Origin of the sequence: Pseudomonas sp. Root562, assembly GCF_001427125.1 — a bacterium.
Classification (GTDB): Bacteria; Pseudomonadota; Gammaproteobacteria; order Pseudomonadales; family Pseudomonadaceae; genus Aquipseudomonas.
This window is the reverse complement of sequence record NZ_LMGK01000001.1, coordinates 535,647-593,317: the sequence shown is the minus strand read 5'-3', so window position 1 is coordinate 593,317 and position 57,671 is coordinate 535,647. Positions and strand designations below refer to the sequence as shown.

At 60.3% G+C, this 57,671-nt stretch carries 51 protein-coding genes (2 of these 51 cut by a window edge); 28 read left to right on the top strand and 23 right to left on the bottom strand.

Translation table 11 applies throughout. The annotated features are described in order from the left end of the window. Nucleotides 1-1,595: the 3' portion of a ShlB/FhaC/HecB family hemolysin secretion/activation protein gene (locus tag ASD60_RS02660; RefSeq protein WP_056852498.1), read on the top strand. It extends 76 nt beyond the left edge of the window; the window shows 1,595 of its 1,671 coding nt (coding positions 77-1,671); its start codon lies beyond the left edge, outside the window; its stop codon occupies nt 1,593-1,595. A 1,486-nt stretch (nt 1,596-3,081) separates the two neighbouring features. Here the strand turns inward: ASD60_RS02660 and ASD60_RS02650 are convergent. Further along, complete coding sequence (locus tag ASD60_RS02650) at nt 3,082-3,495, bottom strand: response regulator (RefSeq protein WP_056852496.1); 414 nt, start codon at nt 3,493-3,495, stop codon at nt 3,082-3,084. A 66-nt stretch (nt 3,496-3,561) separates the two neighbouring features. After that, entirely contained in the window at nt 3,562-3,759 is a 198-nt protein-coding gene (locus tag ASD60_RS02645) for a Flp family type IVb pilin (protein ID WP_056852495.1), read from the bottom strand. A gap of 321 nt (nt 3,760-4,080) precedes the next feature. Between ASD60_RS02645 and cpaB the strand changes: the two genes are divergently transcribed. Genes cpaB through ASD60_RS02605 form a run of 8 tightly spaced genes read left to right on the top strand, consistent with a single transcriptional unit; the run spans nt 4,081 to nt 11,570 of the window. Continuing rightward, the gene (gene cpaB / locus ASD60_RS02640; protein ID WP_056852494.1) at nt 4,081-5,031 is read left to right on the top strand and encodes a Flp pilus assembly protein CpaB; all 951 of its coding nucleotides are present in this window, start codon (nt 4,081-4,083) and stop codon (nt 5,029-5,031) included. Nucleotides 5,032-5,052: 21 nt separating this feature from the next. Then, nucleotides 5,053-6,315: a type II and III secretion system protein family protein gene (locus ASD60_RS02635; protein WP_056852493.1), complete on the top strand. Its 1,263-nt coding sequence runs from the start codon at nt 5,053-5,055 to the stop codon at nt 6,313-6,315. Further along, a complete protein-coding gene (locus tag ASD60_RS02630) occupies nt 6,312-7,499 on the top strand; it encodes an AAA family ATPase (RefSeq protein ID WP_056852492.1) in 1,188 nt (395 codons plus the stop codon). Before ASD60_RS02635 ends, ASD60_RS02630 begins: the two co-directional genes overlap by 4 nt. Then, the gene (locus tag ASD60_RS02625) at nt 7,496-8,776 is read left to right on the top strand and encodes a CpaF family protein (RefSeq protein ID WP_056852491.1); all 1,281 of its coding nucleotides are present in this window, start codon (nt 7,496-7,498) and stop codon (nt 8,774-8,776) included. Before ASD60_RS02630 ends, ASD60_RS02625 begins: the two co-directional genes overlap by 4 nt. Before the next feature lie 10 nt (nt 8,777-8,786). Then, nucleotides 8,787-9,671 (top strand): type II secretion system F family protein, encoded by an 885-nt coding sequence (locus ASD60_RS02620; protein ID WP_056852490.1) that lies wholly within the window; start codon nt 8,787-8,789, stop codon nt 9,669-9,671. Continuing rightward, nucleotides 9,668-10,558: a type II secretion system F family protein gene (locus ASD60_RS02615; protein WP_056852489.1), complete on the top strand. Its 891-nt coding sequence runs from the start codon at nt 9,668-9,670 to the stop codon at nt 10,556-10,558. The genes ASD60_RS02620 and ASD60_RS02615 overlap by 4 nt, the downstream gene beginning before the upstream one ends. A 10-nt stretch (nt 10,559-10,568) precedes the next feature. After that, on the top strand, nt 10,569-11,282 hold the full coding sequence (locus tag ASD60_RS02610) for a tetratricopeptide repeat protein (RefSeq protein ID WP_056852488.1): 714 nt from the start codon (nt 10,569-10,571) through the stop codon (nt 11,280-11,282). Between the two features lie 12 nt (nt 11,283-11,294). Then, entirely contained in the window at nt 11,295-11,570 is a 276-nt protein-coding gene (locus ASD60_RS02605; protein WP_056852487.1) for a DUF3613 domain-containing protein, read from the top strand. 95 nt (nt 11,571-11,665) lie between these two features. Here the strand turns inward: ASD60_RS02605 and ASD60_RS02600 are convergent, their stop codons facing one another. The 4 genes from ASD60_RS02600 to ASD60_RS02585 all read right to left on the bottom strand — a co-directional run bounded on the left by ASD60_RS02600 (nt 11,666) and on the right by ASD60_RS02585 (nt 15,110). Further along, the gene (locus ASD60_RS02600) at nt 11,666-12,022 is read right to left on the bottom strand and encodes a DUF6124 family protein (RefSeq protein ID WP_056852486.1); all 357 of its coding nucleotides are present in this window, start codon (nt 12,020-12,022) and stop codon (nt 11,666-11,668) included. Between the two features lie 505 nt (nt 12,023-12,527). After that, nucleotides 12,528-12,884 carry a DUF6124 family protein gene (locus ASD60_RS02595; RefSeq protein ID WP_056852485.1) on the bottom strand — a complete coding sequence of 119 codons (357 nt, stop codon included), beginning with the start codon at nt 12,882-12,884 and terminating at the stop codon, nt 12,528-12,530. 846 nt (nt 12,885-13,730) lie between these two features. Beyond that, nucleotides 13,731-14,522 carry a response regulator transcription factor gene (locus ASD60_RS02590; RefSeq protein ID WP_056852484.1) on the bottom strand — a complete coding sequence of 264 codons (792 nt, stop codon included), beginning with the start codon at nt 14,520-14,522 and terminating at the stop codon, nt 13,731-13,733. A gap of 117 nt (nt 14,523-14,639) precedes the next feature. Next, nucleotides 14,640-15,110, bottom strand: a complete 471-nt coding sequence (locus ASD60_RS02585; protein ID WP_056852483.1) for a prepilin peptidase — start codon at nt 15,108-15,110, stop codon at nt 14,640-14,642. 75 nt (nt 15,111-15,185) lie between these two features. Between ASD60_RS02585 and ASD60_RS02580 the strand changes: the two genes are divergently transcribed. Both ASD60_RS02580 and ASD60_RS02575 read left to right on the top strand, forming a co-directional pair. Continuing rightward, nucleotides 15,186-15,626, top strand: a complete 441-nt coding sequence (locus ASD60_RS02580; RefSeq protein WP_056852482.1) for a TadE/TadG family type IV pilus assembly protein — start codon at nt 15,186-15,188, stop codon at nt 15,624-15,626. Continuing rightward, the gene (locus tag ASD60_RS02575) at nt 15,623-18,364 is read left to right on the top strand and encodes a PAS domain-containing sensor histidine kinase (protein WP_056852481.1); all 2,742 of its coding nucleotides are present in this window, start codon (nt 15,623-15,625) and stop codon (nt 18,362-18,364) included. Before ASD60_RS02580 ends, ASD60_RS02575 begins: the two co-directional genes overlap by 4 nt. Nucleotides 18,365-18,398: 34 nt before the next feature. Here ASD60_RS02575 and ASD60_RS02570 read toward each other — a convergent pair whose 3' ends face one another. The 5 genes from ASD60_RS02570 to ASD60_RS02550 form a co-directional block, all read right to left on the bottom strand. Then, nucleotides 18,399-20,321 carry a pilus assembly protein TadG-related protein gene (locus ASD60_RS02570; protein ID WP_056852480.1) on the bottom strand — a complete coding sequence of 641 codons (1,923 nt, stop codon included), beginning with the start codon at nt 20,319-20,321 and terminating at the stop codon, nt 18,399-18,401. Nucleotides 20,322-20,538: 217 nt separating this feature from the next. Continuing rightward, complete coding sequence (locus ASD60_RS02565) at nt 20,539-21,096, bottom strand: DUF4136 domain-containing protein (protein WP_056852479.1); 558 nt, start codon at nt 21,094-21,096, stop codon at nt 20,539-20,541. Between the two features lie 45 nt (nt 21,097-21,141). Continuing rightward, complete coding sequence (locus tag ASD60_RS02560; protein WP_056852478.1) at nt 21,142-21,762, bottom strand: DUF4136 domain-containing protein; 621 nt, start codon at nt 21,760-21,762, stop codon at nt 21,142-21,144. A gap of 12 nt (nt 21,763-21,774) precedes the next feature. Continuing rightward, entirely contained in the window at nt 21,775-22,524 is a 750-nt protein-coding gene (locus ASD60_RS02555; protein ID WP_056852477.1) for a methyltransferase domain-containing protein, read from the bottom strand. After that, nucleotides 22,524-22,826, bottom strand: a complete 303-nt coding sequence (locus ASD60_RS02550; RefSeq protein WP_056852476.1) for a MazG-like family protein — start codon at nt 22,824-22,826, stop codon at nt 22,524-22,526. The genes ASD60_RS02555 and ASD60_RS02550 overlap by 1 nt, the downstream gene beginning before the upstream one ends. Before the next feature lie 169 nt (nt 22,827-22,995). Here ASD60_RS02550 and ASD60_RS02545 point away from each other — a divergent pair, with 169 nt between their 5' ends. After that, nucleotides 22,996-23,289 carry a hypothetical protein gene (locus ASD60_RS02545; protein WP_056852475.1) on the top strand — a complete coding sequence of 98 codons (294 nt, stop codon included), beginning with the start codon at nt 22,996-22,998 and terminating at the stop codon, nt 23,287-23,289. A gap of 70 nt (nt 23,290-23,359) precedes the next feature. After that, on the top strand, nt 23,360-24,706 hold the full coding sequence (locus ASD60_RS02540; protein WP_056852474.1) for an MATE family efflux transporter: 1,347 nt from the start codon (nt 23,360-23,362) through the stop codon (nt 24,704-24,706). 43 nt (nt 24,707-24,749) lie between these two features. Here the strand turns inward: ASD60_RS02540 and ASD60_RS02535 are convergent, their stop codons facing one another. From ASD60_RS02535 to ASD60_RS02510, 6 genes are all read right to left on the bottom strand, one after another. Next, complete coding sequence (locus tag ASD60_RS02535; protein ID WP_056852473.1) at nt 24,750-25,553, bottom strand: DUF4123 domain-containing protein; 804 nt, start codon at nt 25,551-25,553, stop codon at nt 24,750-24,752. Beyond that, nucleotides 25,550-26,872: a contractile injection system protein, VgrG/Pvc8 family gene (locus ASD60_RS02530; protein WP_056852472.1), complete on the bottom strand. Its 1,323-nt coding sequence runs from the start codon at nt 26,870-26,872 to the stop codon at nt 25,550-25,552. Before ASD60_RS02530 ends, ASD60_RS02535 begins: the two co-directional genes overlap by 4 nt. Nucleotides 26,873-27,104: 232 nt before the next feature. Further along, nucleotides 27,105-29,018, bottom strand: coding sequence for an arginine decarboxylase (gene speA, locus ASD60_RS02525; protein ID WP_056852471.1), 1,914 nt, complete (start codon nt 29,016-29,018; stop codon nt 27,105-27,107). A 219-nt stretch (nt 29,019-29,237) separates the two neighbouring features. Then, nucleotides 29,238-29,609, bottom strand: a complete 372-nt coding sequence (locus ASD60_RS02520) for a translation initiation factor Sui1 (protein ID WP_003221288.1) — start codon at nt 29,607-29,609, stop codon at nt 29,238-29,240. 232 nt (nt 29,610-29,841) lie between these two features. Beyond that, nucleotides 29,842-30,411 (bottom strand): NUDIX hydrolase, encoded by a 570-nt coding sequence (locus ASD60_RS02515; RefSeq protein WP_056852470.1) that lies wholly within the window; start codon nt 30,409-30,411, stop codon nt 29,842-29,844. Between the two features lie 3 nt (nt 30,412-30,414). After that, nucleotides 30,415-31,482, bottom strand: a complete 1,068-nt coding sequence (locus ASD60_RS02510; protein WP_056852469.1) for a DUF2333 family protein — start codon at nt 31,480-31,482, stop codon at nt 30,415-30,417. A 461-nt stretch (nt 31,483-31,943) separates the two neighbouring features. On the opposite strand from ASD60_RS02510, the gene gcbA reads away from it, so the two are divergent. The 14 genes from gcbA to ASD60_RS02440 all read left to right on the top strand — a co-directional run bounded on the left by gcbA (nt 31,944) and on the right by ASD60_RS02440 (nt 50,762). Further along, nucleotides 31,944-33,614, top strand: a complete 1,671-nt coding sequence (gene gcbA, locus ASD60_RS02505; RefSeq protein WP_056852468.1) for a diguanylate cyclase GcbA — start codon at nt 31,944-31,946, stop codon at nt 33,612-33,614. A 52-nt stretch (nt 33,615-33,666) separates the two neighbouring features. Next, complete coding sequence (locus tag ASD60_RS02500; protein ID WP_056852467.1) at nt 33,667-35,613, top strand: methyl-accepting chemotaxis protein; 1,947 nt, start codon at nt 33,667-33,669, stop codon at nt 35,611-35,613. 259 nt (nt 35,614-35,872) lie between these two features. Beyond that, on the top strand, nt 35,873-37,618 hold the full coding sequence (locus tag ASD60_RS02495) for a protein-disulfide reductase DsbD (protein WP_056852466.1): 1,746 nt from the start codon (nt 35,873-35,875) through the stop codon (nt 37,616-37,618). 132 nt (nt 37,619-37,750) lie between these two features. Continuing rightward, complete coding sequence (aroQ, locus tag ASD60_RS02490; protein ID WP_056852465.1) at nt 37,751-38,206, top strand: type II 3-dehydroquinate dehydratase; 456 nt, start codon at nt 37,751-37,753, stop codon at nt 38,204-38,206. Between the two features lie 24 nt (nt 38,207-38,230). Further along, on the top strand, nt 38,231-38,698 hold the full coding sequence (gene accB / locus ASD60_RS02485; RefSeq protein ID WP_056852464.1) for an acetyl-CoA carboxylase biotin carboxyl carrier protein: 468 nt from the start codon (nt 38,231-38,233) through the stop codon (nt 38,696-38,698). A gap of 17 nt (nt 38,699-38,715) precedes the next feature. Next, on the top strand, nt 38,716-40,074 hold the full coding sequence (gene accC, locus ASD60_RS02480; RefSeq protein ID WP_056852463.1) for an acetyl-CoA carboxylase biotin carboxylase subunit: 1,359 nt from the start codon (nt 38,716-38,718) through the stop codon (nt 40,072-40,074). Nucleotides 40,075-40,397: 323 nt separating this feature from the next. Further along, complete coding sequence (prmA, locus tag ASD60_RS02475; RefSeq protein ID WP_056852462.1) at nt 40,398-41,276, top strand: 50S ribosomal protein L11 methyltransferase; 879 nt, start codon at nt 40,398-40,400, stop codon at nt 41,274-41,276. A 30-nt stretch (nt 41,277-41,306) separates the two neighbouring features. Beyond that, a complete protein-coding gene (locus ASD60_RS02470) occupies nt 41,307-42,575 on the top strand; it encodes a DUF3426 domain-containing protein (RefSeq protein WP_056852461.1) in 1,269 nt (422 codons plus the stop codon). Nucleotides 42,576-42,760: 185 nt separating this feature from the next. After that, on the top strand, nt 42,761-43,771 hold the full coding sequence (gene dusB / locus ASD60_RS02465) for a tRNA dihydrouridine synthase DusB (protein ID WP_056852460.1): 1,011 nt from the start codon (nt 42,761-42,763) through the stop codon (nt 43,769-43,771). Next, entirely contained in the window at nt 43,768-44,088 is a 321-nt protein-coding gene (gene fis / locus ASD60_RS02460) for a DNA-binding transcriptional regulator Fis (RefSeq protein WP_015093301.1), read from the top strand. The genes dusB and fis overlap by 4 nt, the downstream gene beginning before the upstream one ends. Nucleotides 44,089-44,169: 81 nt before the next feature. Further along, nucleotides 44,170-45,777, top strand: coding sequence for a bifunctional phosphoribosylaminoimidazolecarboxamide formyltransferase/IMP cyclohydrolase (purH, locus tag ASD60_RS02455; RefSeq protein ID WP_056852459.1), 1,608 nt, complete (start codon nt 44,170-44,172; stop codon nt 45,775-45,777). 151 nt (nt 45,778-45,928) lie between these two features. Beyond that, nucleotides 45,929-47,224: a phosphoribosylamine--glycine ligase gene (gene purD / locus ASD60_RS02450; protein WP_056852458.1), complete on the top strand. Its 1,296-nt coding sequence runs from the start codon at nt 45,929-45,931 to the stop codon at nt 47,222-47,224. Nucleotides 47,225-47,323: 99 nt separating this feature from the next. Further along, nucleotides 47,324-50,101, top strand: a complete 2,778-nt coding sequence (locus ASD60_RS02445; RefSeq protein ID WP_056852457.1) for a hybrid sensor histidine kinase/response regulator — start codon at nt 47,324-47,326, stop codon at nt 50,099-50,101. A 64-nt stretch (nt 50,102-50,165) separates the two neighbouring features. Further along, nucleotides 50,166-50,762: a MarC family protein gene (locus ASD60_RS02440; RefSeq protein WP_056852456.1), complete on the top strand. Its 597-nt coding sequence runs from the start codon at nt 50,166-50,168 to the stop codon at nt 50,760-50,762. A 19-nt stretch (nt 50,763-50,781) separates the two neighbouring features. Here the strand turns inward: ASD60_RS02440 and ASD60_RS02435 are convergent, their stop codons facing one another. The 6 genes from ASD60_RS02435 to cobG all read right to left on the bottom strand — a co-directional run bounded on the left by ASD60_RS02435 (nt 50,782) and on the right by cobG (nt 56,987). Further along, nucleotides 50,782-51,531, bottom strand: coding sequence for a hypothetical protein (locus tag ASD60_RS02435; protein ID WP_056852455.1), 750 nt, complete (start codon nt 51,529-51,531; stop codon nt 50,782-50,784). Nucleotides 51,532-51,585: 54 nt separating this feature from the next. Further along, entirely contained in the window at nt 51,586-52,401 is an 816-nt protein-coding gene (locus tag ASD60_RS02430; RefSeq protein ID WP_056852454.1) for a hypothetical protein, read from the bottom strand. 207 nt (nt 52,402-52,608) lie between these two features. Further along, nucleotides 52,609-54,315: a precorrin-3B C(17)-methyltransferase gene (cobJ, locus tag ASD60_RS02425; protein ID WP_056852453.1), complete on the bottom strand. Its 1,707-nt coding sequence runs from the start codon at nt 54,313-54,315 to the stop codon at nt 52,609-52,611. Further along, nucleotides 54,315-55,046 (bottom strand): precorrin-2 C(20)-methyltransferase, encoded by a 732-nt coding sequence (locus ASD60_RS02420; protein ID WP_056852452.1) that lies wholly within the window; start codon nt 55,044-55,046, stop codon nt 54,315-54,317. Before ASD60_RS02420 ends, cobJ begins: the two co-directional genes overlap by 1 nt. After that, nucleotides 55,046-55,672, bottom strand: a complete 627-nt coding sequence (locus ASD60_RS02415; protein ID WP_056852451.1) for a precorrin-8X methylmutase — start codon at nt 55,670-55,672, stop codon at nt 55,046-55,048. The genes ASD60_RS02420 and ASD60_RS02415 overlap by 1 nt, the downstream gene beginning before the upstream one ends. Beyond that, entirely contained in the window at nt 55,665-56,987 is a 1,323-nt protein-coding gene (gene cobG, locus ASD60_RS02410) for a precorrin-3B synthase (protein WP_056852450.1), read from the bottom strand. The genes ASD60_RS02415 and cobG overlap by 8 nt, the downstream gene beginning before the upstream one ends. Before the next feature lie 284 nt (nt 56,988-57,271). Here cobG and ASD60_RS02405 point away from each other — a divergent pair, with 284 nt between their 5' ends. After that, nucleotides 57,272-57,671, top strand: the 5' portion of a protein-coding gene (locus ASD60_RS02405; protein WP_056852449.1) for a hypothetical protein. Its footprint extends 245 nt past the window's final position; only the first 400 of its 645 coding nucleotides appear in the window; it begins with the start codon at nt 57,272-57,274; the stop codon falls past the right edge of the window.

The window sequence follows — 57,671 nt, the reverse complement described above, 5'->3', positions numbered from 1 at the left end:
ACAGCAACGACACGATCCGCAACCTGCCGGTACCCAACCTGCCCGCCGACGCCTATCGTCCAACAGCCGCCCCCCTTCAAGTGCCGGAGCCCGGCGCCACACAAGCGCAACCGTTGATGATGGGTACCAAGGTCAATCTCAAAACCGTGCAGATCGAAGGCGGGACCATTTACCCGCTGACGGAACTGGCCGCCATTTACCAACCGCTGCTGGGCCACGAAACCAGCCTGGCCGACCTGATCGAAGCGACCCGCAACATCACCCGCCGCTATCAACAGGATGGCTACTTGCTGTCCTACGCGTTTCTGCCACGGCAGTCGTTCGATAACGGTGTGGCGCGGGTGGTGCTGGTGGAAGGCTACATCAGGAATTACCAACTGCAGGGCGACATCGGACGGGTCAAAGGCCTGCTCGACAAACTGGTGGCCAAACTCCAGACCGAACGGCCGCTGACCCGCAAAACGTTCGAACGTTACACCACGTTGATGAGCCGAATACCCGGCGTGACCCTGCAAGCGCAAGTCCCGCCGCCGGGCACCACCGATGGCGCGACCGACCTTATCGCCCAGGCCAGCCGCAAGCCCTTCACCAGCAGCCTGAGCACCACCGACGACAACCGCAACGGCACCCAGGCCTTGCTCGGCGTGAGCAGCAACTCCCAGACCGCCATGGGAGAACAACTGAGCCTCAGCGGCCTGTTTCCACCGGGGGCTGACGATGAACATTACTATCGTCTGGACTACAACCAGTTCCTCAATGCCGAAGGCACGCAACTGGCACTGTCCGCCTCCCGCTACCGCGCCGACCTTGGTACGAATATCAGACTCGATAACGGCCTTGAGCTCGAACCCCACCGGGAAAACGACCGGTATTCCATTGGCTTCAGCCATCCGGTCATTGCCTCGCCCAACGAACTGCTCAGTGCCGGCGCGCGGTTATATGCCGTCAACGACAAGACCCGCTACAAAGTGGTGGGTTTCCCGCTCAGCGTTGAAGAACGCACCGACGTCCGCGCCCTGGCGTTCGAAAGCGACTGGCGCAAGGCCGATGCGCAACAACTGCGCATCATCAGCGGCGGGCTGTACCAGGGCCTCGACAGCATGGGCGCAGAAACCAACAACAGCGCCCTCGACCTGGACTTCTTCCGTCTGCGCCTGTCAGGGGTGCAAAGCGATAAATTCTTCGACCACTGGCAAGGCGTGCTGTCGGCCGCGTGGTACTGGAGCGACGACACCCTGCCCGACAGCGAACGCGCTGTGTTCGGCGGACAAAACTTCGGCCGCGGCTACCCTGACGACCAGGCATCCGGCGACAAGGGCTGGGGCGCGGCTTACGAAGTGAACTACAGCTTCAACCGCGACGGAAACTGGGTCAGGGTCCTGCAACCTTATGTGGTCCTGGACCGGGCCAAGACCTGGTTCAACCAACTGCCGGTCAAAGGCAGCGACATGTCATCGGCAGCCGTGGGTTTGCGATTTGGCGATGCCAGGTACTACAACATTGCACTCGAGGCGGCCAAACCCATGTCCGATGAGGCACTGGATACCTTCAACCGCAAGCCGCGGTACAGCATCAGTTTCAGTTATCAGTTGTAGGGTGGGTGAGGGATGGGGGCATCTTTTGGAGAATGGTCGGCTGTCAGGCCGCCATCGCTGGCAAGCCAGCTCCCACAGGGTTGGAGTGCATCTGGTAGGGATTGGTTGGCTGTCAGGCCGGCATCGCCAGCAGGGCTGGCTCCTACAATTGGATTGGGGACATCTGATAGAGGTTGGTCGGCTGTGAGGCCGTCATCGCTGGCAAGCCACAGTGGATCCCGGTGTGATCGGGATTTTCGACCACAGACTGTAGGAGTGAGCCTGCTCGCGATAGCGGTGGATCAGTCAACTCACCTGATGAATGAGAATCCGCCATCGCGAGCAGGCTCACTCCTACAAATGGATTGGGGACATCTGATAGAGGTTGGTCGGCTGTGAGGCCGTCATCGCTGGCAAGCCACAGTGGATCCCGGTGTGATCGGGATTTTCGACCACAGAAGATCCCCTGTAGGAGTGAGCCTGCTCGCGATAGCGGTGGATCAGTCAACTCACCTGTTGAATGAGAATCCGCCATCGCGAGCAGGCTCACTCCTACAGTTGGATTGGGGGCATCTGGTAGAGAATGGTTGGCTGTCAGGCCGCCATCGCTGGCAAGCCAGTTTCCACTATGGATCCCGGTGTGATCGGGATTTTCGACCACTGAAGATCCCCTGTAGRAGTGAGCCTGCTCGCGATAGCGGTGGATCAGTCAACTCACCTGATGAATGAGAATCCGCCATCGCGAGCAGGCTCACTCCTACAAATGGATTGGGGACATCTGATAGAGGTTGGTCGGCTGTGAGGCCGTCATCGATGAATGAGAATCCGCCATCGCGAGCAGGCTCACTCCTACAAATGGATTGGGGACATCTGATAGAGGTTGGTCGGCTGTGAGGCCGTCATCGCTGGCAAGCCAGCTCCCACAGAAGAGCAAAAGCAATAGCAGAAGCAGAAGCAGAAGCAGAAGCAGAAGCAGAAGCAGAAGCAGAAGCAGAAGCAGAACACCACCCAACCGCCGTTGCTTCTCACCACTCAACAGGCCGAGCGTTAGCTCGCCTGCAGCTTTTGATCTTGATCCACCCGCCCCCTCGGCAGGCTGAGTGGAGGCGTTTATCCGGGGGTGGGCGCGCAGCGCCGTGCGGCGTAGCCGCACACATCGAGAGGAGGTCGTCGCGAAGCAGACCGGAGGCGATGCCCCCGGATGAATGCCGGAGCGAANGGGGGTGGGCGCGCAGCGCCGTGCGGCGTAGCCGCACACATCGAGAGGAGGTCGTCGCGAAGCAGACCGGAGGCGATGCCCCCGGATGAATGCCGGAGCGAAGGAACCCCGAGCCTCAGCGAGGGGCCGTACGTACGGGGCGAGACTTTTTGGTTACTTTTGTGTCGTTTGACAAAAGTGACCCGCTGTAAAAGCGGAACCATAAGCCGCCGTTACCGCAGGAATGGATATGTACGCAACCAACCAAGAGCCTGGTCGGCCCAGAGGCCGCCAAGGCCAAGACCGCAATCACCCCTTGACCAAATAAACCTGCGGCAAAGGAAAAAGATTATTCAACGTCTCCAACAACCGCACGTGATAAATCGGCTTGCGAAACAAATCCAGCACCTGCAAGCGCAACATGTCACTGACATCGTCCATGTCCGCATGCCCCGACATCACAATCACCGGCAAATGCTGACGCGACGTATGCTCGCGCAACCGCTTGATCAACGACATGCCACTCTCCTCCGGCATGCGCAGATCAGTGATGACCAGCGCAATATCCGGATGTTGCGTCAGCGTTTGCAGCGCCAGCTTGACCGATGTCGCCGTGAAACAAACGAAGCCCTCACCCTCCAGCAATTCCGCCAATTCAAGCACTGCGTCCTCTTCGTCATCGACCAGAAGAAGTTGCTGTCGTGACGCTACTGAAGCATTCATAAGGCAACCCTGCAATGGACTGAACGCTGACGTTTGGATCACTTAAATCAGGCGCACGACTGACTGTCACAAGGCAGCTTTGATCGACGTAAAGGTAGTGGAGATGGCGGTCTTGACGTCTGTGCTGAACCCGGCCAGAACCACCGCCACCATGGCAGCGATAATCGCATACTCAATACCCGAAGCACCCTCGGTATCCTTGACCAGCCCCTTGTAGAAAACGAACTCCGATTTGACCTTCTGAACCAGCTTGGAAAAAGGCATGACATGTCTCCTGAAGCACCCGGGTGTTGCACAAGCGCAACATGATTCCCCTATGCCAGCATCAGCATTGTCGGCATTCCCCCTTCCAACAACTGTAACAACGCATTAATACGAAAGTATTAGTCGTTTCGTTGACGTCAAAAAACCCTGCATTTCATCGAATTCTTTAACTTTGCCCAGATATTTCGCTCTGGGTAATGGCGTTTTGCTCTAGCTGCGCTACGGTCAAATAGCGAAATCGTTTTATGTTCATAGCTGCCTGATTGCGAAGTTTTCTCGTTGGAAAGCGAGGCTTTAAGCAGCAGGAAAGGGAGAGCCGTCATGAACAGCCGTTTCATCCTGGGTCTTGCCGGATTGTCTCTGGTGGGTGCGGTCATTGCCGGTTACCTGGGCTTCACACTGACCCGCCAACCCGTCGCCGCGCCCGTTGTGCAAACCGGGACCGATACGACCACCTCCACCGTACAACCGACCGCGCCTGTTGAAGAAGACACCACTCGCCAACCCGTCGTGGTACTGCAACGGGACATCGCGCCGTTTGTACAAATCACCGCCGACGATGTCGCCCTGGAAAAACTTCGTACCGTCCCCGCGGGCAGCCTCACCCAACTTGACCAGGCCATTGGCCGCACGCCTTGGCGCGCCCTTCGCGCCGGCAGTTGGCTGAGCGATGAAAGTTTCGAAGCTGGCAGTAACTTGGCGCGGATGATTCGTCCCGATGAACGCGCTCTGGCCGTCGCCGTGGATGAAGTGATCAACGCCGGGGGTCAACTGACGCCGGGCGATTATGTCGATGTGCTGCTGTTTTTGCGCGGCGACGCCATCAACCTGCAACCGTCGGCGCAACTGGTGGTACCGGCCTTGCGTGTACTGGGCGTGGGCGAGCAAATGGGCTTGACCAACAACGGCCAGCCCGCCAGCCCGGCTCGCAGTAACGACGACAAACTCAGGCAGGAACAACAACGCGCTGGCGCCCGCACCGTGCTGCTCGCCGTGCCCGAACAACTGCTCAGCCGCTTGATGCTCGCAGCACAGGCCGGGGTATTGCGCCTGGCGGTGCGCAGCGCCGATGAAAAACGCCTGGCCCGTTACTGGGCCGGCCAGAGCGAATCCCCGGCCAACATCGCCAACGCCAATCGCGAACTGGTGCAGTTCAATCAACTGGCCATGACAGCTCCTCCCAAACCGATCACCAACAGTGGCGCAACCACACCACGCAAGTCCGCTGTGGAAGTGATCCGCGGTAATGAAATCACTCAACAGACCCCCTGAATCGTGCAAGGACGCCTTTTAATGCGCAGACGTTTTACGCCGTTGTTCAACGGCTTGATCTGGGCCACCTTGCTGGGCAGCTTACCGCTGGCGTCAGCAAACGCTGCAACCGGCAGTTGCGCCACGCTCGGCCCATTGCCGGCCGCGCTGGAAGTGGGCGAAGGGCAGCAACAGGAGTTGCAATCGCCCGTAGCGATTACCCGGATCGCCGTGGGTGACCCGAAAATCGCCGATGTGCGGGTCAACGGCAATCAGGCGTTCCTGATCACCGGCGTCGCCTCCGGCACGACCAGCCTGATGGTCTGGACGGCCTGCGCCAGTGCACCCCGCCAAAGCATGGTGTTCGTCCAGGGTCGCGCGACGACGGCCATGACCACTGCACGACAGCTACCCTCCGCTGATCCCTTGCTGCCATCGCAGGTACAGACCGACATTCGCTTCGTCGAAGTCAGCCGCACCAAACTCAAGGAAGCCAGCACGTCGATCTACGGCAAAAGCTCGAACTTCCTGTTCGGCTCCCCCGGCACGGTGCCGAACACCGCGGTGACACCACGGGTATTCCCGCTGCGCAACCTTGACCCGCGCATTGCCGTGCCGAGCATTCCGCTGGCCAATGACATGTACAACATCGTCGCCGGTGGCGGTAACTTCCTCGCGATCATCAATGCCATGGAGGGCAGTGGCTTCGCCTACACTCTGGCCCGGCCGAGCCTGGTGGCACTCAGCGGACAAAGCGCAAGCTTCCTGGCGGGCGGTGAGATTCCGATCCCGATTCCCAGCGCCAACAGCGACAGCTATTCCATCGAATACAAGGAATTCGGCATCCGCCTGACGCTCACACCCACTGTGATCGGCAATGACCAGATCGCCCTCAAGGTCGCACCCGAAGTCAGCGAACTGGACTACAACAATGCCGTGACCATCGGCGGCACCACCGTGCCGGCCTTCACCATTCGCCGCACCGACACCAGCATCTCCCTGGCCGACGGCGAGAGCTTCGTCATCAGCGGCTTGATCAGCACGCAAAACACCTCGCAGGTGAACAAGTTTCCGGGGCTGGGCGATATCCCGATCCTCGGTGCGTTCTTCCGCAGTTCCGCGATCAATCGCGAAGAGCGGGAACTGCTGATGATCGTCACCCCGCACCTGGTGCAACCATTGGCGGTGAATGCACAGCTGCCATCGCTGCCCGGTGAAAAACTGCGCAACTACGATCCCAACTGGTATCGCCTGTACTTCCTTGAAAACGGCGACTTCGATAAACGCAGCGGGCTATCGCAATGAGCCAGAACCTCAGCCAGACCTTTCTTGCGATCACGCGCAACAGCACCGATCTTGAATGGCTGCAAGGCGCCCTCGCGCCGTTGGGCCAGGTGGTCAGTGCCGGGGGCGGTAGCCTCGACGAACTGCTGGCGCTGGTCGACGTGACCTTCGCCAACCTGGTGTTCGTGGGCCTTGACCGTGAACACGTGGTCGCACAGTGCGCGTTGATCGAAGGCGCGCTGGAAGCCAAACCGATGTTGGCCATCGTCGCGCTGGGCGACGGCATGGACAACCAACTGGTACTCAATGCCATGCGGGCCGGTGCGCGGGACTTTGTCGCCTACGGTTCACGTTCCAGTGAGGTCGCCGGATTGGTGCGGCGCCTGAGCAAACGCCTGCCGGCCGTGGCGCCCAGCAACCATTTGGGCGGCCTGACCGTGCTGTATGGCGTGCAGAGCAATGCCGACGGTGCGCTGCTTGCCAATCACATGGCGCAAGTAGTGCAGAAGAGCGGCCAGCAGACGCTGCTGCTCGACCTCGGATTACCCCGCGGCGACAGCCTGGCCTTGCTCGGTCTGGAGAGTTCGTTTCATTTTGGCGATGCCTTGCGCCATGTCCGCCGCCTCGATGCCACGCTGATCGACAGCGCCTTCACCCGCTGCGAAGTCGGCCTGCGCATTCTCGCCTACGCCAACAACGATGAACCGCTGGAACACACCAGCGCTGCCGAGTTGTACATGCTGCTCAGCGCCCTGCGCCAACACTTCCAGCACATCGTGGTGAACCTCACCGGCCAGCCCGACAGTGAAGCCCTGCGCACCTTCGTCAGCCATTGCGACAAGCTGTTGTGGTACACCGACCAGAACGTGCTTGATTGCCGCCGCAACCTGGCGGTGCTCAACCTGTGGCGCGAAAAAGGTGTGAAGCTCGATCACGCCAAACTGCTGGTCGACCGTTATCTGCGCAGCGTGGCGCCGGACTCAGATGCCCTGGGCAAAAGCTTCGGCATGGAAATCATCGCCACCCTGGCCTACTGCCCCGAAGTGCGCCTGAACGCAAAGAACCAGGGTGTGACCCTGTTCGAACTGGCCCCACGAGAAGTCCTTACTCAAAGCCTGCGCACCCTCGGTGAACGCCTGGCCAAACGCTCCGAAAGCCTGGCCAAACCCAAGTCCTGGTTCAGTCGCTTGAGAGGTGTGCAATGAGCGCGGAAAAACTCTTCGGCGCCAGCCCGCGCGCGGTGGCCGGCAATACCGATCATGAAGGCCTGAAACTGGTGCTGCACCGCTACATCATCGATGCCATCGAAGAGTCCGGCAAAAACCTGCTGGAAGGTTCGCGGCAAGTGTTGTCGCAGTTCGTCATCGACAAAGTGGCCGAATACATCGCGCGCCTGCACCTGGCGATTTCCCGCTACGAGATGGAGCGCCTGGCCGAAGAAATCGTCGACGAGCTCACCGGTTTCGGCCCGCTGGAAGTGCTGCTGCGTGATTCGGCCGTGACCGAAATTCTGGTCAATGGCCCGCATCGGGTGTTTATCGAGCGTGACGGTGTGCTGCACCAAAGCGATTTGCGTTTCATCGATGCGCACCACGTCGAACGCGTCATGCAACGCATTCTTGCGCCACTGGGACGCAGGCTCGATGAGTCATCGCCGATGGTCGATGCGCGCCTGCCGGACGGCAGCCGGGTCAACGCGATCATTCCCCCGATTGCGCTGGACGGCCCTTGCCTGTCGATTCGAAAGTTCCGCCAGGACATGCTCAAGAGCACCGACCTGATGGCCATGCAAACCATCGATCAAGCGATCTACGAATTCCTCCAGGAAGCCGTGGGCAAGCGCTGCAATATCTTGATCAGTGGCGGCACCGGCACCGGCAAGACCACGCTGCTGAACATCCTCAGCCAGTTGATCAACCCCCATGAACGCCTGGTGACCATCGAAGACGTCGCCGAATTGCAACTGGGCCACCCGCACGTGGTGCGCCTGGAAACCCGCCCGCCGAATGCCGAGGGCCATGGCGAGGTGAAGGCCAGCGACCTGATTCGCAACGCCCTGCGGATGCGTCCGGACCGGATCATCCTCGGCGAGATCCGCGGTGTCGAAGTGGTCGACGTACTGACGGCGATGAACACCGGCCACGACGGCTCCATGAGTACCGTGCACGCCAACAATGCCCAGGATGCTTTGCTGCGCCTGGAAACACTGGTCGGTCTGACGGGCCGCAGCATCGCCGAACGGACCTTGCGCCAGATGATCTGCGCCGCGCTGGACGTGGTGATTCAGTTGACCCGCATGCCCGACGGTCGCCGTTGCGTCAGCGAGGTGGTGGAGGTCATCGGCATCCGCGAAGACGTCTACGTGACCAATACCCTGTTCCGCCTCGACCGACGCAGTGGCTTTGGTTTCCTGCGCGAGGCGCTCAACCCGGCTGGCGACAAATTGCGTCGCGAGTCGACGCTCTCCCCTATCGCGTACTGAAGGCCACGGCATGCTCAAACCGCTGCTGCTCATCGTCGTTTGCCTGGCCTTGCTGGGCCTGTCGGCGCGTTTGCTCTATCGCGGCCTGCGTCAACCCGGCACACAGCGCGTGCTGGAGCGTTTGAGCCAAGGGCAACCGGAACGGGTGGCGCACAAAACCTCATGGTCGGCGCTGGAGCGGGCCTTCTTGCGCGCAGGTCTCGGGCGCCCGACTGAACGTATCGAACAGTGGCTCGCCCTGTGGGGGCTGCTTGTTTTAGTCGCCGTCGTAGTGGGCGGCTGGATCGGCTTGCTGTTGGCGTTATTGCTGCCGCCCTTGCTCCTGAAAGTGTTTGTCGAATGGCGCTACCAACGTCGGCTAAAGCGCATGATCGAACAATTGCCGCCGCTGCTCGATCACACCGTGCGCAGCCTGAAGTCCGGACGCACCCTGGCCGATGCCGTGCTGGGTGCGATCGATGCCGCCCAGGACCCACTGAAAAATGCCATGGGCCGGGTGCAACGCAACGTACAACTGGGCATCAGCCTGCCCGATGCGGTATCGGACTTCGCTGAACTCTACGACAAAGACGAACTGCGTCTGTTCGCCCTCGGCCTGAAGGTCAACCACCGCTACGGCGGCAACGCCAGCGAGTTGCTGGAAAACCTGATCAAAATGATCCGCGAACGTGAACAGGCGGCGCGTCAACTGAGCGCCATGACCGGCGAAACCCGCGTCACGGCGGTGGTCCTGGCGGCGTTGCCGGTCACTGTCGCCGGCTACTTCCTGATCGCCAATCCTAAATACCTGATGACCATGTGGAGCGATGGCTCGGGGCAAATGATGCTGATGGCCGCGCTGGGCTTTCAGGTGTTTGGCTGTCTGGCGCTGTGGCGCATGTTGCGTAGCCTATGAACCTGTCATTGCTGTTGAGCTCGCTGCTGTTTCTGTTGGCATCGCTGATGCTGCTCAGTGTCGTGCTGGAACTGCGTCGGCGTGCCCGCCAAGTGGTGCAACGGCTGGACGGTAAAAACCCGGCGGATAACCGCTTCGGCCAATGGCTGCATGCGCTGGGCAACAGTCGTGTGGGCCGGCAAACGGTCAGTCTCGATAACGAAACCCAAACGCTGCTCAACGCCCTCGGCTGGCGCACCGCCCGCAAACGCTCGATCTTCGCGGCGTGCCAAGTGGGGGTTCCGGTGCTGGCACTGGCCCTGAGTGCACTGATCCAGGGGCTGTTCTTCCCGCAGGTCGCCAATCCGTGGATTGTCCCTGCATTTGCCGTCGGCATCGGTTATCTGCTGCCAAAACGTCTGCTTGCTGCCGCCGCTCACCGTCGGCGGAAAAAACTGGCGATCGAAATTTCCACCTTCATTCCACTGCTACGCATTCTGTTTGAGTCGGGCATGGCCGTGGAGCAATCGCTGCGCGTCTTGAGCAACGAAGGCAAACAATTGCTGCCGATTCTGACCCATGAATTACGCCTGGTGCTGACCCGCGTCGACTCCGGCCTGGAACTGGCCGAGGAGCTGAACAAGGCCTCGCGCATGCTCGCGGTGGACGAATTCACTGACACCTGCGTGATCCTGCAACAGCTGATACATCAGGGCGGCGGCGCGATGAAATCCCTGCTGGCGCTCAAGTTATTGCTCGATGATCGGCGCCTGACGCGCCTGCAGGAATACATCTCCAAGATGTCCGCGAAAATGTCCGTCGTGATGATGCTGTTCCTCTTCCCGGCGTTATTGATCGTCCTGGCCGGCCCGGGGCTCACCGCCCTGGCCCGGGCTTTTGCTTCGTAGAGGGATTCTGATGAAAGCACTGATTGCCGGTTTGAGTCTGCTGTTGCTCAGCGGTTGCGCGAGCACCGGTCAAACACCCTGGAGCGCCCTGACCGACTCCGCCAGTTGCAGCAAGCTGAGCTCCGAGCAACAGCTGTCGCTGAACCTGGCCGAGGACATGGCCAAGGAAGGCAAACTGCACGCCAGCCTGGCCAACCTGCAAAGCCTGCCGGACAACCTCGCCGATGTGCGCCTGCGCAAAGCCAAGGTCTACCGATTGCTCGGCCGCAGCGAAGCCGAACCGTTGTACCGCAGCCTGCTCGGCGGTTGCATGGCCGCCGAAGCCGAACACGGCCTGGGCCAACTCGCCGCCGCCAGGGGTGACAACGGCCTGGCGCAGGCCCACTTGCAACGGGCCGCGCGACTGGCGCCCACCGACGAAAAAATCCGAAATGACCTGGGCGTGGTGTACCTCAACCAACTGCGTGTCGAAGATGCCCGATTCGAATTCCTCACCGCCATGGAACTCAAGCAAAGCGACCTGCTGGCCGCGCAGAATCTGGTGACGCTGCTGATCTACCAGGACGACTGGAGCCGCGCTGCCGAACTGGTCAGCCGCCTCGGCCTGAGCCCGGCGCAAGTCACCGAAGCCCAGGCCCGCGCGGAAAAACTCAAGACCCCGGCCAAACCTGCCGCGACCGCCGCCGCGCAAGTTGCAGCGGTCACCACCGTGCCCCTTCAGTAGGGAGATCCCAGGATGAAATCCACTACCCTCTGCTGCCTCGGCCTCCTGGCCTTGCCACTCAATGCCCACGCTATCGGCCCTGGCCCCGCGTCACCGCAACAACAGGAAACCGAAGGCTGGTTGCAGCTGCAAAGCAGCAATATGGCCGCCTCCCAAAAAACCCAAACCGCCACCGCGACCGAACGGGAACTGGCCATGCAACGCTGGCTCAAGAGCTACCAGCATGAGATTCCGGCGTTTTTTGATCAGGATGCAGGGGGTGCGGTGGACAGTGGGTCGGGGGAATAGCCGCACCTGACAAATCGTGGCGCGGGAGCACGCTCCCTCGCCACAGGATGGGTTGGAATGCATCCCCTGCTGACGATGAACGATAACGCGGCCTACTACGGCGGATCGAGATTATCCAGCGCCCGATTCACCGCCAACTCACCGAGCATGATGATCTGCGCAATGCCCAGCAGCGCATTGCGATGCGGACTGTCCAGAAACCCCGCAAGGTCACTAGCCATGATGCTGGCCGAGGCCAGGGACTCACAGGCGTGGGCCAACAGGGTTTCGGTGTTGATATCGGGAACGACGGCAAACATCGTGCTGGGTTCGCGTGATAACGCCGCGTCTTTCGAGGGATTGAGATGGTAGTCCAGCGCACGGTCGGCGGCTTCGTGGATTTTTTTCGAGTAAGCGGATTCGTAGGGGGACGCGGGGTCGGTATCGGGGGGATTTGGGGTTGGTTTGATCATGGTGGAGCTCCATTCGAAGATTGGGAGTTCGCCATCACTGCGACCAAGCAGAAGGGTGGCGAACTGAACGCAGGTTGGTCGACCAGGGAATGGAAACCCGGCAGGGCCGAAGCCCTCCCACGCACAGCTCGCCATTAAGCAAGCACGAAAATGCCGCTCGCGCGGCACTGTGCGCCATTCTAAACCCGGGCGACCAAACCCGATCACTGATTTTGCAGTGACAGACAAAGGCTAGAGATCGCAGGTCCGACGGACAACCTGAAAAACGTGTGGGAAGGTTCTGGTGTTTTTATTGGCGGTTAAACAACTTTGCCTGTTCTACCGTCATCGCTGGCAAGCCAGCTCCCACAGGGACGGAGTACGCCTGGCAGAGATAGGTTGGTTGGCAGGCCGCCATCGCCAGCAGGGCTAGCTCCTACAGTTGGATTGGGGTGGCTGAGAGAGATTGGTCGGCTGTCAGGCCGCCATCGCCAGCAGGGCTGGCGATGAACAATAACGCTGTGTACTAAGGCGGATCGAGATTATCCAGCGCCCGATTCACCGCCAGCTCACCGAGCATGATGATCTGCGCAATGCCCAGCAGCGCATTGCGATGCGGACTGTCCAGAAACCCCGCAAGGTCACTGGCCATGACGCTGGCCGAGGCCAGGGACTCACAGGCGTGGGCCAACAGGGTCTCGGTATTGATGTCGGGAACGATGGCAAACATCGTGCTGGGTTGGCGTGATAACGCCGCGTCTTTCGAGGGATTGAGATGGTAGTCCAGCGCCCGGTCGGCGGCTTCGTGGAGTTTTTTCGAGTAGGCGGATTCGTAGGGAGATGCGGGGTCGGTTTCGGGGGGATTTGGGGTTGGTTTGATCATGGTGGAGCTCCAAGTATGAGATGGATCTGCCACTGATCGCCGCGACAGCGATTTAGGGTGGCAGCTGTACGCGGGGTCGCGGACCGAGCTACTTGGAAACCCGGCATACCCGAAGGTATCCCGCGCACAGCCACCATTACGCCAGACGACAAGCACCGAAGTGCTCTGGTTTGGTGGGGGTGGATTATGCACCAAGTAGACTGAACAGGCCGCGACGCCCGGACACTGATTTTGCAGTGACGGTCAAAGGCTAGAGATCGCACGTCCGACGGACAACCTGAAAAACGTGTGGGAAGGTTCTGGTGTTTTTATTGGCGGTTAAACAACTTTGCCTGTTCCACCGCCATCGCTGGCAAGCCAGCTCCCACAGGGACGGAGTACGCCTGGCAGAGATAGGTTGGTTGGCAGGCCGCCATCGCCAGCAGGGCTAGCTCCTACAGTTTGGAATGCGTACAAACCAGACAAACAGGCCGGCCGGTAGGCCGCCTCGGCCCTCTTGATTCACCCGCCCCATCGGCAGGCTGAGTGGAGGCGTTCATCCGGGGGTGGGCGCGCAGCGCCGTGCGGCGCAGCCGCACACATCGAGAGGAGGTCGTCGCGAAGCAGACCGGAGGCGATGCCCCCGGATGAATGCCGGAGCGAAGGAACCCCGAGCCTTAGCGAGGGGCCGTACGTAAGGGGCGAGACTTTTTGGTTACTTTTGTGTCGTTTGACAAAAGTGACCCGCTGTAAGAGCGGAACCATAAGTCGCCGTTACCGCAGGAATGGATATGTACTCGATGTAAAAATCCCGTTCGGCCAGCAGGGCTGACTCCCACAGTTCAAAAACCGCACCGCCAGCAAAACTCAATGCGCCGTAACCCTCTGCCGCATCCCCGAATTACTCGGCGACAACGCCAACGCCAACTGCGTGCGATTATGCATATGCGTCAACCGCAACACCTGCGACACATACAACTTCACCGTGTTCTCGGTAATCCCCAACTCACAGGCAATCTGATAATTGGTCTGCCCCTTGCCCACCAACCGCGCCACATCCAGCTGCCGAGGCGACAGCTGATTGAAAATCGCCGGGATCTCCTCCCGGTCAGCCTCACTGACCGCGCCGTCTTCCGAATCCGCAGTGCCTGAGACAAACGGAGCACGGCGAACCCGATCCAGATCCTGGTACAGGTCATCGATCGATTCCGACAAATACTGCAACTTCTGGTTCAGATGCCCCAGTTGCAACGTCTTGTGCCGCTCCTGCAAGGCTATTTCCTGGCGCTGCAAGCCTTCGAGCAACTCACCCAGGTCAATCGGCTTCTGATAGTAATCGGCAATGCCGGCTCGCAGTGCCTTGATTACGTCCTGCTTGTCGGCACGCCCGGTGAGCATGATCGCTTCGAATGCACGGTGCTTGCCGGACAGGCGTTGCAGCTCCTGAACCAGTTGAATCCCGTCCAGCCCAGGCATGTGCAAATCACACAGCACCAGACCGATGTCAGTGTCTTCGTTGAAACGTTCGATGGCTTGATGAGCGGACTCACAAGGTACACAACGGTAGCCGCTGCTCTCGAGAAATTCGCAGAGTTCTTCAACGATCAATGGCTGGTCGTCGACCACAAGGACTTTTACTGCTGAGATACGCTTGTTCACGTGCAACTCCCTGCAAGGTCAAAAGGCTGACCGTTCCTGTACATGCAGCCGCTGGCTGTACAGCTACTTGTTGTATGAAAGTAGTCGTACTTTTCGACTCTGTACAAAACCGAATGACTAGCGGAGCCAGGCAAACGTCAACAGCAACCCCACCAACAGGAAGGGCGCAAAGGGCTGTTTTTTTGACATTCCAGGCTCCAAGTACAGCAAACGATCTCTAAGCCCTTGACCGAAATGAAGCCAGACTCTTGGCGCCAGCAGCAGCCATACGACACTGGCCAATCCTGCACCGATAAACACGCCTAAAACATGCCGACCGTCGGTCGCCAGCCCAAGGGCGATCATGAGTTTTACATCACCACCGCCGAGTTTTCGCATGGCGTAACCGGGTAAGGTGAAAGCCAGCGCGAGCAATGCCGCCCAGCCACCCTGCTCTGCCGGCGCGCCCAGCCAGGTGCTGCCGCTCCACAGCAGATACGCCAATGCAAAAGCCCCTGCGCCCAGGGTCAAACTGTTGGCGATGTGCCGTTGCCGTGCATCCTGCGCCGCGCACAGTGCCAGCCAGATCAGTAGGACAATACTCTGCATCCGGTAAAAAACGTCCGTTTTGGCTGAATGATTCTATGCTGACATTACCTCGTGATGGTCAGGGTAGACGCACTCATGAAAACCAGCCTCCCCCACAAACAAAAAGGCGCCGCGGCGATTGAATTCGCCCTGGTGTTCGTCATCTTTTTCGCGGTGTTCTACGCAATCGTCACTTACAGCCTGCCGCTGTTGCTGATGCAGTCGTTCAACCAGTCGACTGCCGAAGCCGTGCGCCGAAGTGTGGCGCTGGACCCGAACACACCCGGCTATGAAGCCGCGCTCAAGACCGTGGTCAAAGACGAACTGAGCCGACAATTGGCGTGGATTCCTGTTGCTCTGAATTTCAATGTCGATACGGATGCGACCACGACCTACACCGCCGGCGTGCTGAAGGTCAGTATCAACTACCCGACCACCAAATTGAGTGCCGTCATCCCGTTTCTGACCTTGCCGGGCATCGGCCAGGTGCCGAACTTGCCAGCCACACTCACCGCCAGTTCGAGCCTGCAATTTTGAGTGCCGGCGACAAGCTCTTCGGGCGTCTGCTTAATCGCCATCCACCCGTGCCGCAACCTCTCCCGGAGCCAGTAGGCATGGGCGTCGGCTTGCAGATGCATCTGGATGCCGAAGGTCGTGTGCAGCATTTGACCGGCCCGTTGCGGCATTCGCTGGCCCAACAGACGCCCACCGCGCGAGCGCCGCACCTGCTCGATTTTCTCTTGCCCCATTGCAGCCTGGTGGTCGAGGGCGCACCCGCAGACTGGCAAGGCCAGAACCTGGACCTGGACTTTTACAGCCTCAGCGGCCACCCCCTGCATTTGCGCGGCTGGATTCAACCCTTGGCCGACGCCTGGTTGCTGCAACTGCTGGACATCGGTGACTTGCTCCTCGACCGTCGACAATCACGTCTGCGCGAGCAATGCCAGTTGCTCGCGGTGCAGCTCGGTGAGCAATTGCGCCTGTGCAGTCTGTCGCGTTTACCCGATGTACTGACCGATCAACTGCAAAGCCTGGCCCAGCGTTTTCACATCCCGTGCATCGCCCTGGCGTTGCTCGATGAAGAAGAACAGGGCTGGCAGATTCATCAGCACTATGCGGGGCTCGACGGGCCACAATTGTGGCAAAACGCTCAGCGCCTGGGCACCGGCCTCGACAGTTTGAACGGCTCCGCACCGCAGGCGCTTAGCCCCATTGAACACCCGCGCCTGCAAGCGATCTTCGCCAATGCCGAGGGTTTCGCCGTGCCTTATCACGATGCCCGGGGCGTGGTCGCCTGGCTGCTGTGCGGTTGCTATTCGGTACAGCAGCGGGCGCCGGACGTCAGTGACCGCGACTGGCTTCAGTTCGCCGCCGCCCTCGCCGGCCCGTTGCTGGAACGCCTGCGCGAGCACCACCACCATCTGCAACTGGAGCGTCTGGAGTCGCTGCAAGCGCTGCTCGGCACGGGTTGGTGGGAGATGTTCAGCGACAGCGCCCAAGTGCAAGTGGCCCCTTCGCTCGCCGACGCTCTGAACCTTGCAGATGCCCGCTTGCCGTCAAACGAATGGCTTGATCTGGTGCATCCCGCCGACCGCGAAGAATTGCGCAGTCGCTTGCAAGCCTTACAGGACGAAGGCGTCCCCTTGCTGATGTGCGTGCGTTTGCATCGCCCGGGTTCGACGGCCGCGCCGATCTGGTATCGCCTGCAAGGCCAGGCTGTGGGTATGGGCAAAAACCGCCGTGTGGTGGGGTTCATGCTCGACATCAGCGATATCAAGAACCAGGAGCAACAGGCCGCGACCGCCCATGCCCGGCTGCACAATCTGATCGCCAGTTCCCCTGCCGTTATTTACGTGCAGCAGTATGTCGAAGGCGCGCTGCAACCGACGTTTTACAGTGACAGCCTGCTGCCGCTGCTCGGCTGGGGACTCGACGACTGTGGTGGTGCCGCGCTGGTGGACAAGGTTCATCCCGACGACCGAGACCGCTACTTCGAACGTAGCCGCTCGCTGCTGCGCGAAGGGTCGGTCAGCGTGCGCTATCGGTTGCGTGATTATCGCGGTGATTACCACTGGATCCTCGACGAAGCCAAACTGCTGCGCGATGACCTCGGCTTGCCGGTGGAGGCCGTGGGCCTGTGGCTGGACGTCACCGAAGTCACCCTGGCCGCCGAACAGGTCAAGCAAAGCGAAGAGCGCTACCGGATTCTGGTGGAAGACTCTCCGGCGATGATCTGCCGCTACCGGCCGGACCTGACCTTGACCTTCGGCAACCGGCCGCTGGCGACTTATCTGGAATGCGCGCCTGAGCAATTACCGGGGGTCGATCTGGGCAGTTGGATGTCAACTGAACAGCGGGAAGCGTTCCTCCAGCGCTTGGGCCAGTTGAGCCCGGAGTTCCCGGTGAGCACCGCAGAAATCAATCTGCAACTGCCCGGCCGCGAGCACGCCTGGTGGGTCTGGTCGGATCGCGGGGTGTTCGACGCGCAGGGCCGATTGCTCGAAGTTCAGGCCGTTGGCCGCGACAACACCGAAGTGCGCCGCTCCCAGCAACAGCTCACGCAAAGCGCGAAAATGGCCACGCTGGGTGAAATGGCCACCGGCCTGGCCCATGAAATCAACCAGCCGTTGAACGTGATGCGCATGGCCATCGTCAATGTGCTTAAACGCCTGAGCAACGGCGATGTGCAGGTCGACTACCTGACCGACAAGCTCAACCGCATCGACACGCAGGTGCAACGTGCCGCGCGGGTGGTCGACCACATGCGCGTGTTCGGCCGCCGCTCGGAGATCGAACAACACCCGTTCAACCCGGCCCAGGCCATCGAAGGCACGCTGTCACTGCTGGCCGAAGGCATGCGCGGCAAAGGCGTCGACCTGCGGATCAGCGAAACCTCTTTTGAGGTGCAGGTGCGCGGGTATGTCGATCAGCTTGAACAAGTGCTGATCAACCTGATGGTCAACGCGCGGGATGCGTTGCTCGGCAAACGCGAAAGCAACCCAGATTTCAAACCCTGGATTGCGGTGTACGCCGAGCGAGACGAGCAATCGGTGCGGCTGTGGGTCGAGGACAATGGTGGCGGTATCGACCCGCGATTGCTCGAGCGAATCTTCGAACCGTTCTTCACCACCAAACCGGTGGGCGTGGGCACGGGCCTGGGGTTGTCGGTGAGTTACGGCATTGTCGAGAACATGGGCGGCAAACTCAGCGTCAGGAATTCGACCGAGGGCGCACGGTTCTGTATCGAGCTGCCGATTGTGCCACCTACCCTGTAGGAGCGAGGCTTGCCCGCGAAGGGGGCGCCTCGGATCAAATCACCAGATAGGCTTTGCCTTTTTCGCCGCAGGTCAGGTTGAAACCGACGTCGACCTTGTTGACGTCGATGCCCAGGTTCAGCAGCAGGCTGTCGACAATCGGGTCGACCAGCGGCGCGAGCAGGCCGCTGATGGCGGTGATCAACAAGCTCACCACGTCAGACAGCGTCGACAGCAACGTACTCAACAAGCCTCCCAGCAGACTGCCAATGGCGGGTGCATGTTGAATCAGCGTGACCCCGCCGAGCGTCCCTTTCAGGCTGCCCACCACTCCGGACACCGAGACCGGATGCGTCGGGTCTGGTGAGACGTTGATTTCATGGGGATTAACAAAGGTGTAATTGGGTTCGGTTTTACCGGCAATTGGACTATCGATCATGATCTCGCTACCGCCGCCGCCGAACGGGGTTCGTGCGCCGCAGTTAAGCAGCGTGCAGGATTTCGAGCCGATATCGACCAGAGGCAGCGGCGAAAGGCTTTGCGCTGAGGAAGAAGAGAGCCAGATGGCATCGTCGATCTGACCCACTTTAACTTGCAGAGCGGAGATGTTGGTGGTGGCGGTGAGGCTCTTGCTGGTAGGGCTGGCGCAGGAATAGTCCGTGACATAACTGCTGCCAACTCCGGCTTCAATACCGAGGTCGAGGTTCAGCCCGTTGGGCAGGATCTTCAGGTCGGTCTGGGTGCAGCTGCCAAGAATGCAACCGGGTGCCAGGAGCGTATTGACCAACCCCACGACCGGCGTCAACAGCGTGTTGACCAATTGCAAAACGGAGTTGATCAGCGACAGATCAACCGACACCAATACGCGAACCTGCGCCGTGCTCACGTAAATCCTGTTCACCCCCAGCGGCGCGACTTTCGCCAGCGCCGGGTCGCCAACAGCAGAAAACTGCGGCGGCTGAATCACTTTGATGCGGGTCGACACCCCAGCCAACCCCAAGACATTCACGGGCAGCGTCGCGATCACCGCACTGTTCTTGTTGGCCAGTTGGACAAAACCCTGAATCAATTGAAACAGCTGCACCGTAGCGTCGAGCCCCGCTTCTTGCGTGCCGGTTTGCAATTGCAGCAAATCCCCCAGCTTGATCGGCGAGGCGCCGGTGGCCGCCACTTGCAAATTGGCCAGCGCGGTCTTGACCTGCGCCGTAGCGCCGTTGAGGTTCACCACGTTGGCGGCGGCTTTGATGAATTGGGTCACGGAACCCTGGGTATTCAGTAGCGCGGTGTAGTTCCCGGCGGACACGCCCAGTTCGATGGCGAGCTGGTCCATGAATTTCAGCAGGTTGATATCCGTCTTGACCAACCCGTCCCAACCGCCGACGGCCAGGTTGACATTGCCTCCCAACAACGTCGAGAACAGGGGGTTCAACAGGTTTGCTCTTGCGCTGTCGACGCTCAACAACGTGCTGCGAATACTCAATTGGGCCAGGGTGATCTTGGGTTCGGCGGCGACGGCGGTGGCGCTGAGCCGGGTCGTGAGGCTGACCGGCCCACCGGAGAGCAACGCACCAATGCCGGCTGCGATGCTGGTGTTGACAGGTCGGCTGACGATGACTTGGACGGCTGCGGTTTTAGTGGCGTCGACTACGAACGCACGGAGGTTATCCGCGCCGGTCTGCAAGGTGCCGCAACTGGCAGTCAGCGTGTTGTCCGCGGTCACGGTAAAGCCGTTGCGTGTTGCGCTTTGGCTGGCGTAGATGGTTGCGCTCTGCCCGGACTTGCAATTGCCATCGCGGCTCACGGCTTCCAGCGCTGCGGTATCCGCCACCCGTTGCAACTTGCGCTGTTCCATGTAGAGCCTGCCAGTGTCGATCACCAGCAACGTGAACCCCAGCGCTATCGCCAGGGTGGCGGCGGCCATCAAACCGATTGCCCCACGTTGCCGGGCCGGGCCGCGAAACTGCATGCGGGGAGACATGGCGCACTCCTTTGCCGGCGCGTTGCCGAGCGCTACCTCCATTGGTCAAGGCAGTGTAGACAAGGGTTGACGAGGCTGCTGGCAACTCGCCAGCCAAGACAACAAAAAACCCTGTAGGCGTGAGCCTGCTCGCGATGGCGTTGGATCAGTCAGCCTCTGTGTCGACTGACAATCCGCTATCGCGAACAGGCTCGCTCCTACAGGGTTTGTGGGGTGTTTACCGGGGTGGATAGTTGGACAGTATCCGGGTGACGGTTTCGTGGATCGCATTGCTGCGATCGGCTGGATTGGGCGTGCGGCTGAGTATCTGTTCGTCGCTGCCGCGCCACACCAGTTTGCCGTCCCTGCCGTCGAACAGGTCGATCTGAATCGTGGCGACCTTGTATGAGACGAGCCGGGTCTCGTTGTACATCGGCGCGCCCCAGTAGCCGCTCCACGGGTTGCCATAACCGCCGCCGTAGTTGGTGGTTATCTGTTGCTGGCGTTCTTCGACAATCAGATAGGTCTGTACATTCAAGTCAGCCTTGGCACCCGTGGCAGCAGGGCGCAACCCGCGCTGATCAAGCTGATCGGTCACTGACTGGCGGATGCGTTGCTCGGTCAGGTCACTCTTGATCCGTGGATCATCGGGGCGATATTGCAAGACGGGCTCTTTCCAGCTCCAGCTGTGATAGGCGGCAAAGTCGCGGCTGGCGTCGAAGTCATGATTGACCTGGTTGGCCGCGCAGGCACTGAGCAGTGCGGCCACTGCCAGTAAAACGAAACGGCGGAACATGATGATTCTCCGGTTGAAGACATGAACCTGCGAATGGCTTGTTATCTAACTGGGAGGATACGCCGACAGCGCCTTTTCTACAGCCTTGCGTATGGCATCCACCTGCTCACTCTGAGTGCCGCGATTGCTGGTTTCAGCGCTGGAACTCCACACGGCTTGACCGCTTTGTGCATCGTATAAATCCACTTGCACCACCACGACCTGTTCCTGATAGGTGCGGACGATCGGGACTGCGGTGTAGGCGCCGTAGCCATTGCCGTAACGGTTGTAACCGCCATAACCGCCGTAGTAGCCACCGCCGTAGTAATCGTCACGAACCTGGCGCAAACGGGTTTCCATGCGCAGGTCGGCACTGACAAACAAATCCGCCGGACGGTTGTCATGCAACGGGCGCAAGCCGCGTTGATCAAGCGCGCTGCTGACCGCTTCGGCAACCTGGGCCGAATCGGCCCATGCAGTGCCCGGCGGCATTTGTCCGTTGAGCCAGGCCCAACTGCGATAGCGCCCATAGTCACGCGGTGGTGCCGGGTAGGCGCTGCGATCAAAGGTATTGGCCGCCTGCGCTGGCGCCGGGGGAAGGGGCTTGGAGGACGCCACGTACGGATTGCTGCCCTGACATGCAGCCAAACCCAGACATAACAGCAGCAACCCTGAACGAGTTTTCATTTTGCGCTCCGATCAGACCGGCCGGCAGATCCAGTGCAGGTAACGCCCAAGCCCGGCAAAGCTTGGGTGGCGACGGTGGGCAAGCTCCATTTCCAGCAAGTCCACCAATTCGGCGCGGGCCTGGAACTCCACCGGCATGTAATCGTGGAAAACCCGCACTCCACTCTGGGTTTCGACCTGCCACAGACCTTCAAGTTGCGCCGCCAATTCCCGTGGATCAAGGGGTTGTTGCGGGGTCAGGCTCTGCTTCTCGCCGGCCATGTCGTTCTTGCGCATCTTGCGGAAATGGCCCTTGAGCAGGTTGCGATAGATCAGCGCATCGCGATTGTAGAACGCCAGGGAAAGCCAGCCATCGGCCTTGGTCAATTGATGCAACACCGGCAGGATCGCGTGGGGCTCGGCCAGCCATTCCAGCACCGCGTGGCACAGCACCAGATCGTAAGGTTCGGTCAATTGACCCAGCAGATCCTGCCACGGCGCCTGAATGAACGTTGCGGTTTGCCCGGCTTCGGCGAAACGCTGGCGGGCGCCTTCGAGCATCGGTTCGGCGGGCTCGGCCAGCGTCACTTGATGCCCGCGTTCGGCCAGCCACAACGACATGTGGCCCAGACCGGCGCCGATATCCAGCACCCGCAATGGCCGGTCCGGCAGGGTTTCGGCCAGATCGGCCTGCAGCACCGCCAAACGGATTGCGCCTTTGGCACCGCCGTAGATTTTTTCCGCGAAACGGGTCGCCAGTTGATCGAAATGACGGTCGCTCATCAGCTGAACCTCCGCTCGCTGTCGGCCAGTTTGCTGCGCACCACGTCATTCATGTCCAGCCCCAACTCCCCGCACAGCAATAGCAGATAAAGCACGATGTCACCGATTTCCTGGCCGGCATGGGCCAGTTTGTCAGCGGGCAACTGTCGCGACTGGTCTTCGGTCAGCCACTGGAAAATTTCCACCAGCTCGGCCATTTCGACACTCGCGGCCATGGCCAGGTTTTTCGGGCTGTGAAATGGCTGCCAGTCATTGCGGTCACGGATGGCGTGCAGGCGTTCGGTCAATTCAACAAGGTTCATCGGGCTCTCCTGAAGGCGTATAGCTTCGGGGGGATCACAGGTGAAGGCAAGTGACAAAGATCGGCAAGCAGGCTCGCTTCCACAGGTCATGCACAACACTCTATGCTTGTGGGGAACTCGCCACCGCGATCAATGGCCCAACGCTCGAACTCATCAGGACGCTCATTCCATGCAGGTAGAAGGTTTTTTCGAATGGCTCGGTCAAGCCATTGGTTCCGTCATCCGTTTCATCGTTGATGCGCTTAGTGGCCTGTTCCAACTGGTGAGCCGCGCCAGCAGCAATTTTGTCGACGGCTTGTCCCGCGCGCTGGGCATGGACACCTCGATCATCAGCATCGTTGTCTTGATCCTCGGGCTGGTGCTGCTGTGGTCGGCGATCCGCGCGTTCATGAATGCGTCGATCATCATGGGGATCATCTGGTTGATGCTGGGGTTGTGGTTGCTTAGCTGGATCATGCACTGACGCCCTCCCACATTGAATCGCGGCACATGCACATGTGTCGCTACAATGCCCGCTCCTCCAAGGAGCCTGCATGTCCAAGCTGATTGCCGACTGGCGCGACCGTCCTACCCATCGCCGGGTCTGGGCGCTGGCAGCGCCGATGATTCTCTCGAATATTTCCGTACCGCTGGTGGCACTGGTCGACAGCACCGTCATCGGTCACCTGCCCCACGCCCATCAGCTCGGTGCCGTTGCGGTCGGCGCCAGCCTGTACACCTTCCTGGCCTGGGCCATGGGTTTTCTGCGCATGGGTTCCACCGGGTTTGCCGCGCAGGCTGCCGGACGTGGGGACGGTGCGGCATTGCGGCAGATTTTGTTGCAGGGGCTGTTGCTCGCAATGGGGCTGGCGATTGTCCTGGGTGTCGCGGGCGTACCGCTGAGCGGGGCGGCACTGCACTTCATGCAGCCGTCGGCAGAGCTGGATCAGATGACCCGCGAGTTTTTCCATACGCGGTTGTTCGGCCTGCCCGCAGCGTTGGCCAGTTATGCGCTGGTCGGCTGGTTCCTCGGTACGCAAAACGCCCGGGCGCCACTGGTGATTCTCCTGAGCACCAACCTGGTGAATATCGCCCTGAACCTGTGGTTTGTCATTGGCCTGGAATGGGGCGTGGTCGGTGCGGCCCGGGCCTCGGTGATTGCCGAATGGACCGGCGCGCTGATCGGCCTGTTGATGACCCGCCAGGCCCTGCGCGCCTACCCCGGTCACATTGTCTGGGCGGCCCTGGGCTTGTGGCAGAGCTGGCGCCCGTTGCTGGCGGTGAACCGCGACATTTTTATCCGTAGCCTGGCCCTGCAATCGGTTTTTTTCCTGATCACCGTACAAGGTGCGCGGTTGGGCGACGCCACTGTCGCGGCCAACGCCCTGTTGCTCAACGGCCTGCTGCTGACCGCCCACGCGCTCGATGGCCTGGCTCACGCGGTGGAAGCCCTGTGCGGGCATGCCATCGGTGCCCGCGACCGCGATGCCCTGCGTCGGTCTCTGGTGGTGGCTTGCGGCTGGTCGTTGCTGGCGAGCCTGGGTTTCGCCGTGCTGTTCCTGTTGGCCGGGCACCTGTTCATCGCAATGCAGACCGACATTGCCAGCGTGCGCGATACCGCATTCATGTATCTGCCCTACCTCGCTGCGCTGCCATTGATCGCCGTCTGGAGCTACCTGCTCGACGGCCTGTTCATCGGCGCCACCCGTGCCCGTGAAATGCGTAACGGCATGCTGCTGACCGTGGCTTTGCTGGTGCCATTCGCTTGGGCGCTGCAAGGGTTTGGCAACCATGGCCTGTGGATAACTTTTCTGCTGTTCATGTTGCTCCGCAGCCTGACTCTCGGGGCCATTGCCTGGCGCCTGCGCCGCCACGACGGCTGGTTCGCCCGCGCTCATTGAGAGGGGTTTGTGCTCGGCAACCAGGCGATTTTGACTTCGAATGTCATGCTCGCGGCTCGTCGCCCTGCCAGCGGCTACGCAGGTCATCGAGGCGCTCCTGCTGGGTGTTTCCCTCCAGCGGCAGTTGGGGCACGGCCCCGTGGTATTGCAAGCGCAACCACAACCAGCCATCGAGTACCGGCCGCTCGCTGAAGCCCAGCGCCAGCCCCTCCTGCAGATGCGACCACAAGCGCAAATATTCGCAGCCGGTGGCCTGGCTCCAGCGCCAGGCATGCTGCTCCAGCAGACAGGTTTGCAGGTTTTCCCGTTGCCGGGGGCTGAGGTCTTCCTCTGGCGCCAAAGGACGCACGGCAAGCCCCGGGTTGAGCAACTGCTGCCAACCCTGGCTGCCAATCGCCCGGTCAGCCCATGTTCCGCCGAACCAGCGCAATTGACTGATCGGCCCCAACCAGCGAGTCAACTCCCCGGCATCGCAGGCATCGAAGAAGTAACTGGCGGTCTGCGGGTTGTAGTAGCTGAGCAGTGCCCGATGATGCAGGCCGAACGAGACCGTCAGCATGCGCCGCAAGTGCGCGAGCAATGGTGTGGCGCAAGCCTCACTGGTCAGCAACAAACCTTGCCATTGGTGTGCGTCGTGTCGGCAAGTGTCCGCCAGTGCCGGGCAAGTCCGCAGGTCGACCAACACCGGACCGTGATCTTTCAGTGCATGCCATTCCGTCCCTTCGAACAATGAAAACTGCGACGCCTCGGCAAGAGTGCGTTGCAACGTCAAACTCGCCTGCGGTGCGCCCGATCTGTCCAAGAGCAACCATTGAGCGATCGGATCGGGCATGTGCACGTCGATCATGCGATGCCGCTCCAGCCAGGTTGTGTCAACGTCCGACAGGTACAGATCGTCTGCGCACAATGATTGAAACTACCGCCGCCGGGCAGCAGACAGAGCAACAGCAAGGGCTCGCCTGAACGCAACCAGTCCTGCACGCCTTCCGGCAGGGCGTCGTCGACGATGGATGCCTGCGCCTGCTGCCCAGTGTCGTCACGGGCAGGCAGGTGAATGACGCCGGTAATCATCGGCTGGTCCGGATCGCCTTCGACAAAACTCACCACCACCTCCGCGCCCTCGCTCAGCGACCCGACGCCGACGGCTTGCAGTTCCGGCGCCAGCGGTAACCAACAGTGGCTCGGCGCTGCCCCCTCGCCTTGATAGACCCAGTCAAACTGCACCGCCACCGGTCGGGAAGGGTCGGGCCGGGACTCATCGACATCCACCACCCATGCACGTTGCAGGCTGTGCATCAGGGGTTTATCCACACAACGGGGTGGCTCGAACGATGCCTGCCAATGCACCGCCCGCACATGATTGCTGTAAGGCACCCGCGGATCCTGACTGCCCTGATGCTCGACGTGAGTGAGCAACCACAGATGATTCCACTGGCGGACCGGATGACCGGACAACGGCATCAGCTGACCACTGCGCAGCGTCGGCAGGTCCGAGTGACCTTGCGCATTCTGCGCGGTGCTGTCCACGCAACGCTGCACCTCGAAACGGCGCACAGCCGGTGGGTGGCCTTCGGGGCGGAAATCCACCGCCTGACCCTTGCAGAAATGCCCTTGCCCATCGGCAAACACCACGCAATGCCCGTGCGCCCGGTGCTCAAAGTGATAATGAAGCCGTTGCTGGGCACACAATCGTTGAACGAATTGCAGGTCCGATTCGCGGTATTGCGTGCAGTAGTCGCGAAGCGGGTAATCACCCTGCAGCTCGAAGCGCCGCTGCTGTCCGACAATGCCGTGCTCCCTGAGCACTTGATCGAGAATCTGCGGTACTGTCCTCGCGCTGAAAATACGCCGGCTGAAGCGCTGCGCCAGACACGCCAGCCTCGGGCCGAGACGCACATGACAGAGTCTGAGCGTTGACCCATGGTCGCGTTGGACGAGTTCCTGCAATTGACCATGGACACGGTTGCCCTGCGGCCCGAAGTGCAGGGAAGCCGAACGGTACAACAGGCTGGCGAGGTCGAGCGCGGGGTCTTCGATCAGCAATTGCACGTCGAACACGAACGGCTCGCTGATGGCTTCTCTACCGGTAAAGGCCAGGACCTCGAAAGCGTCGGACAGACCTGCTACGTCCAGACGGAAGTCAGGTTCGTTGACTGGATCGAACATCGGCGATTCTCTACAGGAGGGGCGGCCGGGGATTCTCGCCGAGAGCCATGGCCGAGTAGAGAGGTGAAGTACAACTTAGGAAATGACCTACGCGAAAAGAAGACCAAATGACTTGGATAGCCGAGGACGTAGGCCGCTTCGCTTGAAAAAAGAGAAACGCCGCACCAGGTCATCTGAAATTTCCGTAGCGAACGGGAAATTTTCAGACAACCTGATGAGCGTGATGCTTACCTCAGGAAGACAGGTAAGAAGAACGGGTCAGGCCCAGGCGCAACGCATCGAGGAACTGGGTACGTTCGCTGGCACTGATGCGGGCACTGGCGCACTTGTCGCGGTAGTGAGTCATCAGTTCTTCCGGCGACAAGTGCACGTAGCGCAGCATGTCTTCGATGGTGTCGTGGGTTTCGATACCGGCGTGGTACACGCTGCCATCGGCGTTCTGGTAGATGTTCACCGAATCGGTGTCACCGAACAGGTTGTGCATGTCGCCGAGAATTTCCTGATAGGCGCCGACCAGGAACACACCCAGCAGGTAGTCCTCGCCTTCGTTCAGGGAGTGCACCGGCAGACTGGTTTCGATGCTCTGCTCGTCGACGTACTGGTTGATCTTGCCGTCCGAGTCGCAGGTCAGGTCCTGCAACACTGCGCGACGCAGCGGCTCTTCGTCGAGGCGATGCAGCGGAATGATCGGCAGGACCTGGTCGATGGCCCAGGTGTCCGGCAGGCTCTGGAACACCGAGAAGTTGCAGATGTACTTGTCGGCCAGCTTGTCGTTGAGCTCATCGAGCACCTGACGGTGGGAACGCTGACGCGCCTTCAACGAGTTGTGCAGGCGACGGCAAACGGCAAAGTAGCATTGCTCGGCCAGGGCTTTTTCCGCCAGGGTCAACTTGCCATCGGCGTACTGCGCAGCGACATCGCTCATGTAGTGTGTGGCGCGCCAGTAGGTTTCGGTGACCATCTCGATATCGGTCGGCCCCAGCAAGTCCACCAGCCACTGCACGGTTTCCGGCAGCGCTTCCTTGTTCTCGATCTGCGGCACGTCGTCGTTGTGTTTCTCGACGTCGGTCACCTGGATCACCAGCATGGCGTGGTGCGCGGTCAGGGAACGGCCGCTCTCGGAGAAGATGTTCGGATGCGGCAGGTTTTGCGCGTCGCAGAACTCCTTGAGCATCCCGACCACGACACCGGCGTAATCGTCCATGTCGTAGTTGATCGAACTGGCGTTACGCGAGTGCGTACCGTCGTAGTCCACGCCCAGGCCACCGCCGACGTCGATGTGATCGACCGGCAGACCAAGGTTGCGCAGTTCGCCGTAGTAGCGGATTGCTTCCTTGAAACCGTGCTGGTAGTCCGCCAGGTTGGCGATCTGCGAACCCATGTGGAAGTGCAGCAGGCGAATGCCCTGGTCCAGGCCAGCCGCGCGGAAGCGCTCGACCACCGACAGCAGCTGGGCCGCCGACAGACCGAACTTGGACTTCTCGCCACCGGTGTCGGCCCATTTGCTCGACGCCAGGGACGACAGGCGCACACGCAGACCGACCTGAGGCTTGACCTTGAGCGAGTTGGCTTCTTCGATCACCAGACCGACTTCGGATTCTTTCTCGATCACGATGAAGACGTTGTGGCCGAGCTTCTGGCCCATCAACGCCAGGCGAATGAACTCGCGGTCCTTGTAGCCGTTGCAGACGATGGTGCCGCCCTTCGGCGCCAGCGCCAGCACCGCCAGCAGCTCAGGCTTGGAACCGGCTTCCAGGCCGATGGAAACGTTCTGGGTGGCGATGATGTTCTCGATCACCGCTTCCTGCTGGTTGACCTTGATCGGGTACAGCGCCGTGTATTTGCTCTGGTATTCCAGGCGCTCGATGTTGGCGTCGAACGCGCCGGTCAGCTGACGCACGCGGTCTTGCAGGATATCGGGGAAGCGCACCAGCAACGGCAGCGACAAGCCGCTCTTGCGCAGTTGGTCGACTTGCTCGAACAGGTCGATGGGCGAGCTGCTCGGACCGTTCGGACGAACTTCGACGCGACCGGCGTCATTGATCGCGAAATACCCGGCCCCCCAATGGCGAATCCCGTAAACACTGCGGCTGTCCGCAACTGTCCATTGGCTGCCATCGTCTTTGCGTGTGCGTCGTACGGACATCGAAGTCCCCTATAAAGAAGTCATAGTGCGTCGCCTGGATTCAGGTCGGCGCAGTCTAAAGAATGAAAATGACGGTTCGTCAACGAGGGGGTAGACCCCGCAGACCGCAACGAGTTTAGAAACCGGTCAAGAACAGGCTCTGTGAAAACCATGACGGCGACGCCAGACCTGAAGGCAATCAGGGCTGGATCAAGCCGCAAGTGGTTTTCACAGAGGCTGCTAGCCGCCGGACTTCTTCGCTTTGAAACCGAGCTTGATCAGTTCAGCCAAGAGTAGCTCGACATGATCGCCCTGGATTTCAATGATCCCGTCTTTCAACGCCCCGCCGGTACCGCAGCGTTTTTTCAACGTCGTGGCCAGTTCCTTGAGCGCGTCTTCAGCCAACGGCACGCCGGTGATGGTGGTCACCGTCTTGCCGCCACGGCCCTTGCTTTCGCGGCGCACGCGAGCGATGCCGTCGCCGGCCGGGATAACGGTCTGTTTGCAGATGCAGGCGTCCACCGGTTTACTGCATTCCGGGCAATGACGACCTGCGTCGGTGGAAAATACCAGGCCACCAAGGGCGGCGAAGGATGCGGCTTTTTTGGCCACCGGCAATCCTCTTGGGAGGACAAAGACTGGTCGCAGCACTCGGGAAGGGCTATCGACCGCGAAGCCCCACTCAGGCAGGGGCAGCGCTACTGAACCGGCAGACTCTGTCGTTGGCGTGTCCTCTGCAGGCTCGCTCCAACAGAACAGCAACAACCAATACCGGTTCAGCTTAAAAAGGTCGCGCAGTGTAACGGCAAAAACGCCGATTGCTAAGAGCCAATCGGCGCCAATTTTATGCCTCTTTTGCGACGTCTTCGCCGCGTGACCGCAGATAGCGCTTCAACGCGGCCAAAGAGTCCGGGCAGTAAGGCTTTTGCTCGATTTCCTGCATGACCTGTTCGATGGGGATAAAACGCGCTTCCAGCACCTCTTCCGGTTGCAGGACCAACGGGCCATCCCACACCGCGGAAAACGCCGAGCACCACAGGCGATTGCCGGTGTCTTCGAAGAAAAAGTGGTCATGGGCGGTCAGTTCCACACCACGCACGCCCAATTCTTCTTCCAGTTCCCGCGCCGCCGACTCGGCGTAGGTTTCCGTCGCCAGCACCATGCCGCCCGCCGCCACGTCCCAGAAACCAGGATAGATTGCCTTGCTGAGTGTGCGCCGATGCACGCAAAGCTCACCCGCGGAGTTGAACAACATGATGTAAGTGCCGCGACCGATCAGCCCTCGCTCACGCAAATCGGAACGGACCAGGGCGCCGAGCAGGTTGTCCTGTTCGTCGACCCAGGCGATCTGTTCGGCATCCGAAGCCGCCCGGTGGGCAGCCTCCCGCAGGTTATCGATGGAACTGTCGGCCATGACTCAGCCCTGATTGAGCAGTTGACGCAAATCGATCACTGCCGCGTTGGCCCGGGAAATGTAGTTGGCCATGACCAGCGAGTGGTTGGCCAAAACGCCGAAGCCGCTGCCATTGAGGATCATCGGACTCCACACGGCTTCCTGCGACGCTTCCAGCTCACGAATGATCTGGCGCACGCTGACCGTGGCGTTCTTCTTGGCCAGGACATCGGCGAAATCGACTTCGATGGCGCGCAGCAAATGCGACAAGGCCCAAGCCTGGCCCCGCGCTTCGTAGAACACGTTGTCGATCTGCAGCCATGGGGTTTCGACGATTTCTTCGTCGACTTGCGGCGCCACACCCGGTACCACGACCTCGGTTTTCAACGCGGTGTTGAGCTTGACCCGACCAACACTGGCCGACAGTCGTTGCGACAGCGAACCCAGACGCGTACCGACGTCGCCCAGCCAGTTGTTCAGGTTGTCGGCGCGGGCATAGAACAGCGCGCTCTTCTGGTTCGGATCGGACAGGCGCGCCTGATAACGGCTCAGGGAATTGATGCCTTCCTGGTACTCGGACTCACTGGATGGCAGCACCCAGCTCTTGTTGTCGAAGTTGAAACGCGGCTCGGCCTTGGCCAGATCAGCGTCTTCGGCGGACTGCGACTGCGAGCGGGCGAAATCTTTGCGCAACGCACGGCTCAGGTCGCGAACCTGTACCAGCACGCCATATTCCCAGCTCGGCATGTTGTCCATCCACAGGCCTGGCGGAAAGCGGTCGTTGGAGATATAGCCGCCCTGCTTGGTCAGCAACGTACCGGCAACGGTCTTGAGGGTTTCGACCGTGGTGTAACCGACCACCATTTGCTTGCCTTCTTTTTCGGCCGCCATTTGCGCAGTCTGCTGCACAGGAAACAGCGCAGGCTCCTGGCTCCAGTACCATCCCAAAGCAATCGCCACCAGCAGGTAGAGACCGATCAGCGTGGCCAGCGCGCGGCTGAACAGCAGGCCGCCCAGATAACTGCGGGTGGCCGACTTGGGCTCGGCGGCACGTTCAGGCGCACTGCCCGCGCGGTTTTTCCAGTCCAGCATGGCGATATCCTTTCAATCACTTGAGTTCAACGGTTCGACCACAACCATACAACAACGTGCCTTTGCCCGGCACCCGCCGTTGGCGTGATGACGAAAATTAAACGTCCCGCGTAACCGCAGCGATCATCACGACCGCTTCGCTGACGCTGCCCATAGGGGAATCCCCTAGCCCATACCCGCAAAAAAACAGCGTATCGGCTCATCTTCAGCCACCTGGAAACAACTCGCATTCAAGTCTGATCGGCAGCTCGAAACGCCCGGACATTTCATCACAAACGCCGTATAAGCCCCGGTCGGCGCGCCCTTCGCAAAAACCAACAGCCGATTTACGACCAATCAGTCAGAAACTGAATGCGTCCGCGTTGCAGATTATTGACGTACAGCACTCATGTCATCGCAAAGTGGTGCTAGCATAGAGCCACCACTCGACCTCAGCGTGCCCCCTAACTAGTAGTCAGGATATGACCGAGCCAGAAGATCCCAGCCGCGAGCGCCTCAAGCACCACTTTGCCCAGCGGGTAATTCATCAGGCACGTCAGATTCTTGAGATATGGCAGCGCCTGCAACGCAGCGAGTGGTCAAGCACCGATCTGTCGGAGCTGAGCGAGGCCAATCTGCGCCTGCTGCGCTTCGCCGAGCGTTTCGAACAGCCGGAACACACGCACCTGGCTCGCCAAATCACTCAGTCACTGGAAGCCGTCGATGCCAATCGCGGACGCTTGAGCAGTGGCCTGATCACTGACCTCAACCGCTTGATGCAGCGCCTGTCCCGCACTGGCCTGCGCCATGGCGACCAACTCGACCAGACGTTCCTGCCGCCCCTGCGCAAGCCGATCTACGTCATGCTGCAGGATCACGACCGCGCCGAACGCCTGGCCAAGCAACTGGAGTTTTTCGGGCTCAGCGCTCAGTCCCTGGACAGCGTAGCTGCGTTTCGCTCGTCGATGGTCGAGCGTCTGCCGGCAGCAATTGTCATGGACGTGGACTTCAGTGGCCCCGGCATCGGCCTGAAGCTGGCCGCCGAAGCCCAGGAAGGCCTCGATCATCAATTGCCGCTGTTGTTCTTCAGCCTGCACGAAACCGATACCCCGACCCGACTCGCCGCCGTGCGTGCCGGTGGTCAGGAGTTCCTCACCGGCACGCTCGAAGCGTCGAGCCTGCTGGAGAAAATCGAAGTCCTGACCTGCGTTGCCCAGTACGAACCCTATAAAGTGCTGATCATCGACGACTCCCGTGCCCAGGCCCTGCACACCGAGCGCTTGCTCAACAGCGCCGGGATTGTCACCCGGACGCTGATCGAGCCGATCCAGGCCATGGCCGAACTGGCGGACTTCCAGCCGGACCTGATCATCCTCGACATGTACATGCCGGCCTGCACCGGTACGGAACTGGCCAAGGTGATCCGTCACAACGACCGTTATGTCAGCGTGCCGATCATTTACCTGTCCGCCGAAGACGATCTGGACAAGCAGCTCGACGCCATGAGTGAAGGCGGCGACGACTTCCTGACCAAGCCGATCAAACCCCGGCACTTGATCACCACCGTGCGCAATCGCGCGGCGCGGGCGCGCAACCTCAAGGCTCGCATGGTCCGCGACAGCCTCACCGGCCTGTACAACCACACCCACATCCTGCAATTGCTCGAAGACTGTTCGTTCCGCTCTCGCCGCGAGAACAAGCCGCTGAGCTTCGCCATGCTCGACATCGACCACTTCAAGCGCGTCAACGACAGCCACGGCCACCCCATGGGCGACCGGGTGATCAAGAGCCTGGCGTTGTTCCTCAAGCAGCGCTTGCGCAAGACTGACTTCATTGGCCGCTACGGCGGTGAAGAGTTCGCCATTGTCATGCCGGACACCGACCTTGAGGCGGCCTACAAGGTCCTCGATGAAATCCGCCAGCGCTTTGCCGAAATTCACTATCCGGCTCAACCCCAGGATTTGTGGTGCACGTTCAGCGCCGGGGTGGTGGAGTTGTGTGAAACCTCCGACAGCCTGTCCATGGCCAGCCAGGCGGATGAGGCGCTCTATCGTGCCAAAGGTGCCGGGCGCAACCGTGTCCAGGCGGCGGGGACGTCAAAGCAAAGTGCCACTTTTTCATCACAATTGACCCCTTCGGTCATAACCCTGTAACAGAAACGCAATAACTTCAGGCGCTTACCATTTCTGCCGTTGGTAGTCCGTGATGCGCCTGAAGCTGCTGACCAATCTCAACACCCTCCTTTTAGTCGCCGTGTGCGTAGCCCTTGGCGCGACGCTGTGGTGGTCGCAAAAAGCCCTTGAACGCCCGTACCTATTAATGGAGCGTTACCTGGGTTTGTCTCAGCAGTTTCAGAACGATGTGGCGCGCAACATCGAGGATTACCTCGCCAGCGGCGATGCCCTGCGCTTGAGCAACGCCACCCAGGCCATTGATGCCCTGCAAACAGAACTCGGCGAATTGCCACCGGCGCTGGCCGAAAGCCTGCGCCCTAGCCTGTCCAACCTGAGTGACTTCAGCAAAACCGATCTGCTGGCCGCGGGCAAGCTCGCCGGAGATCCGCAGGCCCTGCTGCTGCAAGCCGAGCGGGAATTGGCTGCCAGCCTCGACCAGCTCAGTCAGTACGCCAGCGCCAACGCGGCGTACCTGACGCCATTGCTCACTGCATCGCAGCATTTGGGTAAATTGTCGCTGGCCCGGGACAAACTGGTCAGCAGCGGCCGCAGCGAACTGGCCGCCGATGTCGAGCGCGAAGTCACCCACATCCGCACCCAGGCCGCTCTGCTGGACGCCCTGCCCTTGCTGGGCGTGGCAGCCAGCAGCGAATCGAACACCGATAATTTCGCCTCGATGATGGGCCTGGAGAGCACCGAGAAAGCTGCAGCCGAGGATGCCGGCGTTGGCTACAAGCGTGAACTCAATAGCCTGCTAACCCGTTACCCGGCGGAGCTGGCTCGGACCCGCGAGCAGATCCAGAAACGCGCCGATCTCAGTACCGCGACTCATCTTAAAATCGCCGATGTGCAACACGCCATCGCCGGGCTGGAACCGGTGGTCCGCGCCCAGCACGGGCAAATCCAGGGCGAAGTCCGACTGATGCAAGGCGTGATGATCGGTTTGATTTTGCTGATCGCGCTGCTGATCGACAGCCTGCAACGCAAACTCGCCCGGACCCTGACCAACCTCGCTCCGGCGCTGTCGACCTGGGCCGAAGGGGATTTCAGCCAGGACATCCAACTGGGCAAGACCAACCGCGAATTGCATGACATCGAAGCGTCGCTCAATCGCTTGCGCGCCTATCTGGTGGCGCTGGTGGGGACCATTCGCCTTAACGCCGAACAGGTCGCCGGCAGCAGCCGGACCCTCGCCGAATTGAGCAACGACCTGCACAGCGGTGCCGAGCACCAGGCGGGGGACACCGCATTGATCCGCGATTCCCTCGGCGAACTGGAAGCGACCATTCAGCAAGTCGCCGGCGATGCCAGCCAGGCTGCCGAAGCCAGTCGGCATGCGGGCCTGGCGGTGGAGCACGGGCAGCAAGTCATTGGCCTGAGCCTGACAGGCCTGCATGCGCTGGTGGACGAAGTGCAGGGCAATGCACAGATGATCGAACATCTGGCCGAAGAGTCCGCGACCATCGGCGGGGTGCTGACGGTGATTCGCTCGATTGCCGACCAGACCAATCTGCTGGCGCTGAATGCGGCCATTGAAGCGGCACGCGCCGGGGAAATGGGTCGCGGCTTTGCCGTGGTGGCTGAAGAAGTTCGCTCACTGGCGCAACGCACTGCTGGTGCCACCGCCGAAATCCAGACCTTGATCGCCGGTCTGCAAACCGCCGCGCGCCAGTCGGTCGAAGGCATGCGCGCCCAGGTCGAACACGCCGAAGCCACCGCCAACCAGGCCCAGGCGGCCGATGGCGCGCTGGATAAAATCGTCGGGGCGATCCAGACCATCTCTGACACCGCAGTGCGCATCGCCGATGTCACCGCCCAGCAGAGCGGCGCCGTCAGTGAGATTCGCGACCACAGCGAGCGGATTCATCAGTTGGGCGGGGATAACTTGCTGCGCATTGGCGAAGGGCGCGAGCAAGGGGAAAATTTGCTGGTGCTGGGTGGGCGCCTGCATACCGCCGTTCAGGCCTTCCGCGTCTGATAAGCCGCCATCGCTGGCAAGCCAGCTCCCACAGGATTGAGGGTGCTTATAGATCTTGTGGACAACCTTGATACTCGTGGGTGTTGGCTTGCCAGCTCCCACAGGGTTGAGGGTGCTTATAGATCTTGTGGATACCTGCAAAACTTGTGGGAGCTGGCTTGCCAGCGATGACGTCGGACCAGTCACCCCATCACTACCCGCACTGCACATCCGCACGACGTCCGCTATCATCCCCCCAATTCCGATACGCGAGATTGTCATGCGCCGTTTGCTCTGCCTGCTTTTATTCGTGCTCGCCCTGCCGGCCGCCGCCACCGGCCTGTTGGAGAGCCGTCCCAGTTCTACCCTGGGCTCGATCAACAACAGCGCCGACTTCCTGCCGGTACGCGAAGCTTTTCAGTTGAGCCTGGTAGAAAGCACGTCGCAATCGATCAAACTGCGTTTCGTCGCCACCGAAGGCTATTACCTCTACCGTCACCGCTTCCAGTTTCGCGCAGAACCGGGCGATGTCACCCTCGGGGCAGCGCAATTGCCCGACGGCCAAAAGAAGCACGACGAGTACTTTGGCGATGTCGAGGTCTACCACGGCATTCTCGATGTAGAACTGCCGCGCTCCGATCAGCGCGCCTTTACCTTGGTGGTGACTTATCAGGGCTGCGCCGACAAGGGCCTGTGTTATCCACCGGAAACCGAGCGCCTGAGTATCAACGCCGGCAACAGCGTGAGCGTGCCGTATAGCTGGAGCTGGCGCGAACTGGCGCTGTTTTTCCTCGCCGGTCTGGGCCTGACGTTCACCCCCTGCGTGCTGCCGATGCTGCCGATCCTGTCCGGCGTGGTGTTGCGCGGACAGGTCGGCGGCTGGCGCGGTTTCAACCTGTCGCTGGCGTATGTGCTGCCGATGGCGGCGTGTTTTGCCCTGCTCGGCGCCTTGATGGGGATGTTCGGTGCGCAACTCAATCTCCAGGCGCGCCTGCAATCGGCCTGGGTGCTGGTACCATTCGCGACGTTTTTCGCAGTGTTTGCCCTGGCGATGTTCGGGGTGTTCGAGCTGAAGTTGCCGCATGCCATCAGCAGCCGGCTCGACCGCATTGCTGGTCGCACCGAAGGCGGCTCGCTGTGGGGCGCGGCAGTGCTGGGCGTGGTTTCCAGCCTGCTGGTTTCGCCCTGCGTATCGGCACCCTTGGCCGGTGCGTTGCTGTACATCAGCGCCAGCGGCGATGCCTTGGGCGGTGGACTGAAACTGTTCATGCTCGGCCTGGGCATGGGCGCGCCACTGTTATTGGTGGCCACCGGCGGCGCGGCGTGGCTGCCAAAAAGCGGCCCGTGGCTGATCTACGTGAAAAATGCGATTGGCGTGTTGTTGCTGGGACTGGCGATCGGCTTGCTCAGCCGGGTTTTGCCGGGACAGGTTACGCTGCTGCTGATCGGCCTGTTGGCCGCGGGTGTCGGCTTGTTCCTCGGCGCACTGGAATTCGTCTACAAACCACCGCGAAAACGCCTGGGCCAGCTATTCGGGATGTTCCTGCTGTTTTACGCGCTGGCCTGCTGGTTCGGCGCATTCAGCGGCCAGAGCGACCCGTTCAACCCCATCGGCCAGTCGCGCACCATTGCCAGCAACGCGCCAACCCAGGAAACCAGTGCCTGGCAAACCGTAGACACCCCGGCTGAACTCGACCGTGTGCTCGCCCAAGCCCGCTCAGCCAACACTGCGCTGCTGCTCGACTGGTACGCCGACTGGTGCATCAGTTGCAAAGTGATCGAACGGGAGGTACTGAACGACTCCATCGTCATCGAACGCCTCAAGGGTTACAGGCTGGTCCGCTTCGATATCACCCAGAGCAACGCCGAACAACGCGCCCTGCTCGATCGCTACCAACTGTTCGGCCCCCCTGCCTTGATGTTTTTCGGCAAGGACGGCGTCGAACGTGTCGATGTGCGGGTGATCGGCGAGATCAATGCGCGGGACTTCGCCGAACGTGTTGCCAGGGCGAATGACCGGATTTAAGCAAGCAGTCATATATTTCGCGCAAACATCGGTCATCGTGCTGGCTATTGCAGAGAACTGGACAGTCACAAAGGCTTTGCGGCATAGTCGCCGAGTTCTGACAATTGCACACGGATAACAAAGGAACCGCCGATGGCGACGCTACTCGTTCTGCACGGACCCAACCTGAACCTGCTCGGCACCCGTGAACCGGGCACCTATGGCGCCACGACGCTGGCCCAGATCAACCAGGACCTGGAACGCCGTGCCCGTGAAGCCGGCCACCATTTGCTGCACCTGCAAAGCAATGCCGAGTACGAATTGATCGACCGCATCCACGCCGCTCGCAGCGAAGGTGTGGACTTCATTTTGATCAACCCGGCAGCTTTTACGCATACAAGTGTCGCATTACGTGACGCGCTGCTGGCGGTGAGCATCCCATTCATCGAAGTGCATTTGTCCAACGTGCACAAACGCGAACCTTTCCGCCATCACTCTTACTTCTCCGACGTAGCGGTAGGAGTGATCTGCGGCCTTGGCGCCAGCGGTTATCGACTGGCCTTGGAGGCTGCATTAGAGCAGCTTGAACAACAAGCTATACGCCCCTGACCGACCCTTGGGAGTTGATGATTCATGGATATCCGTAAAGTTAAGAAACTGATCGAATTGCTGGAAGAGTCCGGCATCGACGAGCTCGAGATCAAGGAAGGCGAAGAGTCCGTACGCATCAGCCGTCACAGCAAGACCCCGGCTCAGCAGTACTACGCTCCTGCGCCAATGCCAGCTCCGGCTGCCGCGCCTGTCGCTGCCGCCGCTCCGGCTGCCGCTGCCGCCGCACCTGCAGCGCCTGCCGCACCAGCGTTGAACGGCACCGTTGCCCGTTCGCCAATGGTCGGTACGTTCTATCGCAAGTCTTCGCCAACCTCGCCGTCCTTCGTTGAAGTCGGCCAGACCGTGAAGAAAGGCGACACCCTGTGCATCGTTGAAGCCATGAAGATGATGAACCACATCGAAGCTGAAACCAGCGGTGTGATCGAATCCATCCTCGTCGAAGACGGCCAGCCGGTTGAGTACGACCAACCGCTGTTCACCATCGTTTGAACCGCGGAGAGCCTTTGATGACTGCGAAGTTGGAAAAAGTTCTGATCGCCAACCGCGGTGAGATCGCCCTGCGGATCCTGCGCGCCTGCAAAGAGATGGGCATCAAGACCGTCGCCGTTTACTCCAAGGCTGACAAGGAACTGATGCACCTGGGTCTGGCAGACGAGTCCGTCTGCATCGGCCCGGCATCGGCCGCCCACTCCTACCTGCACATTCCGGCAATCATTGCCGCGGCCGAAGTGACCGGCGCTACCGCCATTCACCCAGGCTACGGTTTCCTTGCGGAAAACGCCGACTTTGCCGAGCAGGTCGAGAACTCCGGCTTCGCGTTCATTGGCCCGAAAGCCGAAACCATTCGCCTGATGGGCGACAAGGTATCGGCCAAGCACGCCATGATCGCCGCCGGTGTACCGACCGTTCCGGGTTCTGACGGCCCGCTGCCGGAAGACGAAGAAACCGCTCTGCGCATTGGTCGCGAAGTCGGTTATCCGGTGATCATCAAGGCCGCTGGCGGCGGTGGTGGTCGCGGCATGCGCGTTGTGCATAAAGAAGAAGACCTGATTTCCTCGGCCAAACTGACCCGCTCCGAAGCAGGCGCGGCGTTCGGCAACCCGATGGTCTATCTGGAAAAGTTCCTGACCAACCCGCGTCACGTGGAAGTCCAGGTGCTTTCCGACGGCCAGGGCAACGCCATCCATCTGGGCGACCGCGATTGCTCGCTGCAACGTCGTCACCAGAAAGTTCTCGAAGAAGCGCCGGCACCGGGCATCGACGAGAAGGCTCGCCAGGAAGTTTTCGCTCGCTGCGTCAAGGCGTGCATCGACATCGGTTACCGGGGTGCGGGCACTTTCGAGTTCCTGTACGAGAACGGCCGCTTCTACTTCATCGAGATGAACACTCGTGTCCAGGTAGAGCACCCGGTTTCGGAAATGGTCACCGGTATCGACATCGTCAAGGAGATGCTCAGCATCGCCGCCGGCAACAAGCTGTCGTTCACCCAGGATGACGTGGTCATCCGCGGTCACGCGCTGGAGTGCCGGATCAACGCCGAAGATCCGAAAACCTTCATGCCGAGCCCGGGCACGGTCAAGCATTTCCACGCACCAGGCGGCAACGGCGTTCGCGTCGACTCGCACCTGTACAGTGGTTATGCCGTACCGCCAAACTACGATTCGTTGATCGGCAAGCTGATCACTTACGGTGCAACCCGTGACGAAGCCATGGCGCGCATGCGCAATGCGCTGGACGAAATCGTGGTCGACGGGATCAAGACCAACATCCCGCTGCACCGCGACCTGACCCGCGACGAAGGCTTCTGCAAAGGGGGCGTGAACATTCACTACCTCGAACACAAGCTGGCCGGCGAGAAGCACTAAGCTTCGAACCTGCACCTGACAAAGCCGCCTTCGGGCGGCTTTGTTGTTTCTGCAGATGCCCCCAGAAACCTTGTGGCGAGGGAGCTTGCTCCCGCTCGGTTGCGCAGCAGCCGCAAGACCATTCATCCGAGTTGCGTCAGACAAAGCCTTATCTACCATTTTGGGACCGCATCGCGCTCCAGCGGGAGCCAGCTCCCTCGCCACAGAGAGCGTCGTGCGGTATTGGATGGCAACCCGGTCGTCTTCTGCGTTGCGCTCGCGTAAACTTGCGCGCTTCTCGCAGCCCGCTAGGCTGCAATCTATATTTTTCAAAGGTGCCCGCCATGCCTTGGCTGCAAGTCCGTCTCGCCATCAGCCCAGAACAAGCCGAAACCTACGAAGACGCTTTCCTTGAAGTGGGCGCCGTATCGGTGACCTTCATGGACGCCGAAGACCAGCCGATCTTCGAGCCGGAACTCAACACCACCCCACTGTGGTCGCACACCCACCTGCTGGCCCTGTTCGAAGGTGGCACCGAGCCTGGCCCGGTGCTGGCTCACCTTGAGCTGTTGACGGGCAGTCCGCTGCCCGAACACCACAGTGAAGTGATCGAGGACCAGGACTGGGAACGCAGCTGGATGGACGGTTTCCAGCCGATGCGTTTCGGTCAGCGCCTGTGGATCGTGCCAAGCTGGCATGCCGCCCCCGAACCAGACGCCGTCAACCTGCTGCTGGACCCGGGCCTGGCGTTCGGCACCGGCACCCACCCGACCACCGCGCTGTGCCTGGAATGGCTCGACGGTCAGGATCTGAAAGATTGCAACGTGCTGGACTTCGGCTGCGGCTCGGGGATCCTGGCCATTGCCGCCTTGCTGCTGGGCGCCAGGGAAGCGGTCGGCACCGACATCGACGTGCAGGCGCTGGAAGCTTCCCGCGACAATGCCGGGCGCAACCACATTGCCAATGAGCTGTTCCCACTGTATCTGCCGGAAGATCTGCCGCAGGTTCAGGCTGATGTGCTGGTAGCGAACATTCTCGCTGGCCCGCTGGTATCCCTTGCACCGCAGCTGTCCGGCCTGGTCAAGCCCGGTGGCCGTCTGGCGCTGTCGGGGATTCTGGCCGAGCAAGGCGATGAAGTGGCTGCAGCCTACGCCAAGGACTTCGATCTGGATCCGATCGCCAATCGCGATGGCTGGGTGCGCATCACAGGCCGTCGGCGCTAGAATGAGCGTCTGCATAATCCGGATCGCCGCATGACCGATAGCTTCGTCACCCAGTGCCCGCATTGCCAAACCAGTTTCCGCGTCAGCCATGCCCAGTTGAGCGTGGCGCGCGGGGTCGTTCGCTGTGGCTCATGCCTGCAGGTATTCAACGCGGCCAAGCAATTGCTTGAACAGGCCGGCAAAGAGCCTGCCGCGCCGATTGCACCTGCCATCGCGCAAGCCCCGGCACCCGAACAACCGCGTGCCATCAGCCAAAAGCAATGGAGCGCGGCCGAACTGGATCTGGACAGCCTCGACCTCGACGAAGAACTCGCCCGGCTCGAACAGCGGGAAATCCAGCCCATCACCGAATTCGGCCGCCCCCGCGAAGACAGCCTCAGCGCTCGCCGCGACAGCACTGAAATCGACGAAGAACCCTGGACCACTGACAGCCTGTTCAGCGAATCGGCCGCCGATCGTGCGCAAACGGGCAATAACCTTGACGAGCTCGATGCGCTCGACACTCCTGTTTCAGAAGAACCCCTGAAAGAGACAGGCATCCTCGCACGCACCGAACCCTCGCTATCGCTGGAACTCGAGCCGGTGGAACTGGACGACGAACCCCAGCCGCCACATTTACGCCTGCACGACCCGCTCGATCCTCCACTTCATCACGAACGCCTTTCGGCAACGGCAACTGAAGAAATCGACGCCGACCTGCCTTCGATCGAGCCCTTGCGCAAGCGTCGCGAACGCAGCGAACCGGGCGTTCGCGCCGAAGTCTTGCAAGACCTGACCGATGACCCGCTGCAACTGGACTGGCAAAAACGCCGTTCGCCGTGGGGGCGCCGATTCTTCTGGCTGGTGCTGATCCTGCTGGGCGCCGGCGCACTCGTGGGCCAGTACGTCGCCTATCACTTCGACGAACTGGCACGCCAGGACCAATATCGCCCATGGTTCCAGCAACTGTGCCCACACATCGGTTGCACGGTGCCCTCCAAGGTCGACATCGCCAAAATCAAAAGCAGCAACCTGGTAGTGCGCAGCCACCCGGAGTTCAGTGGTGCGCTGGTGGTTGATGCGATCATCTATAACCGCGCGCCCTTCTCCCAGCCCTTCCCGCTGCTGGAACTGCGCTTCGCCGACCTCAACGGCCACCTGATCGCCAGCCGCCGCTTCAAACCCGGCGAGTATCTCGGGGGCGACCTTGAAGGCATGGCCGAAATGCCTCCGCAAACCCCGATCCACATTGCACTCGACATTCTCGATCCAGGTGCAAAAGCGGTGAATTACAGCCTGAGCTTCCACTCGCCCGAGTGAAACGGTTCACCGCTCTTCAATTGACGACGGCTTTCTGACTTTCCCTGCGCGAACCAAACCGCTGGCGATAACGGAATAACTGTTCAGATTTTGTTCAATTCGACCTTTATCCAGTCATCGAGAGCGGGTATCATGCCAACCCTTTTTCGAACTCTCATGATCCGGCCCCACAACAGGGAAGCCCTATGTCGGCGGTACGCATCGGTCCATACACATTACACAACGGCTTGATTCTCGCCCCGATGGCGGGGGTCACCGACCAACCCTTTCGTCAGCTGTGCAAACGATTGGGCGCGGGACTGGTCGTCTCGGAAATGGTCACCAGCGACATGAGTTTGTGGAACACCCGCAAGTCGCGGATGCGCATGATCCACGAAGGTGATCCCGAGCCACGCTCGGTACAGATCGCCGGTGGCGATGCACAGATGCTGGCGGATGCAGCGCGGGCCAACGTCGAGTTGGGCGCACAGATTATTGATATCAACATGGGCTGTCCGGCAAAGAAGGTCTGCAACAAGGCCGCCGGCTCCGCACTGTTGAAGGATGAAGCACTGGTCACCGAGATCCTGCAGGCCGTCGTGGCTGCGGTTGATGTGCCGGTTACCCTGAAGATTCGGACCGGCTGGGACCGGGACAACAAGAATGGCCTGACGGTGGCGAAGATCGCCGAGCAGGCAGGCATTACGGCGCTGGCGGTACATGGCCGCACCCGTGCCGATCTGTACACCGGTGAAGCCGAGTACGACACCATTGCCGCGATCAAGCAGGCGGTATCGATGCCGGTGTTTGCCAACGGCGATATCGATTCGCCGGAAAAGGCCCGATACGTGCTCGACGCGACCGGTGCCGACGGCCTGCTGGTTGGCCGGGCCGCCCAGGGGCGGCCATGGATTTTTCGCGAGATCGACCATTTCCTGCGCACCGGCGAGAAGCTCCCGGCGCTGGAACTGATCGAGGTGGAACGCATTCTGCTAGAGCATCTGGCTGCGCTGCACGCCTTCTATGGAGACGTGATGGGCGTGCGCATTGCTCGAAAGCATGTGGGCTGGTATCTCGCAACCTTGCCGGGCGCCAGGGAGTTTCGCGCCCACTTCAATCGTTTGGAAGATACGGAAGCACAATGCGCCAACGTTCAGGGGTTCTTCGCCGAACGTTACAAGAGCCTGACAGGGGACGGAGAGGGGGTGGCCGCATGACGATGATGACCGAGACTTTAGTGAGTGGAACAACACCCGTGAGCGACAACGTGAATTTGAAACAGCACCTCAATACCCCGAGCGAAGAAGGTCAGACCCTTCGCGGGAGTGTCGAGAAAGCGCTGCACAATTATTTCGCCCACCTTGAGGGCGCTGCCGTCACGGATGTGTACAACCTGGTGCTCTCCGAAGTCGAGGCTCCCCTGCTCGAGTGCGTGATGAACTACGTCAAGGGCAACCAGACCAAGGCCAGCGAAATGCTCGGACTCAACCGGGGCACGCTGCGCAAGAAACTCAAGCAGTACGATTTGCTGTAAGCATTCAATCAAACCAGAAAGGCGCCCGCGTAAAACCGGTCGCCTTTTTTGCTGACTCCTTTGCTTTTGATGGAAATTGAAATGACCGACCAGACTACCCGCCTGCCGATCCGCCGCGCCTTGATCAGCGTTTCCGACAAGACCGGGATCCTTGAATTCGCCAAAGAGCTTGAAGCCCTGGGCGTCGAGATCCTCTCCACCGGCGGGACGTTCAAGCTGCTGCAGGACAACGGCGTTGCCGCTGTGGAAGTCGCTGATTACACCGGTTTTGCCGAAATGATGGACGGTCGGGTGAAGACCCTGCATCCGAAAATCCACGGCGGGATCCTCGGTCGTCGCGGTATCGACGATGCCATCATGAACGAACACGGCATCAAGCCGATCGATCTGGTGGCGGTCAACCTGTACCCGTTCGAAGCCACCATCAACAAGCCAGGCTGTGACCTGCCGACCGCCATCGAGAACATCGACATCGGCGGCCCGACCATGGTCCGTTCGGCTGCCAAGAACCACAAAGACGTGGCCATCGTGGTCAATGCCAGCGATTACGCCAGCGTCCTCGAAAACCTCAAGGCCGGTGGCCTGACTTACGCTCAGCGTTTCGACCTGATGCTCAAGGCCTTCGAACACACCGCTGCCTATGACGGCATGATCGCCAACTACATGGGTACCGTGAACCAGGCTGCCGAGACGCTCAGCACAGAAGGTCGCAGCGAATTCCCGCGCACGTTCAACAGCCAGTTCATCAAGGCCCAGGAAATGCGCTACGGCGAGAACCCGCATCAGAGCGCGGCGTTCTACGTGGAAGCCAAGCCTGCCGAAGTCGGCATCGCTACCGCGACCCAACTGCAGGGCAAAGAGCTGTCGTACAACAACGTGGCCGACACCGACGCTGCATTGGAATGCGTCAAGAGCTTCGTCAAGCCAGCCTGCGTGATCGTCAAGCACGCCAACCCGTGCGGCGTGGCTGTCAGCCCTGATGCCGAAGGCGGCATCCGCAAAGCCTACGACCTGGCTTATGCCACCGATACCGAATCCGCGTTTGGCGGCATCATCGCCTTCAACCGCGAACTGGATGCAGAGACCGCCAAGGCGATCGTCGAGCGCCAGTTCGTTGAAGTGATCATCGCCCCAAGCGTCAGCGAAGAAGCCCGCGCCATCGTTGCAGCCAAAGCCAACGTGCGTCTGCTGGCCTGCGGCGAGTGGTCGGCCGATCGTGCAGCAGCGTGGGATTACAAGCGCGTCAATGGTGGTCTGCTGGTGCAGAGCCGTGACATCGGCATGATCAGCGCCGATGACCTGAAAGTCGTGACCAAACGCGCTCCGACCGAACAGGAAATCCACGACCTGATCTTCGCCTGGAAGGTCGCCAAGTACGTTAAATCCAACGCCATCGTCTACGCCAAGAACCGTCAGACCATCGGTGTCGGCGCCGGTCAGATGAGCCGCGTGAACTCGGCTCGCATCGCTGCGATCAAGGCTGAGCATGCAGGCTTGCAGGTAGCCGGTTCGGTGATGGCGTCCGACGCATTCTTCCCGTTCCGCGATGGTCTGGACAATGCGGCCAAGGCGGGCGTGACGGCTGTGATCCAGCCAGGCGGCTCGATGCGTGATGCTGAAGTGATTGCTGCTGCCGACGAAGCCGGCATCGCGATGGTGTTCACCGGCATGCGCCACTTCCGTCACTGATTTGTTTGCTTGATCGTACCCACGCTCTGCGTGGGCACGCAGCCCGGGACGCTCCGCGTCCCTCGGACGCGGAGCGTCCGTTGAGGCATTCCCACGCAGAGCGTGGGAACGATCAGCCCCCACAGAATTAGCGTCATCCGAGGTTTTTGAAATGAATGTTTTGATCATTGGCAGCGGTGGCCGTGAACACGCCCTGGCCTGGAAAGTGGCTCAGGATCCGCGCGTGCAAAAGGTTTTCGTGGCCCCGGGCAACGCCGGTACGGCCATTGAAGCCAAGTGCGAGAACGTCGCCATCGACGTGCTGGCCCTTGAGCAACTGGCGGACTTCGCCGAGAAAAACGTTTCCCTGACCATCGTTGGTCCGGAAGTGCCACTGGTTGCGGGCGTCGTGGACCTGTTCCGCTCCCGCGGCCTGGACTGCTTCGGTCCGACCGCTGGCGCCGCTCAGCTGGAAGGTTCGAAAGCGTTCACCAAGGACTTCCTGGCTCGCCACAAGATCCCGACCGCCGACTACCAGAACTTCACCGAGATCGAGCCTGCCCTGGCTTACTTGCGCGAAAAAGGTGCGCCAATCGTGATCAAGGCCGATGGCCTTGCCGCCGGTAAAGGCGTGATCGTCGCCATGACCTTGGCCGAAGCCGAAGACGCCGTGCGTGACATGCTCGCCGGCAATGCCTTCGGTGACGCCGGCTCGCGCGTCGTGATCGAAGAGTTCCTGGATGGCGAAGAAGCCAGCTTCATCGTCATGGTCGACGGCAAGAACGTCCTGCCAATGGCCACCAGCCAGGACCACAAACGCGTCGGCGACGGCGACACCGGGCCGAACACCGGCGGCATGGGTGCCTACTCCCCTGCCCCGGTGGTCACCGCCGAAGTGCACAAGCGCGTCATGGATCTGGTGATCTGGCCGACGGTTCGCGGCATGGCCGAGGAAGGTAACGTCTACACTGGCTTCCTGTACGCCGGCTTGATGATCGACAAGGCTGGTAACCCAAAAGTTATCGAATTTAACTGCCGTTTCGGCGACCCTGAGACCCAACCTGTCATGCTGCGCTTGCAGTCGAGCCTGGTGCTGCTGGTTGAAGCTGCTCTGGCGCAGGCGCTGGACAAGGTCGAGGCGCAATGGGATCCACGTCCAAGCGTAGGTATCGTGCTGGCGGCGGGCGGCTATCCTGGTGACTACGCCAAAGGCGTGGCCATCAATGGCCTGGATGCAGCCGCCGCGCTGGAAGGCAAAGTCTTCCACGCCGGCACTGCGCTCAAAGACAATCAAGTGGTAACGGCCGGCGGTCGCGTGCTTTGCGCTACGGCCATGGGTGCCAGTGTCGATGCGGCTCAGCAGCAGGCTTACAAGCTGGCGGCGAAAATTGATTGGGAAGGCTGTTTCTATCGCAAGGACATTGGCTACCGTGCCATTGCCCGCGAGCGTGGCGAAAATCAGGAATAAGCTATCCTTTGAGCCGGGCAGGGGCTTCAAGCCCTTGCCTGACTATTCCGGCGCCGCGCATAGTTATATTCTGGCATCAACCTACGAAGGGATTTCGCCGTGCGCTGGCTCAGGATTGCCATAGGTTTCACCGTCACTCTGCTGACTCTGCTCTGCATGCTCCCGGCCCAGGCCGCGCAAGGCAGTGGCTGGGCGGTATTGCTCGACGAACAGGGCGATCTGCAACTGAGCGACATCCGCTCCACCCGCTACAACAATCAATTCAGTCCCATCGAACTCGACCGCCTCACCGCAGCCGAGCCCGACGGCGCACTCTGGATCCGCTTCCGCCTCGCCCCCGGCAAGCATGAACAGCTACTGCGGGTGTTCGCGCCCGACTTGTCGCGTCTCAACCTGTATGTGCTCGATGGCGACAACCTGATCGACCAATCGAGTACCGGCAACAAACAACCCCAGACCGACCGGCCACTGCCCAGCAGCGACTTCATGCTGCCGTTGCCGCAGAGCGACAAACCCCTTGATGTGTACCTCAGACTGGTCTCCGATAACCAGCTGCGGCCCTACATCACCCTGCAATCGGCGGTCATGACCGCGGCCAATCAGAACCAGACGCTGGTCTACGGACTGCTGTTGGGCTGTGTCGGCATGCTGATCCTGCACAACCTCATCCGCTACGCCTACACCCGTTCGCGCAGCAGTCTCTGGCTGGCCGCCTGCGAGGGCTTGCTGATGCTCAGCCTGGTGCTCTTGCTGAACCTCGCGGGGCCATGGTTACCAAGCTGGCAAGCCGTGCAAACACCGGGGGCATACCTCGCGTTGTTGCTGACAGCCCCCTGCGGCCTGATGCTCGCCTATCGCTTTTTTGCCCCCCTTGGCCCCCACCCGCTCAACCGGTTGCTGCTGGGCGAGATCCTGGTCATCACGACCTGCGGCCTGCTGCTGTTGTTCGTCAATACATTGCCGCTGAACATCATTACCTATGGCCTGGTCGCCCTGGCGGGCCTGACCATGCTGTTCGTCAGCGCCTTTCACTGGCAGAAAGGCTATCGCCCGGCGCGGCTGTTCGTTGCGGCCATGGTGGCTTTCAACCTCGGAACGCTGATTATCCTGCCGGCATTGCTGGGGCTGACACTGGTCGAGCCCCACGGCCTGATCACCATCCTGCTGGCTTTCATCTGCATCAGCGGCCTGCTGATGAGCATTGCCTTGAGCGAGCGCCAACGCAGCATCACCGAAGACCGCTTCAGCATCAGTCGCGACCTGGCCGCCAGCAATGCCGAAATCAATGCCAAGGCCGAGTTCCTGGCAAAGATCAGCCATGAAATCCGCACGCCGATGAACGGCGTGCTGGGCATGACCGAACTGCTGCTTGGCACGCCGCTGTCGGTCAAGCAGCGCGATTACGTGCAAACCATTCATAGCGCCGGCAACGAATTGCTGACGCTGATCAACGAAATTCTCGACATCTCCAAACTCGAGTCCGGGCAGATCGAACTCGATGATGTGCAGTTCGATCTCAACGCCTTGATCGAAGATTGCCTGAGTATCTTCCGCGCCAAGGCCGAACAGCAGAACGTCGAGCTGATCAGCTTCATCCAGCCACAAGTGCCGCGGGTCATCAGCGGCGATCCGACACGTCTGCGCCAGACCCTGTTGAGCCTGCTTGAAAATGCCCTGAAGAAAACCGACGAAGGTGAAATCCTGATTGTCGTTGCCCTCGATGAACGCAGCGCCAAACCGCGCCTGCGCATCGCCGTGCAGGACAGCGGCGAACCGATGGATGCCGAAGAACGCGATGCGCTGATGCACGCCGAGCTGCACAGCAAGCACTTCCTTTCGGCCAATCGCCTGGGCGGAAATCTGGGGCTGGTGATCGCCCGTCAGCTGATTCGCTTGATGCAAGGCGAGTTCGGCATCAAGAGTGGCAGCCAACAGGGCAGTACGCTGTGGCTGACATTGCCACTGGACCCGGACCGGCTCGAACACCCGACATCCGATCTGGACGGCCCATTGCAAGGTGCGCGGGTGCTGGTGGTGGACGACAACGACACCTGCCGCAAAGTGCTGGTACAGCAATGCAGCGCATGGGGCCTCAACGTCAGCGCCGTACCATCCGGCAAGGAAGCGCTGGCGCTGTTGCGCACCAAGGCGCACTTGCGTGACTACTTCGACGTGGTCCTGCTGGACCAGAACATGCCTGGCATGACCGGCATGCAACTGGCCGCCAAGATCAAGGAAGACCCGAGTCTGAATCACGACATCCTGCTGATCATGCTCACCGGCATCAGCAATGCGCCCAGCAAGATCATTGCACGCAACTCCGGGGTCAAACGCATCCTCGCCAAGCCGGTGGCCGGCTACACCCTCAAGACCACCCTGGCCGACGAGCTGACCCAGCGCAACAAAGGGCTCGCCGTCATGCCGCATGCGCCCTCCAGCCCTACCCTGCCGATCAAGGTGCCCAGCGATTTCCGCATTCTCGTTGCCGAGGACAACAGCATTTCAACCAAGGTCATCCGCGGCATGCTGGGCAAGCTCAATCTGCAACCGGATACCGCCAGCAATGGCGAAGAAGCGCTACAGGCGATGAAGGCCCAGCGCTATGACCTGGTACTGATGGACTGTGAAATGCCGATCCTCGATGGTTTCTCGGCCACCCAGCAACTGCGTGCCTGGGAAGTAGGCAACCAGCGGATTCGCACGCCGGTGGTGGCATTGACGGCGCATATCCTCGCCGAACACAAGGAGCGCGCGCGCCAGGCCGGCATGGACGGCCACATGGCCAAACCGGTGGAACTTTCGCAGTTGCGCGAACTGATCGAACACTGGGTTGCCCAGCGTGACCTGCAAAACCGCAGCGTAACCCCAACGCCCTGAGCCGACAGTTATTGCAACGCCTGATAGACTCCCCCTCGACTTCTCTCGCCAGTGAGCCCGCACCATGCTTCACGTGTTGTTCAGTGTTTACCTGAAGATGCTGGTGCTCTACAGCCCGTTTTTCGTGCTGTCCTGCTTCATCAGCCTGACCCGCGGCTACTCACGCAAGGAGCAGCGTCGACTGGCCTGGAAAGTGGCAGTCGCAACGCTGGTTTCCAGCGTGTTGCTGTACTTGTTTGGCCGGGTGATTTTCAGTGTCTTCGGCATTACGGTGGATGCGTTTCGCATCGGCGCCGGCAGTGTGCTGTTCATTTCCGCGCTGGGCATGGCCCAAGGCAAGTCGGCGGTCCAGACCGACAATGTGCAGCAGGACGTAACCATCGTCCCGCTGACCATTCCTCTGACGGTCGGCCCCGGCACCATTGGTGCATTGCTGGTAATGGGCGTGAGCCAGCCGCATTGGGACGACAAGCTCATGGCCATCGTCAGTATCGCGCTGGCCAGTTTTACCGTCGGTGTGGTGTTGTATCTGTCCAATCACATCGAACGCATTCTCGGTGACCAGGGTTTGCAGATTGTCAGCCGATTGATGGGTTTGTTTGTGTGCGCGCTGGCGGCGCAGATTATTTTCACCGGGGTGAAGGGTTACCTGGTTCCTTGACCCGCCATGCCTATCAATGTCATCCGTTGGCCGGTGGTGCAAATCCGACACCAGTCAACGGCACGTCATGCTCGCCGACATTGATGCACAGTGCCAATCGTTGCGGCCCTAACCACTGCACGGTGTCGTCCCTGAACGCTTTGTACTCGTCCACTGAAAACCGGGCGTGAAAAAACGCGGTCTTCACCCCTCCCATCACGCTACTCAATGCAAAATCCTGCCGGATAAACTGGCTTTCGATCGGCTGATCCGTTTCAAAGAACACAGTGGCCAACGTCAGGAAGCCATCAGACTCGGCAATGCCGACCAGTACTCTCAAACGATGCATGCCGTTGAAGCTTGCGTCCATGCCGCCTGACTGACTGCCACACCCCATTATCGAGCGTTCACGAAAGACACGGGCCCCCGGCGACTGTTCAGGCAACTGCGCGACCCTGCGCAAGGCGGTTGCCGGCAGAGTGACCTGTTGAGCCGACAGACCTGATTGGAACGCTGCGTGAACAGCTTCAGATAAAGTGAAACTTCGAACACCGGAAGAAGGGAACATCCCCGAGGTTGCGCCCTGATCATGGAACTTCCATCCACAAGCGGCCAGAGTATCCATGAACACGCCGGACCATTGAGCGTGGTCCTTGGCGTGCGGAAAGTCCTCCTCAGCTGCAAGTTGAGCGAACAACACAGTGTCGAGCGTGTCCTGCCTGACTTCAGGCGGCAACAGCGTCGACAACAACAAAAGGCTGCAAGAATTTATGACTACGGAATACGCCATACGCTTTCCTTATTCGAGGGTGGCCAGAGACCAAAAGCCTCTGGCCTTGTCCCTTTACTTGCGTCGGCTGAAACGCTTGGCCAAAATTTCCTTGCGGTGAATACCGAGGTATTCTTCGATATCCGACTTGATGTACGCATAACGGGCAGGATTGAACGTTATGAATGACTTGCCATGGAAAATATTCAGAGAAGAAGTCTTCCAGTCCACGAACAGGAGACCGCCATCATTACCGCCTCCCTGGTGATCGACTGCCCCCACTGCGATCAGGATAATTCCGTTAGCCATTTGTTCACAGGGAATAGTGGACAAACGTACGCCTTCAGTATTCTTCGCTTGTGTATTAAACAGATTGATTGCTTCCGGCTCTTTCTTCAATGCAGCCAACGTAGAGTTGGTCAATGCACTGAGCGCCGTAGCGCCAGGAATGGCAGTCTTTGCGGCATCGACAGCGGCCTGGATAATATCGACCATGACATTATCCATCGTGATATTTAACGATGTGGCACTGTACTTTGAGTAACCTTTATCCGGAACGAAACAGCCCAGGTCTTCCATGCAGGACGTAAACGCATGGTACCAAGCCTTGGGGTCTTTATTTCCGGGCACCTCGATATTCGCTTCCATTTTCGACATGGTAATCAGGTTTTCAATGATCGCCATGTTTTCGATTGAGATTTGGTCACCATAACCGATCAGGCTGTTGCCCAGCACCAGTGCGTCCAACTCTTTGGTAGGGCTCGAAACGACCGAAGAGCTCAACGACATCGTGCGCGGTTGAACGGTCAATACACTTTTGCGCTTATTAATGCACGCCCTTACAAAATCAGCACTGTCAGAAACACTTACAGAACTTTCAAAATCGTCCATGAATACACTCCTTTATTTATCAATAATCGCTTCATCTGGAAGCGCACTGAAAACTAACGCAATTCATTCATAACTACCAACCACAACCAAATACAACATGTGTATATAACCTCAACACCCCGAAACCGGGAACAGTCAGGCACCACCGCCCAGGTCGTTACTGTTAAATAACGACCTGGACTTATGGAGTAGCAACAATGGTAATTATCAAATAGGGGTAAGCTTGTCGCCATAACTGCGTGGCGTGTACACCCATGTATTACCATCCAGGCGAGGGAACACACGCGTTGTCGAAGAGCCGATGAGTACCATCGTCCGCATGTCCACCTGGTCTACTTCCAATTGACCCAGCGTGATCACCCGCAACGTCTGACCCGGACGGCCAATATCCCGCCCCAGTACGACGGGAGTTCCAGGCTCACGGTGCTGGCGGATAATCTCCAGCGCCCGACCAAGTTGCCAAGGACGTGAACGAGAAATCGGGTTATAGAAAGCCAGCGCAAGATCGGCTTGCGCAGCCAGGTCCAGACGTTTTTCGATGATCGACCAAGGCTTGAGGTTGTCCGACAGCGACAACACACAAAAGTCATGCCCCAAAGGCGCGCCAGCCTGGGCGGCGGTTGCCAGCGAAGCGGATACCCCCGGCAAGATTTCGAGCTCGACATTGTGCCAATGAGTATCCGTGGACTCGTGGAGCGCTTCGAGCACGGCGGCGGCCATGGCGAAAACACCCGGATCGCCGGACGACACCACCACCACCGAGCGCCCCTGGGCCGCCAGTTCGAAAGCGTGGCGAGCACGCTGCATCTCTTCGCGGTTATCCGTGCAGTGCAGCACTTGATCCGCACGGAAGGGTCCGGCCATGCGCACATAGGTTTCGTAGCCCAGCACATCATTGGCGCGGGCCAGTTCAGCCTTCACCGCAGGCACCATCAGTTCGGCGGCGCCCGGCCCCAGACCAACCACCGCCAGACGCCCGCGCGCGCGGCCGATCTGCATCGGGTCCAATGGCTGCTCGGACAGTGCAACGGCAACGGTATCTTCACCCGTAATGGACACAACCGGCCCAATAGCCTGGCGCGCCAGTTCGCAGGCACCGCCCTCAGCACGGGCAAAACGTAACGGCACCCCCAGTTCGAGTGCGGCCTCACGCAACGCAGGGCTGGCCATTGCGCTGTCGGGCGCCAGGAGACACGCCAGCGATTGCACAGCAATGCCGGCTCGCTGCAGCGCCTGACGCACCACGTTCGGCACATCGGTAACGTCGGCGCTGACCGCTACCAATACGCTATGCGGATAGATCAATAATTCGTTGGCCGCCGGCAAGCGCTCGGCGTGACTGACATGCACCGCCAGCCGCGCCTGCGCATCCTCAGGCAATTGCGCTTGCGCCAGCCACGGTGCCGAACCTTCGATGCGCACTGTCTCGCCGGCGAGCAGATCGGAAACGAAACGCTTGCCCAGTTCCAGATCGCCCAGGGTGTAGCCGCTGGGCGGGTTGAGCAAGCAAGTACCGAAGCGCAACTCTCCACTGGTGGTGATCGCCGGAGCAACGTCGAGATGGCTCGCAATCTCTCGCGCCATCACGTTTACGCCGCCCAGGCCACCGAGCAACGGCACCACCGCGCTACCGTCTTCGGCCACTGCCAGCACCGGAGGCTCGGCGCCTTTTTCAAGCAGCAACGGCGCCAGCGTGCGGATGACGATGCCGGCCGCGCACAAGGCGATGATCGGCGTGTCCTGTTGATACAGTTCTCGCAGGGTCGCACCGAACTCGTGATAGACACGGTCCGCGCCATCGACCCGTTCGGCCAGCCCATGGATCAGGGCGCCGGGGTAAACCTGCTGTAGCCTGCGCGCGGTGGAGAGGCTGCCATTGCCGAGAATGACAATCGCCGGAACGGATCGGGTCATCAGCCTTGCCACCTTTCGCCGGGAACGATGATCAGCGAGAAATAAGGCGAAGACATGGGCTCCACCTGATCCAGCGGCACGATTTTCTGATTGGCCATGGTCGCGCGCTCGACGTACAACGCACGTTCGGCCAGCCCCAGCTCTTCCAGTACCTGGCGCACCTTGGGAAAGTTGCGCCCCAGCTTCATGATCACCGCCGCGTCGGCGTCGGCCAGGCGACGCTTGAGTTCGTCATGGGGCAGCACGCCGGACAATACCGACAGGCTCTGATTGCGATACACCAGCGGCGCGCCGAGTACCGAGGCACCGCCGAGCATCGAACACACACCCGGCACGACTTCGGCCTGATAACGCTCGGCGAGCCGGTCGTGCAGGTACATGTAGGAACCGTAGAAGAACGGGTCGCCTTCGCAAATGACTGCCACGTCGCGACCGGCATCGAGATGCGTCGCCACTTCGGCGGCGGCGGCGTCGTAAAAGTCGCTGATCACTTGCTCATAGGACAGCGGCGCCGGCAACGCCTCAGTGGTTACCGGGTAAACCAGTGGCAACAGATTTTGTGCCTCTTGCAGATGCGCCTCGATGATGCCGAACGCATTACCCTTTTTACCCTTGGCGACGAAGTATGCCACCACCGGCGATTCGCGCAGCAGGCGCAGCGCCTTGACGGTAATCAGTTCCGGATCGCCGGGACCCACGCCAAGGCCGATCAAACGTCCTGGTTTGTGCATCATTCGATCTCCGTGGCGAGGGCATTGACGGCGGCGGCGGCCATGGCGCTACCGCCCAGGCGACCCTGCATGATGACGAAAGGCACGCCACGGCTGTCCGCCGCCAACGCCGCCTTGGATTCGGCGGCTCCGACGAAGCCTACCGGGAAGCCGAGGATCAATGCCGGTTTCGGTGCACCGGCGTCGAGCATTTCCAGCAGGTAAAACAGCGCGGTAGGCGCGTTGCCGATGACCACGACACTGCCCTCCAGATGCGGCCGCCACAGTTCCAGCGCAGCGGCGGAACGGGTGTTGCCCAGCTCTCGCGCCAGGTCCGGAACGCTTTCATCGCGCAAGGTGCAGATCACCTGGTTGTTCGCCGGCAATCGTGCACGGGTCACACCCTCGGAGACCATCCGCGCATCACACAGGATCGGTGCGCCAGCCGCCAGCGCATCGCGCCCGGCCTGGCCCGCGCCTGCGGAAAACTGCAAACCGTCGATTGCCTCGACCATGCCACAGGCGTGTATCACCCGAACCGCGAGTTTTTCCAGATCGGCCGGGATTCGCGCCAGGTTGGCTTCGGCGCGGATGATCGCGAAGGAGTTGCGATAGATCTCCTGACCGTCGCGGATGTAATCAAGCATCAAGGGGGCTCCGTGCGCGGGCGTCGAGCAACGTCGCGACCGCTTCAATAGTAAGGTTGCGTGCGTGCAGCGCGCCGAAACCGGGCTGCGCGGCATCGCGAAAATAGAGATCGTAACGGCCGATTGAAACGGCCAGCAGCGTGACCGGTGCGATATGCGCGGCGGCACAGGAGCGCGGGCAACCGCTCAGATGCACGTGCAGTACGTGCCCGTATCGCTGCAGCAGCCCGGCCAGTTGCAAGGCATCGCCCTTGGTGTCTGCCAGGCCTTTGCCGCATCCCACCGATCCGGTGCAGGCGATCAATCGTGATAACGCCAGATCGGGGCTACACAGCAGGCCCAGTTGCTCCAGGCGTAGAACGACTTCTGCGGCATGTTCATCGCGAACATTGGGCAACAGCAGGCTCTGCCAAGGGGTGAAACGCAGACTCGCGTCGCCAAACGCTTGCGCCAGTTCGGCGGTGCCACGGAGCATCGCGGGGTCAAGCCGTCCAAGAGGAGGCTGGGCGCCAATGTAGACCCGACCGGATTCAGCCTGCGGGCAAATGCCAATGTGCAGAGCGCCTGGGCGCGTGGTGCGGAGTCCATCGCAAATGACTTGAAAGCGTACCCGCTCGGCCAGTCGGGACAGAAAATCATCAGCCGAGTGCTCGGCCAACAAATGACGCATTCGCGATTGCTCGGGGCGTGCCAGTTCTAGGAACAAATCCAGCACCGCGACGACAAGGTCGTGACCATCGTTGAGCGTGACAGAGCCTGCGGGTGTGTCCGTTGGGCACCCCGCCAAGCCGAATGCCAGCCGACACTCACCGTCTCGCTCGAAGGCCGACAGCCACACATCATGGGGATGCTCAAGCATCGCCAAGGCCTCACCACCATCGAGTTGCACGGCGAACTTGGCGCTGAGGTCATGAAAACGTTCGTTCTGCTGCACCGTGGTCAGAATCCGATCGGCCAGCGGGCGAGTATCGAACAGCATTTGCCGATCGATGCCGGCTGTGGGACTCAGCATCAGATTGCGAACATCGTCGGCCGCCGCGCTGCCGGGTCCCAACCCGGCAGCCAGCAGGCGGTCGATCAAGGCTGTTTGTTGGCCGTCGATTCCGCGAATCTGCAAGTTGGCGCGGTTAGTTGCCTCGATTATGCCTCCGGCATAGAGCTCGGCTGCATCAGCGACAGCAACAGCCTGCTCTGAGCGGATGGCGCCACCACTGAGTTTGATTCGACATATACCGCCGTCCAACGCCTGGACGATACGCAACAACCCGGGGCAGGCCGTAGGGCGTAAAGGGATGGGTGTCTGACGAGAATTCACAGGCTGACCGGTACAGGATAAAGGGCAGCATTATGCCTGCTTTGTCTGGCGGGATGAAAAGTCCGCAACGACAGACGACGAAACGCGCTCGATGCCGGCATCGGATTGTCTCGATCGACGCCAAGTCTTACTTGGGCAGCTCAGACATGAGTTTGGCGAAAACACTAACAGCCAGTATCAATTCCTTTTCTTTCTTTTATTTCATCGTGCTCGCGCAATCTGTACTTTCGTTTAAATGCGAAGACAACTAATTACACCTAAGACTTATGACTCAGGAGAAGCACATGAATGAAAACAAAATAATCGGAATGTTGACTGGCCACAGTCTTGCTTCCTGCATGGAGACTCTCTCACTTCAAGATTACACCGACTTGACCGATTGCACGCAAATAGCCACAAAGTCCGCCGATATGCTCTGCAGCCGCTTCGTCGATTCGTCGACATGGCTGCATGAGTATGTAAAAACATTGGAATTCCTCGGATGGTCTGTCTTTGAAGACGCCATTTTCACCCGCATCAGCCGTGTCATTTCGCATAGCGTTGCGGATTTTCTGGTCCAGAGCGCTCAGGGCATGCAGGACCCCCGACAAGGGAACGCCATGATTGACACCCTCGACGCGCTGAAACCCGACAAACCGGCGCTGGTTTCACTGGATGAAGAAAGTCTCATGGGGGAACGCTTTC

Bases quoted from the DNA above. Each gene is read 5' to 3' on its own strand.
- ASD60_RS02510 (WP_056852469.1), bottom strand. From the start codon at position 31,482: ATGCTGGACTGGAAAAACCGCGCGGGCAGTGCGCCTGAACGTGCCGCC.
- ASD60_RS02545 (WP_056852475.1), top strand. From the start codon at position 22,996: ATGCAGGTAGAAGGTTTTTTCGAATGGCTCGGTCAAGCCATTGGTTCC.
- cobJ (WP_056852453.1), bottom strand. From the start codon at position 54,315: ATGACCCGATCCGTTCCGGCGATTGTCATTCTCGGCAATGGCAGCCTC.
- ASD60_RS02540 (WP_056852474.1), top strand. From the start codon at position 23,360: ATGTCCAAGCTGATTGCCGACTGGCGCGACCGTCCTACCCATCGCCGG.
- ASD60_RS02430 (WP_056852454.1), bottom strand. From the start codon at position 52,401: ATGGACGATTTTGAAAGTTCTGTAAGTGTTTCTGACAGTGCTGATTTT.
- ASD60_RS02630 (WP_056852492.1), top strand. From the start codon at position 6,312: ATGAGCCAGAACCTCAGCCAGACCTTTCTTGCGATCACGCGCAACAGC.
- ASD60_RS02515 (WP_056852470.1), bottom strand. From the start codon at position 30,411: ATGGCCGACAGTTCCATCGATAACCTGCGGGAGGCTGCCCACCGGGCG.
- purH (WP_056852459.1), top strand. From the start codon at position 44,170: ATGACCGACCAGACTACCCGCCTGCCGATCCGCCGCGCCTTGATCAGC.
- ASD60_RS02415 (WP_056852451.1), bottom strand. From the start codon at position 55,672: ATGCTTGATTACATCCGCGACGGTCAGGAGATCTATCGCAACTCCTTC.
- ASD60_RS02570 (WP_056852480.1), bottom strand. From the start codon at position 20,321: ATGTCTCCCCGCATGCAGTTTCGCGGCCCGGCCCGGCAACGTGGGGCA.
- ASD60_RS02600 (WP_056852486.1), bottom strand. From the start codon at position 12,022: ATGATCAAACCAACCCCAAATCCCCCCGATACCGACCCCGCGTCCCCC.
- cpaB (WP_056852494.1), top strand. From the start codon at position 4,081: ATGAACAGCCGTTTCATCCTGGGTCTTGCCGGATTGTCTCTGGTGGGT.
- ASD60_RS02595 (WP_056852485.1), bottom strand. From the start codon at position 12,884: ATGATCAAACCAACCCCAAATCCCCCCGAAACCGACCCCGCATCTCCC.
- ASD60_RS02645 (WP_056852495.1), bottom strand. From the start codon at position 3,759: ATGCCTTTTTCCAAGCTGGTTCAGAAGGTCAAATCGGAGTTCGTTTTC.
- ASD60_RS02585 (WP_056852483.1), bottom strand. From the start codon at position 15,110: ATGCAGAGTATTGTCCTACTGATCTGGCTGGCACTGTGCGCGGCGCAG.
- dusB (WP_056852460.1), top strand. From the start codon at position 42,761: ATGTCGGCGGTACGCATCGGTCCATACACATTACACAACGGCTTGATT.
- ASD60_RS02580 (WP_056852482.1), top strand. From the start codon at position 15,186: ATGAAAACCAGCCTCCCCCACAAACAAAAAGGCGCCGCGGCGATTGAA.
- ASD60_RS02500 (WP_056852467.1), top strand. From the start codon at position 33,667: ATGCGCCTGAAGCTGCTGACCAATCTCAACACCCTCCTTTTAGTCGCC.
- ASD60_RS02440 (WP_056852456.1), top strand. From the start codon at position 50,166: ATGCTTCACGTGTTGTTCAGTGTTTACCTGAAGATGCTGGTGCTCTAC.
- accC (WP_056852463.1), top strand. From the start codon at position 38,716: ATGACTGCGAAGTTGGAAAAAGTTCTGATCGCCAACCGCGGTGAGATC.
- purD (WP_056852458.1), top strand. From the start codon at position 45,929: ATGAATGTTTTGATCATTGGCAGCGGTGGCCGTGAACACGCCCTGGCC.
- fis (WP_015093301.1), top strand. From the start codon at position 43,768: ATGACGATGATGACCGAGACTTTAGTGAGTGGAACAACACCCGTGAGC.
- gcbA (WP_056852468.1), top strand. From the start codon at position 31,944: ATGACCGAGCCAGAAGATCCCAGCCGCGAGCGCCTCAAGCACCACTTT.
- ASD60_RS02625 (WP_056852491.1), top strand. From the start codon at position 7,496: ATGAGCGCGGAAAAACTCTTCGGCGCCAGCCCGCGCGCGGTGGCCGGC.
- ASD60_RS02560 (WP_056852478.1), bottom strand. From the start codon at position 21,762: ATGAAAACTCGTTCAGGGTTGCTGCTGTTATGTCTGGGTTTGGCTGCA.
- prmA (WP_056852462.1), top strand. From the start codon at position 40,398: ATGCCTTGGCTGCAAGTCCGTCTCGCCATCAGCCCAGAACAAGCCGAA.
- ASD60_RS02615 (WP_056852489.1), top strand. From the start codon at position 9,668: ATGAACCTGTCATTGCTGTTGAGCTCGCTGCTGTTTCTGTTGGCATCG.
- speA (WP_056852471.1), bottom strand. From the start codon at position 29,018: ATGTCCGTACGACGCACACGCAAAGACGATGGCAGCCAATGGACAGTT.
- ASD60_RS02470 (WP_056852461.1), top strand. From the start codon at position 41,307: ATGACCGATAGCTTCGTCACCCAGTGCCCGCATTGCCAAACCAGTTTC.
- ASD60_RS02650 (WP_056852496.1), bottom strand. From the start codon at position 3,495: ATGAATGCTTCAGTAGCGTCACGACAGCAACTTCTTCTGGTCGATGAC.
- ASD60_RS02530 (WP_056852472.1), bottom strand. From the start codon at position 26,872: ATGTTCGATCCAGTCAACGAACCTGACTTCCGTCTGGACGTAGCAGGT.
- ASD60_RS02605 (WP_056852487.1), top strand. From the start codon at position 11,295: ATGAAATCCACTACCCTCTGCTGCCTCGGCCTCCTGGCCTTGCCACTC.
- ASD60_RS02635 (WP_056852493.1), top strand. From the start codon at position 5,053: ATGCGCAGACGTTTTACGCCGTTGTTCAACGGCTTGATCTGGGCCACC.
- ASD60_RS02495 (WP_056852466.1), top strand. From the start codon at position 35,873: ATGCGCCGTTTGCTCTGCCTGCTTTTATTCGTGCTCGCCCTGCCGGCC.
- ASD60_RS02610 (WP_056852488.1), top strand. From the start codon at position 10,569: ATGAAAGCACTGATTGCCGGTTTGAGTCTGCTGTTGCTCAGCGGTTGC.
- accB (WP_056852464.1), top strand. From the start codon at position 38,231: ATGGATATCCGTAAAGTTAAGAAACTGATCGAATTGCTGGAAGAGTCC.
- ASD60_RS02555 (WP_056852477.1), bottom strand. From the start codon at position 22,524: ATGAGCGACCGTCATTTCGATCAACTGGCGACCCGTTTCGCGGAAAAA.
- ASD60_RS02550 (WP_056852476.1), bottom strand. From the start codon at position 22,826: ATGAACCTTGTTGAATTGACCGAACGCCTGCACGCCATCCGTGACCGC.
- ASD60_RS02435 (WP_056852455.1), bottom strand. From the start codon at position 51,531: ATGGCGTATTCCGTAGTCATAAATTCTTGCAGCCTTTTGTTGTTGTCG.
- ASD60_RS02620 (WP_056852490.1), top strand. From the start codon at position 8,787: ATGCTCAAACCGCTGCTGCTCATCGTCGTTTGCCTGGCCTTGCTGGGC.
- ASD60_RS02535 (WP_056852473.1), bottom strand. From the start codon at position 25,553: ATGATCGACGTGCACATGCCCGATCCGATCGCTCAATGGTTGCTCTTG.
- aroQ (WP_056852465.1), top strand. From the start codon at position 37,751: ATGGCGACGCTACTCGTTCTGCACGGACCCAACCTGAACCTGCTCGGC.
- ASD60_RS02420 (WP_056852452.1), bottom strand. From the start codon at position 55,046: ATGCACAAACCAGGACGTTTGATCGGCCTTGGCGTGGGTCCCGGCGAT.
- ASD60_RS02565 (WP_056852479.1), bottom strand. From the start codon at position 21,096: ATGTTCCGCCGTTTCGTTTTACTGGCAGTGGCCGCACTGCTCAGTGCC.